General features: G+C 36.1%; 46 protein-coding genes, 3 pseudogenes and 1 other annotated feature. Of the genes and pseudogenes, 36 read left to right on the top strand and 13 right to left on the bottom strand.

The window, feature by feature from the left end; all coding sequences use genetic code 11:
• Window positions 1-257 (bottom strand): IS110 family transposase (locus J2Y03_RS27820; protein WP_310200386.1); only part of this gene is annotated, 257 nt, incomplete at its 3' end.
• A 715-nt stretch (window positions 258-972) separates the two neighbouring features.
• On the opposite strand from J2Y03_RS27820, the gene J2Y03_RS27815 reads away from it, so the two are divergent.
• From J2Y03_RS27815 to J2Y03_RS27805, 3 genes are all read left to right on the top strand, one after another.
• The gene (locus J2Y03_RS27815) at window positions 973-1,551 is read left to right on the top strand and encodes a TetR/AcrR family transcriptional regulator (RefSeq protein WP_310200384.1); all 579 of its coding nucleotides are present in this window, start codon (window positions 973-975) and stop codon (window positions 1,549-1,551) included.
• Window positions 1,552-1,926: 375 nt separating this feature from the next.
• Window positions 1,927-2,625, top strand: a complete 699-nt coding sequence (locus tag J2Y03_RS27810) for an SDR family oxidoreductase (RefSeq protein ID WP_310200382.1) — start codon at window positions 1,927-1,929, stop codon at window positions 2,623-2,625.
• A 100-nt stretch (window positions 2,626-2,725) separates the two neighbouring features.
• Window positions 2,726-3,808, top strand: coding sequence for an alkene reductase (locus tag J2Y03_RS27805; protein ID WP_310200381.1), 1,083 nt, complete (start codon window positions 2,726-2,728; stop codon window positions 3,806-3,808).
• A 64-nt stretch (window positions 3,809-3,872) separates the two neighbouring features.
• On the opposite strand, the gene J2Y03_RS27800 is transcribed toward J2Y03_RS27805, so the two are convergent.
• Window positions 3,873-4,058: a hypothetical protein gene (locus tag J2Y03_RS27800; protein ID WP_310200379.1), complete on the bottom strand. Its 186-nt coding sequence runs from the start codon at window positions 4,056-4,058 to the stop codon at window positions 3,873-3,875.
• A gap of 45 nt (window positions 4,059-4,103) precedes the next feature.
• Here J2Y03_RS27800 and J2Y03_RS27795 point away from each other — a divergent pair, with 45 nt between their 5' ends.
• On the top strand, window positions 4,104-5,102 hold the full coding sequence (locus tag J2Y03_RS27795) for an NADP-dependent oxidoreductase (protein WP_310200390.1): 999 nt from the start codon (window positions 4,104-4,106) through the stop codon (window positions 5,100-5,102).
• Window positions 5,103-5,340: 238 nt separating this feature from the next.
• On the opposite strand, the gene J2Y03_RS27790 is transcribed toward J2Y03_RS27795, so the two are convergent.
• From J2Y03_RS27790 to J2Y03_RS27780, 3 genes are all read right to left on the bottom strand, one after another.
• Complete coding sequence (locus J2Y03_RS27790) at window positions 5,341-6,711, bottom strand: MFS transporter (RefSeq protein ID WP_310200377.1); 1,371 nt, start codon at window positions 6,709-6,711, stop codon at window positions 5,341-5,343.
• 126 nt (window positions 6,712-6,837) lie between these two features.
• Window positions 6,838-7,284 (bottom strand): PaaI family thioesterase, encoded by a 447-nt coding sequence (locus J2Y03_RS27785; RefSeq protein WP_310200375.1) that lies wholly within the window; start codon window positions 7,282-7,284, stop codon window positions 6,838-6,840.
• A gap of 67 nt (window positions 7,285-7,351) precedes the next feature.
• The gene (locus tag J2Y03_RS27780; protein WP_310200373.1) at window positions 7,352-7,936 is read right to left on the bottom strand and encodes a TetR/AcrR family transcriptional regulator; all 585 of its coding nucleotides are present in this window, start codon (window positions 7,934-7,936) and stop codon (window positions 7,352-7,354) included.
• A gap of 193 nt (window positions 7,937-8,129) precedes the next feature.
• On the opposite strand from J2Y03_RS27780, the gene J2Y03_RS27775 reads away from it, so the two are divergent.
• The 8 genes from J2Y03_RS27775 to J2Y03_RS27740 all read left to right on the top strand — a co-directional run bounded on the left by J2Y03_RS27775 (window position 8,130) and on the right by J2Y03_RS27740 (window position 16,016).
• The gene (locus J2Y03_RS27775) at window positions 8,130-8,693 is read left to right on the top strand and encodes a GNAT family N-acetyltransferase (RefSeq protein WP_310200371.1); all 564 of its coding nucleotides are present in this window, start codon (window positions 8,130-8,132) and stop codon (window positions 8,691-8,693) included.
• A gap of 261 nt (window positions 8,694-8,954) precedes the next feature.
• Window positions 8,955-9,207: a binding site (T-box leader), on the top strand.
• Window positions 9,208-9,276: 69 nt separating this feature from the next.
• Complete coding sequence (locus J2Y03_RS27770; protein ID WP_310200369.1) at window positions 9,277-10,101, top strand: ATP-grasp domain-containing protein; 825 nt, start codon at window positions 9,277-9,279, stop codon at window positions 10,099-10,101.
• Window positions 10,102-10,555: 454 nt separating this feature from the next.
• A complete protein-coding gene (locus J2Y03_RS27765; protein WP_165903271.1) occupies window positions 10,556-10,693 on the top strand; it encodes a hypothetical protein in 138 nt (45 codons plus the stop codon).
• 391 nt (window positions 10,694-11,084) lie between these two features.
• Window positions 11,085-12,080, top strand: coding sequence for an MBL fold metallo-hydrolase (locus tag J2Y03_RS27760; protein WP_310200367.1), 996 nt, complete (start codon window positions 11,085-11,087; stop codon window positions 12,078-12,080).
• A 292-nt stretch (window positions 12,081-12,372) separates the two neighbouring features.
• Window positions 12,373-12,948, top strand: coding sequence for a LysE family translocator (locus J2Y03_RS27755; RefSeq protein ID WP_310200365.1), 576 nt, complete (start codon window positions 12,373-12,375; stop codon window positions 12,946-12,948).
• Window positions 12,949-12,965: 17 nt separating this feature from the next.
• Window positions 12,966-13,742, top strand: a complete 777-nt coding sequence (locus J2Y03_RS27750) for an AraC family transcriptional regulator (protein WP_310200362.1) — start codon at window positions 12,966-12,968, stop codon at window positions 13,740-13,742.
• A gap of 55 nt (window positions 13,743-13,797) precedes the next feature.
• Window positions 13,798-14,172 (top strand): hotdog domain-containing protein, encoded by a 375-nt coding sequence (locus J2Y03_RS27745; RefSeq protein WP_310200360.1) that lies wholly within the window; start codon window positions 13,798-13,800, stop codon window positions 14,170-14,172.
• A 341-nt stretch (window positions 14,173-14,513) separates the two neighbouring features.
• Window positions 14,514-16,016 carry an amidase family protein gene (locus tag J2Y03_RS27740; RefSeq protein WP_310200358.1) on the top strand — a complete coding sequence of 501 codons (1,503 nt, stop codon included), beginning with the start codon at window positions 14,514-14,516 and terminating at the stop codon, window positions 16,014-16,016.
• 273 nt (window positions 16,017-16,289) lie between these two features.
• Here J2Y03_RS27740 and J2Y03_RS27735 read toward each other — a convergent pair whose 3' ends face one another.
• Window positions 16,290-16,502 carry a hypothetical protein gene (locus J2Y03_RS27735; RefSeq protein WP_307300958.1) on the bottom strand — a complete coding sequence of 71 codons (213 nt, stop codon included), beginning with the start codon at window positions 16,500-16,502 and terminating at the stop codon, window positions 16,290-16,292.
• A gap of 698 nt (window positions 16,503-17,200) precedes the next feature.
• Between J2Y03_RS27735 and J2Y03_RS27730 the strand changes: the two genes are divergently transcribed.
• Both J2Y03_RS27730 and J2Y03_RS27725 read left to right on the top strand, forming a co-directional pair.
• Window positions 17,201-17,374 (top strand): hypothetical protein, encoded by a 174-nt coding sequence (locus J2Y03_RS27730; RefSeq protein WP_310200356.1) that lies wholly within the window; start codon window positions 17,201-17,203, stop codon window positions 17,372-17,374.
• Window positions 17,375-17,518: 144 nt separating this feature from the next.
• Entirely contained in the window at window positions 17,519-17,752 is a 234-nt protein-coding gene (locus J2Y03_RS27725) for a hypothetical protein (protein ID WP_310200354.1), read from the top strand.
• A 929-nt stretch (window positions 17,753-18,681) separates the two neighbouring features.
• Here J2Y03_RS27725 and J2Y03_RS27720 read toward each other — a convergent pair.
• Window positions 18,682-19,356 (bottom strand): DUF2642 domain-containing protein, encoded by a 675-nt coding sequence (locus J2Y03_RS27720; RefSeq protein ID WP_310200352.1) that lies wholly within the window; start codon window positions 19,354-19,356, stop codon window positions 18,682-18,684.
• 27 nt (window positions 19,357-19,383) lie between these two features.
• The gene (locus J2Y03_RS27715) at window positions 19,384-20,751 is read right to left on the bottom strand and encodes an arsenic transporter (protein ID WP_310200350.1); all 1,368 of its coding nucleotides are present in this window, start codon (window positions 20,749-20,751) and stop codon (window positions 19,384-19,386) included.
• Window positions 20,752-21,274: 523 nt separating this feature from the next.
• Here J2Y03_RS27715 and J2Y03_RS27710 point away from each other — a divergent pair.
• Both J2Y03_RS27710 and J2Y03_RS27705 read left to right on the top strand, forming a co-directional pair.
• A complete protein-coding gene (locus J2Y03_RS27710; protein ID WP_310200348.1) occupies window positions 21,275-21,658 on the top strand; it encodes a hypothetical protein in 384 nt (127 codons plus the stop codon).
• 147 nt (window positions 21,659-21,805) lie between these two features.
• On the top strand, window positions 21,806-22,015 hold the full coding sequence (locus J2Y03_RS27705) for a hypothetical protein (RefSeq protein ID WP_310200346.1): 210 nt from the start codon (window positions 21,806-21,808) through the stop codon (window positions 22,013-22,015).
• A 77-nt stretch (window positions 22,016-22,092) separates the two neighbouring features.
• Here the strand turns inward: J2Y03_RS27705 and J2Y03_RS27700 are convergent.
• Window positions 22,093-22,933: pseudogene (locus J2Y03_RS27700) on the bottom strand (tyrosine-type recombinase/integrase).
• Window positions 22,934-23,102: 169 nt separating this feature from the next.
• On the opposite strand from J2Y03_RS27700, the gene J2Y03_RS27695 reads away from it, so the two are divergent.
• The 5 genes from J2Y03_RS27695 to J2Y03_RS27675 all read left to right on the top strand — a co-directional run bounded on the left by J2Y03_RS27695 (window position 23,103) and on the right by J2Y03_RS27675 (window position 26,181).
• Window positions 23,103-23,558 (top strand): YrvL family regulatory protein, encoded by a 456-nt coding sequence (locus tag J2Y03_RS27695; RefSeq protein WP_310200344.1) that lies wholly within the window; start codon window positions 23,103-23,105, stop codon window positions 23,556-23,558.
• A gap of 166 nt (window positions 23,559-23,724) precedes the next feature.
• A complete protein-coding gene (locus tag J2Y03_RS27690) occupies window positions 23,725-24,108 on the top strand; it encodes a hypothetical protein (RefSeq protein WP_310200342.1) in 384 nt (127 codons plus the stop codon).
• Between the two features lie 284 nt (window positions 24,109-24,392).
• Window positions 24,393-24,860 carry a hypothetical protein gene (locus tag J2Y03_RS27685; protein WP_310200340.1) on the top strand — a complete coding sequence of 156 codons (468 nt, stop codon included), beginning with the start codon at window positions 24,393-24,395 and terminating at the stop codon, window positions 24,858-24,860.
• An 837-nt stretch (window positions 24,861-25,697) separates the two neighbouring features.
• Entirely contained in the window at window positions 25,698-25,829 is a 132-nt protein-coding gene (locus J2Y03_RS27680; protein ID WP_310200338.1) for a YjcZ family sporulation protein, read from the top strand.
• A 94-nt stretch (window positions 25,830-25,923) separates the two neighbouring features.
• Complete coding sequence (locus J2Y03_RS27675) at window positions 25,924-26,181, top strand: hypothetical protein (protein ID WP_310200336.1); 258 nt, start codon at window positions 25,924-25,926, stop codon at window positions 26,179-26,181.
• Between the two features lie 361 nt (window positions 26,182-26,542).
• Here the strand turns inward: J2Y03_RS27675 and J2Y03_RS27670 are convergent.
• Window positions 26,543-26,773 (bottom strand): annotated as a pseudogene (locus tag J2Y03_RS27670) (EamA family transporter); the annotation flags it as partial.
• Between the two features lie 91 nt (window positions 26,774-26,864).
• On the opposite strand from J2Y03_RS27670, the gene J2Y03_RS29090 reads away from it, so the two are divergent.
• The 11 genes from J2Y03_RS29090 to J2Y03_RS27620 all read left to right on the top strand — a co-directional run bounded on the left by J2Y03_RS29090 (window position 26,865) and on the right by J2Y03_RS27620 (window position 37,514).
• A complete protein-coding gene (locus J2Y03_RS29090) occupies window positions 26,865-27,053 on the top strand; it encodes a macro domain-containing protein (RefSeq protein WP_396954277.1) in 189 nt (62 codons plus the stop codon).
• Window positions 27,025-27,177, top strand: a complete 153-nt coding sequence (locus J2Y03_RS27665) for a hypothetical protein (RefSeq protein ID WP_310200334.1) — start codon at window positions 27,025-27,027, stop codon at window positions 27,175-27,177. Before J2Y03_RS29090 ends, J2Y03_RS27665 begins: the two co-directional genes overlap by 29 nt.
• A gap of 378 nt (window positions 27,178-27,555) precedes the next feature.
• Entirely contained in the window at window positions 27,556-27,840 is a 285-nt protein-coding gene (locus J2Y03_RS27660; RefSeq protein ID WP_310200332.1) for a hypothetical protein, read from the top strand.
• A 468-nt stretch (window positions 27,841-28,308) separates the two neighbouring features.
• Entirely contained in the window at window positions 28,309-29,886 is a 1,578-nt protein-coding gene (locus J2Y03_RS27655; RefSeq protein WP_396954276.1) for a spore germination protein, read from the top strand.
• Window positions 29,886-31,079 carry a Ger(x)C family spore germination protein gene (locus tag J2Y03_RS27650; protein WP_310200331.1) on the top strand — a complete coding sequence of 398 codons (1,194 nt, stop codon included), beginning with the start codon at window positions 29,886-29,888 and terminating at the stop codon, window positions 31,077-31,079. Before J2Y03_RS27655 ends, J2Y03_RS27650 begins: the two co-directional genes overlap by 1 nt.
• Window positions 31,076-31,297 (top strand): hypothetical protein, encoded by a 222-nt coding sequence (locus J2Y03_RS27645; RefSeq protein ID WP_132097471.1) that lies wholly within the window; start codon window positions 31,076-31,078, stop codon window positions 31,295-31,297. The genes J2Y03_RS27650 and J2Y03_RS27645 overlap by 4 nt, the downstream gene beginning before the upstream one ends.
• A 32-nt stretch (window positions 31,298-31,329) precedes the next feature.
• Window positions 31,330-32,430, top strand: a complete 1,101-nt coding sequence (locus tag J2Y03_RS27640; protein ID WP_132097470.1) for a GerAB/ArcD/ProY family transporter — start codon at window positions 31,330-31,332, stop codon at window positions 32,428-32,430.
• Between the two features lie 55 nt (window positions 32,431-32,485).
• Window positions 32,486-32,626 carry a hypothetical protein gene (locus tag J2Y03_RS27635; RefSeq protein ID WP_310200328.1) on the top strand — a complete coding sequence of 47 codons (141 nt, stop codon included), beginning with the start codon at window positions 32,486-32,488 and terminating at the stop codon, window positions 32,624-32,626.
• A gap of 145 nt (window positions 32,627-32,771) precedes the next feature.
• Complete coding sequence (locus tag J2Y03_RS27630) at window positions 32,772-34,133, top strand: dipeptidase (RefSeq protein ID WP_310200326.1); 1,362 nt, start codon at window positions 32,772-32,774, stop codon at window positions 34,131-34,133.
• 511 nt (window positions 34,134-34,644) lie between these two features.
• A complete protein-coding gene (locus tag J2Y03_RS27625; protein ID WP_310200324.1) occupies window positions 34,645-36,237 on the top strand; it encodes a long-chain-fatty-acid--CoA ligase in 1,593 nt (530 codons plus the stop codon).
• A 482-nt stretch (window positions 36,238-36,719) separates the two neighbouring features.
• Window positions 36,720-37,514, top strand: coding sequence for a CPBP family glutamic-type intramembrane protease (locus J2Y03_RS27620; protein WP_310200322.1), 795 nt, complete (start codon window positions 36,720-36,722; stop codon window positions 37,512-37,514).
• 170 nt (window positions 37,515-37,684) lie between these two features.
• On the opposite strand, the gene J2Y03_RS27615 is transcribed toward J2Y03_RS27620, so the two are convergent.
• The 3 genes from J2Y03_RS27615 to J2Y03_RS27605 all read right to left on the bottom strand — a co-directional run bounded on the left by J2Y03_RS27615 (window position 37,685) and on the right by J2Y03_RS27605 (window position 39,442).
• Window positions 37,685-37,879 carry a transposase gene (locus J2Y03_RS27615; RefSeq protein WP_310200320.1) on the bottom strand — a complete coding sequence of 65 codons (195 nt, stop codon included), beginning with the start codon at window positions 37,877-37,879 and terminating at the stop codon, window positions 37,685-37,687.
• A 56-nt stretch (window positions 37,880-37,935) separates the two neighbouring features.
• Window positions 37,936-38,499 carry a transposase gene (locus tag J2Y03_RS27610; RefSeq protein WP_310200318.1) on the bottom strand — a complete coding sequence of 188 codons (564 nt, stop codon included), beginning with the start codon at window positions 38,497-38,499 and terminating at the stop codon, window positions 37,936-37,938.
• 148 nt (window positions 38,500-38,647) lie between these two features.
• Window positions 38,648-39,442, bottom strand: a complete 795-nt coding sequence (locus J2Y03_RS27605; RefSeq protein WP_310200316.1) for a GntR family transcriptional regulator — start codon at window positions 39,440-39,442, stop codon at window positions 38,648-38,650.
• A gap of 356 nt (window positions 39,443-39,798) precedes the next feature.
• On the opposite strand from J2Y03_RS27605, the gene J2Y03_RS27600 reads away from it, so the two are divergent.
• From J2Y03_RS27600 to J2Y03_RS27585, 4 genes and pseudogenes are all read left to right on the top strand, one after another.
• Window positions 39,799-40,536, top strand: coding sequence for an AAC(3) family N-acetyltransferase (locus J2Y03_RS27600; protein ID WP_310200314.1), 738 nt, complete (start codon window positions 39,799-39,801; stop codon window positions 40,534-40,536).
• Between the two features lie 118 nt (window positions 40,537-40,654).
• Complete coding sequence (locus J2Y03_RS27595; protein ID WP_310200313.1) at window positions 40,655-41,599, top strand: aldo/keto reductase family protein; 945 nt, start codon at window positions 40,655-40,657, stop codon at window positions 41,597-41,599.
• A gap of 279 nt (window positions 41,600-41,878) precedes the next feature.
• The gene (locus J2Y03_RS27590) at window positions 41,879-42,286 is read left to right on the top strand and encodes a plasmid pRiA4b ORF-3 family protein (RefSeq protein WP_310200312.1); all 408 of its coding nucleotides are present in this window, start codon (window positions 41,879-41,881) and stop codon (window positions 42,284-42,286) included.
• A gap of 302 nt (window positions 42,287-42,588) precedes the next feature.
• Window positions 42,589-42,773 (top strand): annotated as a pseudogene (locus J2Y03_RS27585) (molybdopterin-dependent oxidoreductase); the annotation flags it as partial.

The raw sequence follows: 42,773 nt of genomic DNA, 5'->3' as shown, positions 1-42,773 counted from the left end.
ATGTGTTGAGCGTTTACTACTAAAAACTCGATTCCTTCGGATTCTAATAAGTTAACAATTGGTTTCCAATAAACGCTAGTGCTTTCCATGGCAACATGAGTACAGTTATTCTCTTTGATCCAATCCATTAACTTTAGTAGAAAAACAGTCTTAGTAGAAAACGTTTGAATCTCCTTTCCTTCTGTTGTCATAATACAAGCAGTGATATTGTCTTTATGGACATCCAAACCACATGCTCTTTCAATGATTACATCCATTGAAATCTTCCTTTCAAGGCTTGTAAATTGGAGGCTGGTGCAACAATCAGAATTAGGATTAATCTACCATGAGTGCTTCCCGTAAGGGAGCGACAGTTTGTGGTGCACCGTGGTCGTTGGAGTCAGACTAACGGATGGGCTCTAAGGCACCATAGTGTATCGACCTTCCTCTCCCAGCCTTAGAATCATTATGGATGGATTCAATACATTTTCATTCTTTGTGGTGAAGAGCTTTTTTTGGGATTCATGGATGGCTAACGGGTGCGAAAGTAGAGCAACCTTTATTGTGCTAACGAGCAGAATAGCGTAAATGGGTGCGAACTACACATTATATTTAAAGCGGCTTTGACGAAGGTTTAAATAAATCAAGCAAACCATAAAAGAAACAGCTTCACTATTATAAATATAAAGAATAAAAAATCCCCGAATTGTGGTATCTTAATAAGAATAGAAGGATATTTGTACTAAATTTCTGAATTGATATTGTATTTGTAAGCCTCCAGTTTTTTATTCCACAAAAGTATGTTTTCCCTAAGAATCAGCCTTTGATAAGATTCTTGGGAACACATAATCAAGGGATTTAGATTATGCTGATTTCACTTGAACTATAGGTATTTTCACTATATTTGGAAATTTCAGAATGAGTATTATGAACTTATATTCTTTACCGTTCGTTCTCAATATGTTATATTGACTATGGGAGGAGGAAAATAGTATGGCAAGAAGTAAAGAATTTGAAGAGAACGTAGTATTAGACAAGGCGATGAAGCTCTTTTGGGCACAAGGTTATGAGAAGACATCCTTGACCGATCTGGTCGAGCATATGGGAATCCATCGTAGAAGTTTGTATGACACATTTGGCGACAAACATACGTTGTTTTTGAAAGCTATGGACCGATTTCGCGATAAAGTCAGTGCTGAGCTAACAGGAGAAGTTAAGCGCTCCAAGACTGCAGCGGAGGCTCTTCAGTTTATTTTTAGGTTCATGATACATGGTGAAGAGAACTCGCCTTCAGGCTGTTTAATGGTGAATTCGGCGGTGGAATTGGCAATGCGCGATGATGATGTGGATTCAAAGTCCACTGACTCGTTCACACTATCAGAGCAGCTACTCAAGGATATTATTGTTTGGGGGCAGGAAGAGGGAGAATTTACCTCAGATTATGATGCCGGCGAACTGGCGGAACATCTGCATACTGTATGTGTTGGGTTAAGGGTAATGACAAGAACCTCCATTCCCAAAGAAAAACTACACCGTATAGCCAATTTATCCATAAAACTTTTAGATAAGTAATTATTTCATTCTTAGAATTATAGGTCCTATATGAGTAAGTCTGAGCTGTAGTAAAGCTTACTCCTAAGAAGATATCATGCTTATGCCTTTTTTAGAATGATCGTTCTCGTATATGAGTCTTGCCTTGCTTAAGCTCCCTCCATGAAGGGATTATTCTTTTGTTTTTTAGAATGGTCATTCTCGTATATGAGTCTTGCCTTACTTAAGCTCTCTCCATGTAGGGATCATTCTTATGTGTTTTCTAGAATGACCATTCCCATATAGCGAGACTTGCCCTTTTTCAAAACTTCTCCTTAAGGAAATCATTACTTGCGTAGTATTGAAGAGGAAAACATTTTGTTTACCAAAATTAAATAATAAAAGGAGCACATTAAAATGAAAATTTCTGAACAAGTCGCATTTGTAACCGGCGCAAATCGAGGTTTTGGACGCCATTTAGCACTTGAACTTCTATCCAGAGGGGCTAAGGTTTATGCAGGTGCAAGAAATCCGGAGTCCATTGACATTCCAGGTGTAATTCCTGTAAAGCTTGATATTACCAACCTTCAAGAGGTAGATGCAGCTGCTATGGTCGCTAAGGATGTTACGCTTTTGATCAACAATGCGGGATCGTCTACAGGTGCTTCTTTGATTGACGGTGATCTCGATAAAATACATTTGGAGTTTAATACGCATTTCTTTGGCACACTTTCCATGGTTCGTACTTTCGCACCGATTCTAACAAATAATGGGGGAGGAACGATTCTGAATATTCTTTCCGCATTATCTTGGGCTAGTTCGGGAACTGTTGGCGCTTATACTGCTGCAAAGGCGGCAGAGTGGGCATTGACAAACGACCTACGTTTAAATCTCTATCCTCAAAATGTGAGAGTAGCTGGATTACATGTAGGCTTCATGGAGACAGACATGACATCGAGCTTAGAAGTTCCCAAATCCAAACCTGAGGATATAGCAAAAATTACTATTGATGGATTAGAATCCGACAGCTTTGAAATTGTTGCTGATGATGTGAGCCGAAAGATCCAAAGAAATTTTGCCGGTGGTGTATCTGCGATATACCCACATCTCTCCTAATACAAATTACTAATTCAGTGATTTGTCCAAGATTTCAAACAAAAGGTAAAAGGACACACGTATACAACGGGTAACATAATTTGAAGAGGAGTGTACAAAAATGGATAAATTGTGGAGCAAAACGAAAATTGGAAATTTGGAATTACCTCATCGTTTAGCGATGGCACCAATGACACGTAGTAGAGCGCAAGAAGATGGTACACCGGGAGAACTAAGTTCCCTTTATTATGCTCAAAGAGCATCTTTGGGATTAATTATTAGTGAAGGTACACAACCTTCTGATGATGGACAAGGTTACTTATGGTCACCTGGCATCTATACTGAAAAGCATATTGAAGGGTGGAAAAAGGTTACGGATGCTGTGCATGGAGCAGGTGGATTTATGTATATCCAATTAATGCATGTCGGTCGTATGTCGCACCCTGACAATACACCACATCATCGTCAAGCAGTTGCACCATCTGCGATCGCACCTGGAGTAGAAATGTTTACTGCTAAAGGAATGCAGGAAATACCCGTTCCCCGTGAGTTAAGTGAAGAAGATATTCAAACGACAATTGCAGACTACCGAAAAGCAGCATCTGCGGCTATTGAAGCAGGAGCTGATGGCGTTGAAATTCATGGAGCAAATGGTTATCTAATTCATCAATTTATCGGAGAAAATTCTAATAAACGAACGGATAAATACGGTGGATCAATAGAGAATCGTGCTCGCTTTGCTATCGAAATAACGAAAGCAATCGTTGAAGAAATTGGAGCAGAAAGAACAGGCTTTCGTATCTCACCAGGGGTACCTCTTGGTGGAATTGAAGAAGGTGAACAAGGTCCTGAAGTTTATCTCCATCTTGTAAAAGAATTAGCTCAATTCAATTTGGCTTACCTTCATGTTATGCATGTAGGAAACGAAACACTGCTCCAAGAAATTCGTTCAATTTGGTCAAATCCATTATTAGTCAATCGAGCTGGTCGATCTCTAGAAGATATTAGTATAGATATTGATAATGGCGTTGCTGATATGGTACCAGTCGGTGTATGGTCATTAGCTAATCCGGATTTAGTAGAACGTCTCAAAAAAAGGTTTTCTTTGAATGAAGCAGACCGTACAACATTCTTTGGTGGTAACGGAAGCGTGGGTTATACGGATTATCCTACGATGAAAGATTTAAAATCCCAAGAGGGGTAAGTATAGCTTATAGGGTGAAAAATGGCGTACAACTGAAAAATTGTACGCCATTCTTTCATCAGAATTAGACATTTTGGGAAACAGCTGTCTTGGTATTAATATAATAAAAGTTTGTGCCGTTTTTTGGCTCAACCTGAAAATCAGGCTTGACGTATGAATTACGTGTATTTTCAGGCGTTTGGTGCATTCTTGGGCTATCAAGCACTGGTTTTTGTTTTGAGTCACCTACATTCAACGCTAGAGATTGCATTTTATGAAAAGCCACCAAAACATTGTAAAGGAAAAGGATGAAAAAATGAGAGCTGCTCAAATGCAGAAATATTCAAAAAAAGTTCAAGTGGAATTGAATGATGTTAAAATTCCAGAAATTAATAGCCAGGAGGTACTCGTTAAAGTAAAAGCAGCAGGTGTTAATCCATTAGATATCCTTATTTTAAATGGAAGTATTCGAATGATTTCTGATTATGATTTACCATTAACTTTAGGGAATGAACTATCTGGCGTTATTGAGGCTGTTGGAAAAGATGTTGAGAACTTCCACGTTGGCGACCACATTTATACGAGGTTGCCAGTTAATCAAATTGGAGCATTTGCTGAATATGCGGTCGTCAATGAAGATGCTATATCCATAATGCCTAAAAATTTATCCTTTATTGAAGCAGCCGCTGTTCCTCTCACTGCTTTGACTGCTTATCAAGCATTAAATGACGTACTCAATGCTCAGCCTAACAAAAAGTTATTTATCCCTGGAGGTACCGGTGGCTTTGGGGCTATGGCAATCCCCATCGCCAAATCAATGGGGTTATATGTTATAACAAGCGGCAGTGAAAGAGGTAGATCACGTACACTGTCGATTGGCGCTGATAGATTCATAAATTACCATGAGGAAAACTATGCCAACATTTTATTTGATTTAGATTATGTTATTGACACCTTGGGAGCAAAAGAGATAAAAGCAGAACTTGGTATTTTAAAGCCTCAAGGGAAATTAGTATCATTAAAAGCCGTACCTAATTATCGCTTTGCGGTTGAAAATAATTTTCCAGTGTGGAAAAAACTATTGTTTGGTTTAGTGGGTGCTCGTGTAGATTCTTTAGCACGTAAACATAAAAATGAATATCACTTTTTATTCGTGCAAGCCAATGGTAGTCAATTACAAAAAATCACTAACCTTGTTGAAAAAGAAAATATCACGCCCTCTATTGATTCAATTTATAATTTTAATGACATTAACAAAGCATTAATAAAAGTTTCTACTGGACACTCACAAGGCAAAGTTATTGTAACCTTTTAATCTAAAATTCAAGTACGTGGAAGAACTCTTGTTAAACTATAAGGTGCTTTCCTTTTATAGATCTAGCTACCAATAGGGTAGCTTTTTATTTATGTCGCAAACGGGAAAGTTCAATTATGAAATGACTCACAACTGAAAAAATTATTTTATTGACCTTCTTTGGAAATAAAACAGCACCCCTGGAAGAGTGCTGGAAACCTATTATGGACGCCCTATTTCTTTTCAAGCGATGAAGAATTTAACTTTCCTCCTTTAACCTAGCTCTACGAAGATAGAAGCCGTATATGAAACCAGTCATAATGTTAATAATCGAGAAGCAAATAAAAATATTTCGATAAACCATTTCCAAAGATAAACCTTCTTGAATGGTTATGAGTAATCCAGAAATAGTCACTCCGAGACCTGCACCGAAAAATTGCATTAATTGGATGATTCCTATCCCCGAACCAATCTTATTGATTGGCAAAATCCTTGTTATCTCGTTCGAAATACTCGAAGAAATTGCCGTAAAGCCAACGCTAGCAAACATATAAATGAAAATGATAAAATAGGGATTTGCAGAAGAGAACCATGCAAATAAGATTGAGGCAGTTAATAACAATAACTGCCCAAAAATAATTAAGGGTGCATTCCCAAAACGGTCAATGAATCTTCCTATATATATGCCAGCAACCACAGCGATAACGGCACCTGGAAAAATAATCATTCCTAGCTCTGCTGGTTCTTTTCCGAATACAGTTGTGAGAATAATGGGCATTAAAAACAGATTTGAAAAGTTAATGAAAAAAGCGGAACCATTAATAAGAAGGAGCTTTGTATATTGCTTATTTTTAAGGAGGATTGGCGGAATAAACGGTTCTTCCGTCTTATTAAGATATTTCCACCATACCGCAAAAAGAACAACTGTTCCTAATAGTATCCCATACGAAAATGTAGATAGAAACAGTAACAGACCTGTTACACTAAGCCCGGTAAGAATAGCACCGAATAAATCGAACTGTCCTTTTTTAATCACCTCATTAGGCAATAACTTTAGGAAGAAAGGAATAGACAGGACAGAAAAAATAGTGACAACGAAAAGATAATTCCATCCTAAGTATTGAGTAATCACTCCCCCTAATACAGGACCTAGCCCAAATGCCAAAGAGGCAGCTGAAGAAATAATCGCCATCACTTTTCCACGTCTTGATAGAGGGATATACCGCCCAGCCATGATCATACTTAATCCCATAACGGCTCCTGCTCCAGCTGCTTGAAGAATTCTAACTGCTAATAAGAGAAAAAAATTTGTTGAAAAGAAACCGATGACGGATGATATGCCTAATAGGCAAATTCCATGGAGTAGAAGTCTCGAGAGGGGAACAAAATCAGATAGGCGACCAAAAGTTAATGTTGAAATGGCAAACATGATGGAATAACCTGATACCAGCCATGAGCCCAAGGATGGGTTTAAGGATAAGTCTTTCAGTATAAAGGGTAATGCCACATTAAACATGGTTGTATTCATTACCACAAACAAAATGGTAACACTCCATACTAAAATAAGTTTATTCTCTTGTAAGTGCACCGTGCTTTCCATTTTGGAAGGAGCCGTTAGAATAGAAGGCATTTGTTCCCACCTTACCTTTTTAATATTGATAAAATGAACTTTACATCGTACTACAAGCTAAATGATAGCTAAAACTTTATGGACCTTACTTTGAATGGACTTTCTTTTTAGAAGAGATTAGTTATATTATTCTATTTTCGATCTTTTTCCGGTAGAATTACCCTTCAAAATCATACATGTACTTGTAGAGTGTGCCACGAGACTTTGTTTTTCATCATATACATGACACTCCAGCAATCCGACTGTTGAACCTTTTTTTATCAATTTTCCCTCAGCTCGAAGTCTAGATTTAAAAATAGGTTTTAGGAAATTTAATTTAATTTCGATCGTCGTAAAAAGTTCGCCCTCAGCTAATGTAGATACAAATGCTAAGCCCATCGCAGCATCGGCTATGTCACATAAAATTCCCCCGTGCAGCGTACCCATTGGATTATGTAACCTTTCAGTTGCATCTATTTCAACTACAACTCTGCCTACTTCCACTTCCGTTACGTTAAAACCTAATACCTCCGCAACAGGAGCTCCAGGTAATTCACCGGCTGCCATTTTCTTTAAAACCTCTAAATGATTCATTCTTTTCACCCTCCATATAAAAATAAAAAAGATTAGACAAGTCATACCAATTTTTAGAACGTTCATTCTAAAAATGGTATTCTAATGCCGCTATAGTCGAATCAATGATGTTTTGAAGTTTCTCTTTATCTTTCGTTGTTTTGGCTAATACTCTTAGCCCAATAAGTGAATTATGAATAAATTGAGATGATTTTTCTATATCAAGTTGATCGGATATTTCCCCACTTATTTGCCCCTGCAATAGTAGTTCGAATATAAATGATTCTGTCTTACTAAAGCTTTTACTAATCCTGTCAGCAACTTCTTGGTCATGTAAGGTTAATTCTACAGCTGTATTAACAATTAAACATCCTGGGGGTTTTTCTTCATCCGAAAAAACCACCATTTCAAATAATTTTTTTATCGCTAACTTGACTGAATTAATAGGTTTAATTTGTTCTTCCATTCTTTTTCCGAGTGTTTCTTCGAAGAGTTGTAAAGCTCGTAGAAACAACGTCTGTTTATCACCAAATGTGTCATAAATACTTCGACGGTGTATGTTCATATTGTCTACTAAATCTTGCATAGACGTTTTTTCATATCCATTTCGCCAAAAAAGCACCATTGCTTTTCGTAAAACCTTGGCTTCATCAAATTCTTTGTGTCTAGCCATTTTTTCACCCCTTTAAAAAAATTTTATCATTTTTAGAATGATTAGTAAAGAATATTCAAAGTATTCAAACGGTACGGGGTAATGAGCAACGGTAACATCGATATTTTCTTGTTCATTTCAATTTCAAAGAAATTGTGAAGGAATGTACTTAAAGTAACGGGTGCTTTAGTTTAAGACTAGAGGGGCTGCTCTAATGAAGATAATTGGAGAAGATAATGTGAAGATAGATATGGTATTTGATTATGAAATAGGTAATGATTTAACTTCAAATATACAAGAATTGTTAAGCGAATGTTTTCAAGAAGACTTTCCAAAAAACAGAATTTATTTCAAACAATTACCTCATTTTAGATTTGTAGTTTTTAATGACAAAAATCAACTTGTAGGACAGGTAGGAATAGATTACAGAGTGATGAATCTTAACGGAAATCCTATAAGAGTGCTTGGTCTAATTGATTTATGTGTCACCCAAAACACTCGCTCACAGGGGATAGGTTCGATGTTACTTTTAGAAATTGAACAGTTTTGTTGCAATAGAAATATTGATTTTTTATTGTTATTTGCTGACAACAAAACGTTGTATTTAAAAAATGGGTACAAGTCAGTTACGAACAAATGTAAATGGTTAAAAATTGACCATATAAGTCAAATTACAAGGGATATAGGTTATGAAGTAATTGATGGATTAATGATTAAAGAAGTTGGTAAGTCTGGTTGGAGCGAAGGAGATCTAGATTTTTTAGGCTATCTTTATTAAGCTAACGGGTCCGATAGCTGAATTGGGAGTTGTCGATACGGCAGCTCTTATTGCTTATTGTGCTAACGTTGCAGGTTAGTTGAAGAAACATGTTTTAGCTTTGTTCAACAATCGGACCATATTGCAACACTTTTAAAGGGAACTGGATATTAAAGTGTTGAAGCAAATAATTGTATAAAGAAATTCAATAAACTTCCTTAAATAACCATTTGTTTTATTTTCTGATTAATATATAATAATGTCTACTTAATCCAATTTGATTTAAATTCTATGAAGAGAAAGAGTACGTTATTGTTTCTGTTCCAAAGAGAGCTGGTGCTTTGCTGAAAACCAGTGTTCAGATAATAACCGAAAATCATCTCCGAGAAGTAAAGCCGAATGTTTAGTAAGCTTTATCGGTTTCCTCCGTTACAAGGGACAACGTATGATTGTACGTTTGTAAAGGGTAGTAAAGTGTTATTCAAACATTTTATTAAACAAGAGTGGTACCGCGAGTTTCAATCTCGTCTCTTACTGAGACGGGATTTTTTGTTTTTTAGGATGTTTTTACAATAAAAATTTAAGAATAGCAGGTGAAGGCGTAATGAAGACGCTACTATTTGTAACAGATTTATATTATGAAGCAAAAGGAAGAAACTATTATGAAGAGGATTTATTTCTTACTTCTAAACTTAGAGAAGCCTTTAATTTGGTCATCTGTCATCCTGAAAATATCGAAGCATTTGAAGATCATGCTGATTTAATTGTTTTCCGAAATGCAGGTCCAGTCGCAAATTTTAAAGACAAATATGAAGCATTCCGCAACCGAATTGTTTCTAAACATTTAAACACATATAATTCGTTTGATGGGAAGGCTGATATGAACGGAAAAGAATATTTAATTGAACTAACAAATGCTCATTTTCCTGTTATTCCAACGATTGATACCCTTGATTCCCTAAATAAACTCCCTAGTGTAGACAGGTATATCGTAAAGCCGAAAGATGGAGCAGACTCTATCGGGATGGAATTTGTTACAAAAGATGAATTGAGTGAAAAAGTTAATTCAGAATCGAAAAATACATTGGTACAACCATTTATCAATTTTGAATATGAAGTCTCATTTTATTTTATCGATAAAGAACTTCAATACGCCCTTTATGCACCAGATAAAGATAAAAGATGGGAATTGAAAGAGTATGTAGCTACGGAAGAAGATTTAGCTTTTGCTAAACGTTTCATCGACTGGAATAATCTTGACTGGGGGATTCAACGAGTTGATGCCTGTCGAAGCGAACAAGGGGAGCTTTTATTAGTCGAATTAGAAGATTTAAATCCCTATCTTTCCTTATTAGAATTATCTGAAGAGACACGTCAGAACTTTGTAGAAGCAATGAAAAAATCATTACAAAAAGCTCTTCAGGTTTAAATATTTACTGTTTTTATAGAACTATACCAGCCAATATAAGTATCTTAGTTATTCCATTATAGGGCGCGATTGTTGAATAAGTGTCTTTTTCTTATTCAACTAACGGGTGCTTATGTTGAATAAGGAGATTACTGGGGGCGATCCTCTAGACAATAAAAAAACAGTCTCCGAAGGACTCTGATTCATTTTCATAAGCCACGACTTCCTATGTTTTTCCTCTTAATGGGAAGGAACCTCGCTGCGTAACTGAGTTTTCCTTTGAGATATAAAAAATTTTAAGAAATACGTCCTTCATAATTATCATACTCGTTGCCATTTTTTTGCTGTAATTACTATGCCATATAAATAGGCGTCCATTCAAATATTGCAGGTCTGATTTAACGGACATAAAATCTTTATCACTGCGACATATTATATTTATCAAAGATATTTTAATGAATTGAGGTTTTTAAAAATGGATGAAATGCGAACTACCAATCAAGTAGAAGAAGTAAATAAACACCTTAAAGAAATTCCCAAGGAAGCCGAAGAAAGAAGAATTGAAAATCAGCCTCAAACTGGTAAAAACGAGAAAGCCATCGAGCCGTTTTAATTTGAAAACGGCAAACCAAAGAATCTTGTTGACCACAAATTTCATTAACCATAAAACAGGGCATAGAAATTTCCTATGCCCTGTTTTTATTTATTGGATCTGTTAAAGAATGTTGTTTTTTCTTCTTCATCTAACTTTAGTTACCTTTCAAAGGGGTGCTACGGCAACCTTTTTTTTATTGTACTAAAGGTGCAGTTTAGTTGAAGAAATACATAGATATTCTAAATATTTTTATGGTGCAGTAGTAGTGAACAAAGATTATCAACTTTTTGTAATCATAAATGGGAAAATAATTAATTATTTAACTATTCAGTAAATATTATATAATATAATTGAGCGAACGTTCAATCATAATTGTTTAATCATTGAACTTAAGGAGGAATAACATCATATGGAAAAAAATAGTATTATTTTCTTTGAAAGAAAATTTCCAAGTGCAAACATGGTTCTTATAAAGGATCAGTTTCCAATCCTTATTGATACTGGTTTTGGTAGTGATGCGGAAGAAACAGTGCAATTAATTAAAGAAGCAGGCGTTTCACCAGAGGAATTACATCTAATTGTGAACACTCACTATCATAGTGACCATGTAGGGGGAAATTTCCATCTTCAAAAAAATTATGGAGTAAAGATTGCTGCTCATAAATGGGATGCTGATTTAATTAATACTTGTGACCTTGAAGCTGGTAGTGCCGAATGGTTAGATCAGCCTGTGGAACCTTACCAAGTCGATTTGAAGCTCTCTGATAATGATGAAATTCATACAGGAAGCAGAACTTTTCAAGTTCTGCACACACCAGGACACACGTTAGGGCATATTTCTCTATATGAACCTGAAGAAGAGATATTCTTTTGTGGGGATCTCTTTCACAGAAATGATGTTGGCTGGTTTAACATCTTTCGAGAGGGTGTTTCATCAATCCAACGATCATTAGAAAGTATAGATCGGGTGTCCACGCTCCGAATCAGGCAGGCATATTCAGGACATGGACCCGAAATAGAGGATCCACTTAGTTCCATTGATACAGCAAGGAAACGACTTGAAAAGTGGCTTAAAAGTCCAGAAAAAGTTTCATGGCATGCCTGCAAAAGGATTTTTGCATTTACACTAATCATGAAAAACGGATTATCAAAAGAAGAAATTGATAAATACTTATTAAATTGTGCTTGGTTCCAAGATTTTTCACGCTACGCTTTCCAGATTCAGCCAGAAGAATTTATTCAAGTCCTGGTCGATGAAATGATTCGTTCCAGAGCAGCAAGCTGGCACAATAATCATTTAATCGCCACTGCTCCGTACTTAGCACCACAAAAGGAATGGATGGATAAGAACATCAAGCCTAAAGATTGGCACGTCAAGGTATTCTTACATAATGAAAAAAAGTAGGGAATGAATAAAAATTGTTGAATCTTGCTGTTAAGTTTTATTTCCAAACTTTTCTGTTAAAATATTAAAAGCATAAAACAAGAGACCAAATTAGAGAGATTGTGAAATGTTGTACTTAAAGTAACGGGGGCTTGAGTTTAAGATGGAGCTGTGATAGTCGGCAGCTCCTTTTTCTTGTTGAACTAACGCAGCAGGTTGAAGAAGAGCCTACCTAATTTTGCAATAATATACTATATGAATTGAGATTGTCAGGTGTATCATTTATGAGAATACCTTGAATGGAGTGTTCCTCATGAATATTACATCTTTTTTACTATACTGTTTTATTGTAACTTTTACACCAGGACCCACTAATATCGTCATATTATCCACAGTACATAATACTGGGACAAAAAAGGCAATGGAGTATACGTATGGGGCAACTATTGCGTTTGGCTTTTTACTTGTTATTTCTGCTGTGTTGAATACGATACTGGTAACAATAATATCAAAAATCTTAATTGTTATGCAGATAATCGGAAGCTGTTATATGCTCTATCTCGCTTATCAAGTTTACAAAACGGATACATCAAAACCAACTGTAAACCAAACTGGTACGTTTATGTCAGGTTTCCTTATGCAGTTCTTAAATCCAAAAGTGGTACTATTTACAATGACTGTAATTCCTACCTATATTATGCCCTACCATGTCTCAATGCCTGCGGTTACAATAAGTGTTATAGCTATAACAGTTATTGGATTTTTAGCATTTATTACATGGGTACTTTTCGGTGCATTGTTCAAGGAGTTTTTACAGAAGCATCAAAAGTTTGTTAATGTGCTAATGGCATTATTTTTAGCGTATTCTGCTATAATGATTTGGATGTAGATAAAGGGGTGGATTAAATGGAAAAATTTATCTATAAAAAATCGGCAGGTATTACTGCGTTGTCAGCAAGTATCACTGATTTTACGTATAAAAAGCATTCTCACAAGGAGTATGCAATAGGTGTAACATTGCGTGGTATTCAAGAGTATAACTTGGATGGCAGTTTACAATTATCCTATCAAAATGGTGTGATGCTTTTTAATCCCGAACAGGCACATGACGGAATGGCACATGATAAAGCAGGGCTTGATTATGTTATGTTATATATTGAGCCACAACTTCTATTAGAGGTTATGGAGAAAAAGGATATAGTACATTTTTCCTCCCCTATTGTATATGATTATAGACTTGAACAAAGAATATTAAGTCTTTCAAATGCAATTTTAGGCGGAAAAGATGAAGCGTTGTGCAGTGAATTACTGTTATCCCTCGCAGACAGCCTTATGCAAACCAATCTTTCTACCTACTCTAAGAAAGATGACGCTCTAATTAGAAAAGCAAAGGAAAGGCTTCATACAAACTTAGAAAATGTAATGAAACTGGACGACATATGCAAAGAGCTTCATTTATCAAAATTTCAGTTTATCAGATTGTTCAAGGCTCATACTGGAATTTCCCCATACCAATACTTTCTTAATTGCAAGATAGAACGTGCAAAGAAGTTGATAGAGAAAAATGGAGATATTTATTCAGCAGTAGCAGAATGTGGTTTTGTTGATTTAACCCATTTAAATAAACACTTTAAAAGCGTATATGGTACAACAGCCTATGAATATATGTCACATTTCAATTGAGGCTGAGTTTTTCCTACTATCTTTAAATGTATTTCAAATATAGGGGGGAACAAAATTGTCTTTAAAAGAAGGTGCTATTATTGCATCTGAACGGACCTTAACACCAGAAGATGTGGCATTGTTTAGCAAGATTTCAGGTGATGAAGGCTCTCACCATGTTACTCCAGATGAACAGGGAAGACTTGTCGTACAGGGATTACTAACCGCTACATTGCCGACAAAAATAGGCGGCGATTACAATGTACTCGCTCGTACAATGAATTTTGAGTTTTTAAGACCAGTATTTACTGGTGATACTATAATTTGTGAAGTAAGAATTGAGCAATTCGAAAAGGAGGAAAATAGGACACGTATATCTGCCTCCTTTGTATGCGGAAATCAACATGGAAAGGAAGTGCTGAGAGGGGATTTTTCAGGAGTAATCCTATGAAATCTTTTTGCACTTTCCTACACTAACTATACAACGAACGATAGAGAACTTGGAAAAACTCCAAGTTCTTTCTTTTTATTTATATTTTTGTCTAGTAATGTAAAGTCATAGAGCAATTCCATTATGTACCGAATAATTGTGAACAATTTCACTTAAACTAACGGGTGCGATTGCTCAATAGAGCAGCCGCTTTTTCACTAACGGTGCAGATTAGTTAAATTATAAAACCACCTAATAATGTAAGAAGTATTTGATATTTCAGTTTAGTTGAAAGAAACAAAAGCTAAATGTGATAAAATTATGAATATCATTATGCATAAGGTGAAAGGGTGAATAATTTTTTGGAGTTAGTTTTTAACAAAATTCTCAAAGAGGAATTAACAATTAAGGAAATACAAGAAGCATTCGAGACGGGAGTTTTAACCTCAAAAGAACTGGTAATGTATTATCTATACAGGATAGCTAGGTATGACCAAAGTGGTTCCAAATTGAATTCTATACTGGAGATAAATCCTGACGCAATATTTATTGCAGAGGGTTTAGACCATGAAAGAAAAACTAAAGGAACTAGAGGTCCACTTCACGGTATTCCTGTTTTGATTAAAGACAATATCGAAACAAAAGATAAAATGCATACAAGTGCAGGAGCCTTAGCTTTAGAAAACCATTTGAGTACAAAAGATGCTTTTTTAGTTGAAAAACTACGGGAAGCAGGAGCTGTTATTATTGGGAAAACCAATATGACCGAATTAGCGAATGGAATGTCTACAACGATGTGGGCAGGTTACAGTTCAAGAGGAGGTCAAACGTTAAATCCTTATGGTCCAGGTGAATTTTTTGTTGGGGGTTCTAGTACAGGCTCCGCTGTGGCGGTCGCAGCCAATTTAACCGTAGTGTCCATCGGAACAGAAACAGACGCATCCATTCTTAGTCCTGCCGTTCAAAACTCGGTGGTGGGGATTAAACCAACTGTTGGATTAATTAGCCGTAGTGGAATTATTCCTTTTACTTACACACAAGATACCCCTGGTCCTATTGCGAGGACAGTTACTGACGCAGCTATTTTATTAGGTGCTTTAACTGGTGTCGACCAGTTTGACCCAGCTACATATAAAAGTGAAGGTATTTCTTGTCAAGACTATACTGCCTTTTTAGAATCAGAAGGACTAAATGGTGCGAGAATTGGTGTTTTTAATAATGCTTCTAAAGATTATTACAGAGATTCAGGTGAGTACGATGAAGACCTTTTTAAAAATGTAATTCAGACAGTGAGAAGTAATGGAGCAGAGGTTATCGAGAAAATAGATATTCCATCTTTTCACAGGGAATGGAGTTGGGGGGTTCCTATATATGAAATGAAACATGCATTAGGAAATTTCCTTTCCCAATTGCCTTCTTACTTGCCTGTACATTCCGATAAAGAATTAATTGAATTTAATACTAGGAATGAAGAGAAGGCGTTAAAGTATGGGCAGAATATGCTCGATTATAGAGAGGGATTACCACATAACACATTGGCGAATCCTGGATATTTAAATGCGAAACTAGAAGATTTATATTATTCCCAAGAGCAAGGTATTGATTTTGCTTTAAAAGAGTATAATCTTGATGCAATATTGTTTCCTTCTTATATTGGTTCTACTATTTGTGCTAAAGCGGGATATCCTTCCATCGCAGTACCCGCAGGTTATAAGGAGAATGGAAGACCCTTCGGAATAACTTTTGCTGGCGGTGCCTTTAGTGAAGGAACATTAGTTAAGCTTGCGTATTCTTTTGAACAATCTACAAAATATAGAAAATCCCCAATCTTCAACTACCATGAAAATAAGTTTCTTCAAGAATAGAAAAATGACAATACTGAAGAAGACCCTGCTCAATCGTTAAAAATAAGAGGAGAGCAGTAATTAAAAAGTCTATGGAGTTGGGTTGACTGGATTAAGGTCAGTATCGACACTTCCTAACCATTTTCATTCTTTGTGGTGCAGCACTGATTTGTGCTGCATGGATGGCTAACGGGTGCTTTAGTTGAAGAAAGCCACTGATTTTTTATCAGTGGCTTTTTTGTTTGTTTAATGGAAGACTTTAAGATGAACTATTTATTCAATCACGGCGGAATTCTAGTTACTTAATTCCATTAATAATTCGTGGACAATGTGTTGTTCAAAATCCTTTGGCTTATCCAATAGTATCCCTCTTTTTGACGCAGCTGCAATTATTAGTCCTAATTCATAGTACATATTTTTAGAAACTAATCCTTTTGAAATCATTTTCTTCACTTCATAATAAAATTGAATCAAAAAATCACTTGGTAATTTTTCATACAAAGACATTTTTGGAAACACCCACTATTCCTACTGTTCTAATATGAATAATATCAATTAAAACTGAAATTGAAAAGAGTTTTTCGCCAGATTCATAAATTTGTCATTTTATTACAGATACGTTTGACAATACTGCTTTAATCTTGTTGAACTACCATGAAAATAAGTTTCTTCAAGAATAGAAAAATGACAATCCTGAAGAAGACCCTGCTCAATCGTTAAAAAAAAAGAGGAGAGCGGTAATTAAAAAGTCTATGGATTAGGGTTGACTGGATTAAGGTCAGTATCAGTATAGACACTTCCTAACCATTTTCATTCTTTGTGGTGCAGCACTGATTTTGGGCTGCATGGATGGCTAACGGGTGCGATGCTTAATAACGAAGGATCGCATTATCTTATTTAAGTAACGAAGTAGGGTAGTTGAAGAATCTGTTTTATCTTATAGCCTTACGGGAGAAAACTGGTAATAATTGAATTACGAATAGGAAAAGTGCATCGTCTTTGTAAAAGAAATAAGGGCGGCAAGGAGCTGAGGAACAGAGTCTTCCGCTTTTTTCTCTTCAAATGCTGTAACCAAAGGGAAATAGCCTTTTGTCTTATTCGCCTATAACCTGTTAAAATTAAAACATACACTACAAGTGAAACACATAATGGAAACCCGTTGGATTGCCAAAGGAGAAATATGAAGGTGACTGGGGTGAAGAACGATGAAAAAGCGGTCAAGGTTGCGTAGACGGATTCGGGAATGGCTAAACAAGAAGAAAGAACGGAAAAAAGAGAACCCACTCCCTAGTTTTGCAAACCGTTGGATGAATCGCCATCGGGAAGACTTGGAAAAGCCAAAAGAATTTTATAAAAATGAAAAACCAACCGAGGAATAATGACGGCTGCGATGCTTCAATAACGAAGGATCGCTTTTTTGTTATTCAAGTAACGAGCAGAATACTTCAATAAGGATTATGGGTTATTATGGTAAAGTTAGAGAAGATTCAGTAAAAAATTTTGTTAAAAAAGGGGATTTTACAATGGGAAAACGGAAATTATCAATTACAGTATTCTTATTAAGTCTTTTTTCATTACTTATTTCGCTTAAATTATTTTGGAATTTAGGGATTTTTGTTGATGAGTATAATTTAAGCCCTGAAATTGTTAATGGCGGAGACTTTTGGCTTACAATGGATTGGTTAAGATTATTATTACTGTTATTGCTGTGTGTAGTATCTGGTATTAGTATTTTTAGTGCTAAACAAAATAAGTGATATAAAGTAAATAAACATTGTGAAGAATTACACTTAAAGTAACTGGGCAGGTTAGTGGAACAAAAAAGATGAAATCCATCTCCTTTTTATGGCACATTTGAACCAAATAGTGGCGAAAAGGGATTGAAAACGTGGGTAAAAAATATGCTCTTTTATTATTGCAGGCGGAGAAATGTAGGCTGCCCAAAATGTTTAAAACTATAAAAGAATAATAAAATAAGCCTAATAATTTTAGAGGTGAAATTTCAATTATGAAAAGCAATTGGATGATTTTACTCAAAGTGATTGAATTCCTACGATGTCGCAGTAAGAGGAAGTTTACAACTATTGTGAGGAAAAATACGTTCCACAAGAGAACGTAATAATTAAGAAAGACTATTTTCCAACAAATAAATTAAGTCCTAATATCAAGATTGAAATGATGAAAAAAACAAATTTTAGAACTGACCCCTTAGGTCCTCTTTTTATGTCAAGTTCTGGTTCTTGATCTTCCATTTATGCACCTCCAATTTATAAATGATGTATCAATATAATAATATGAAAATTAAGTAATTCTGTTTGGACAACCTATTCAGTTTTTTAAATTTTCCAAGAAAGTTAGTGAACAATTCGAAGAAAGTGAGCCATAAGGTACGTAAGTAATGTTATTAATTTAGTAAAGATAAAAGGGAAGATATACCTAATAATTTTTTTCTACCTTGAACAAAATTAAACAAAAAAACATATCCTAACAATATGTAGTACACATAAAAAAGACCGTGACTCGAACGACACGGTCAAAACCAACGCTAATGGTGAATGAATAGTCCATCCTCGTCTGCAAACACAGGGTGGATTATTCTTTTTGTTTATATTGACAAAACATGTGGACACCACTCTTTCTTCTACTTAATGTTGAGTGAATTAATATCTCAAGTTGCACATCGTTGTTACGGTAGTTGTATCGTTTTGAGATGCTCTACATTTCGATATATCCGTTCCCCTTCGGCTGTTATTAGAGTGATTTTGTTATTGCGAATCTTTTGAAGTACGCCTATTTTTTCAGTATGGTCTCCACCATCAATAATCACTAGTTGATTTTCCATCCTTTTCAACTGTTCATCAAAAGATCGGGCTAAAGGAGTGGATATAGGCACAAGGGGTAGATTTTCCTTGTCTAAGGAATACGGTGTTGTATTAGCGGAATACGGAATTAGCCATTTAACATGATTCATCGAAATAAATATTGTTTTGTACACAGGGGAGTGAAAGACAAAATAGTCGTTCATTATGCTGGTTAAATAGCCATGAATTGATTTATTCCCTGTCACATAAACCTGGGTAAACAAACCTTTAGCAACCGTTAATGCTTTTCGAAAGGATATAACATCCGTTTCAATTGGTTTTTCTGTGGGAGGGTTATTATATAAATCTTCTTCTTCTAAACTGGTTTCTTTCAATTTTTGAACATGATTAAATGGAATGTAGAGGAAGGAATGATTTTTGCCATCGTAAATGACGATGATGTCAAGCCCGCTATCTAACAGGATTCCCTTGTGAAAATTTCCTCCTGAAAGTTCAACTTCAATTTTTTTCCCTATCAAATCAACAAAATCTATAAGCATCTTAATTCTCCTTTTTTCTCAAAAGTCTTATCCTTGAAGAGTGCCACCAAAAAGCCAAGAAACCCAATAATATAAAACGACTAAGGTAAACAATGTCGCAGGTGGTATGACGACGACTGTGATTTTAATATATTGCAACCAACTGATCATTACTTTCCCTTTCCTTACGATATGCATCCACATCAACGTAGCAAGCGTTCCCATTGGAAGCAGTAACGATCCCATGTCGCTGCCAATGACGTTCGCCAGATAGGCAATTTTCAATTCGAGTAAACTTAGATCCATATTCATTAACGTGAGTGTTCCAACCATGAGAGCTGGGTGATTATTAAAAATATTGGAGAGTACAGAAAGTAGGGTACCCATCATGACACTCGTATGGAGCAGGCTACCAGAAACCATTGGCTTCATGAAAGTGATCAACCAGTCTGTTAAACCAATGTTATTCAGACCGTAAATAATGACATACATACAGAAAGCGAAAATGATAATATACCACGGTGTTTTTTTCAGCATATCACCTGGAGGTATTTTTAAATAAGCCCATCTCCATCCTAAAAGAACAAGCGAGCCGATAACAGCCATAAGCGAAACAGGAATGTTCACAAACGAAGCGACAAAGAGACTACAACGGACAGCAAATACGAATAGAAGAACATTTCGCATAAATCTAGAACGATCTTTTTCCGTAGTATGCTGAATTCCTAGACGTGTTTTAAGTGGGTGGTAGGTAGACATTGACAGACCCGAAACATTTGTAGGAACGGTTTTCGGTAACTCTTTTTTAAAGCGAAGAAATAAGAACCAAGTCAACAGTAGTAATCCTAGAGTAGCAGGAACAAACATCATCACCGTATGCAACCATAAATCCATATGGACGATTTTTAGAGCAATCAAATTTACAATGTTACTTACACCAATTGGAGCACTTGAAGCAGTTGCAATTAAGGCTCCAGACAGCAAATACGGAATTTTTTGACGATTTTTTAAGCCCATGTTGTTTAATAACATGACTAGTATGGGGGTTGTAATTAAAATACTCCCGTCGTTATTAAAAAAGAGTGTCATGAGAAAACATAAAAGATTGACATACCAGAATAATCGAATTCCAGATCCCTTTGCTTTTTCTGCGAGCTTCTCTGCCACCCAGTTAAAGAAACCAAAACTTTCTAAAACAATCGCCATGACAATCGTTGCCATAATCGTAATGGCGGCACCACTTATGGTGTTTGAAATGATACCCAGGTCTGTTAATGAAACACTTCCACTGAGTATGACAATAACCGCACCTATTGCGGCAGGTATAGCTTCATTGATACCTCTAGGTCTCCAAAGAATAAATCCGAGGGTAACCAAAAAAGTTATAATCGTTACCCAGACGGTTAAATGTGTCATATTTTTCTCCTTTCATCTAGCTAGTAATTCAGGATGCTTTCCTGAGACGACCTTACCTCCACGTTTTGGTGACTCCGCTACTGTCCCTCCCTTCCATCTATCCCTCTTGTGATGTTGTACTATAACTTATGAAAGATGATAAAGACAGGCTTTGGGTAAGTACCTGTTTTTTTATAAATCAACAAAAGTCTAAATATTGCAAGTAATTATAAGAATCAAGACAGTAACATAGTAGCAAAAATAAAAAGCGAAGCTAAGACAGCTCCGCCCAATACAGTTTAATCTTATTTTTAAGTTACTACTTTTGTGTTTATGTAGGCATGAAATTTTTCTAATTTAATTTATCGAAGTAATTTGTGAAGAATTGAACTTAAACTAAAGGGTGCGATTGTTCAAGAGGAGCAGTCGCTTTTTCACTAACAAAGCAGGTTAGTCCAATAAGCAAATCCAAAGGTACGTAAGTTTGAATGCTTAGGAACTTATAATAATTGATAATCGTATTTATTAGAAAGGAGGTAATTAATTGAAAAAAGTTGGAATGATTTTAGGTTTATTTATAGCCGTTATTGCAGTGTTCGTATTTATAAATAAATTACATTATCCGACTCTTCCGATAGATGATATATCTGCAAAAGAAGTGATTGATATACTGAAAGAATCGGATAGTAAAATAGCTGAAATTGCAGTAGAAGGCGATTCTATTTGGTATATCACAAGTAGTGAGAACAAAGGTATTTCGATTGCTGATGAAAATATTAAACAAATGATTGGTTCAAATGGATGGGAATTTAAAGAAAAAGATGGTGCTGGTCTGTTCTTTGAAAAAGACGGAAAAAGATTAATTGCCACCACTCAAATGTGGACTGGAAATTATGTTCTCGTTAAAATTCCAAGTAATTTTAAATAATCTTGAGAGTTTTTTTATTAAGCTGTGCTTTAATCGAACAACAGTAATGCCTTTCTTATTGTGCTAATTGGGCAGGAAAGTAGACAAAAGATGATATGATAGAATCTGTACGGTAATTTGGATTACTTAAATGAGGTGGTTTTGATAATGGCTTTATTAAAAAATAAATATGTTATAGGAATTATGTGGATTTTAGCAACACTGTTATTAGTAGCATCTTTTCTACTTATTTCAACTGGTTATTTTAATACCAAAGAAATAAGTTTATTAACTTCTCAATGTTATGAGAATAGTGGAGAAGTCATAATAGAAATACATAATAATCTAACAAGTGAATATTCCTTTAAGTGTAAATAAGGGTATTTCTCTTCTTCAATTAACGGGTGCAATAGTGAAAAGGGCAGCGTAAATCCGTTGCCTTTCTCACTACATCTTTAAAAATACTTTCTATAAAATTCTCTTCTAATGCTGCCACTTAACTGAGCATAAATCCTAGTGGTTTCGCTTTTTTCGTGCCCTAGTAGACTTTGAATAACATCAATCGGAGCTCCGTTGTTTAAAAGGTGGGTAGCATAGCTATGGCGTAGTTGATGTGGATGGATTTCTTTGTTGATCCCTGCTCGATTTGATATTCGCTTTATGATGTACCTCATCTGTCCAATACTCATTCTATGTGGGTACCGTTCAGTAACAAAAATAGCGGGATCTTTATCCTGGCGAAGGTCTAAATATCGCTTGAGCCAAATTTCACACCGTATATTAAAGTAGACCTCCCTTTCCTTATCACCCTTCCCAAGCACAATTGCAGAACGATTGGACCAATTAATACGATTTTTATCAAGAGAAACAATTTCGCCTATTCTACATCCTGTTGAAAACATAAATTCAAATAATGCCTTTTCCAATGGAGTAAAACACGCTTCCCTCAAATGTTCAATTTCTCTCTCTGTCAAAAACTTTGGAATCCGTTTTCCTTGTTTAGGTTCTTTGATTTTGGTAGCTGGATTTTTGGGTATATGCCCTTCCTCGTGTGACCAACGAAATATCGATTTAATGAATCGAATTCGGTGAGCCAAACTTGACGGCTTTAAGTGTTCACTGGATTTTGCTAAAATACCCTTTCAGTTGATCTGTCGTTAATGATCCAATATCCACATCGCTAAAGTGTTGAATAAGTAGCTTAGATTGTAATCTATATGCTTTTAATGTCTGTGGAGAAAATCCTTCAATTCTTTTATCCGATTCATATAATTCCCAGGCTTTTGCTAATAACAAAATAATTCCTCCTTATCGGTTATATTAGAGGAATTATTGCCTTGATTATAGAAATGGAAACATTAGGTATTGAAGTAACGTGCAGGATAGTTTAAGAAGGTGTGTTATAATGATGGGCGATAAATGTTATTAATTTGAAAGTTTACGAAAAAGGAATTGTTACTCAATAATGAATCGTAAAAATAAAAAAAATCGATTTCGAGATTTGGGTTTATTTGAAAAAGTATTGGTTATTACAGCTTTAACACTTCTGGTTGTCATATCCATTATGTTTGTTATCGGGAGTATATTCTTTGGATTTGTAGGCTTTTTTAATCTATTTGGAGTACGATATACATCGCCATACTCCCTTATAGGTTTTTTATTGTTGTTGTTTCTTTTTGGTGGTGTAGTGGATTTAATCTCTATAACTTTAATCGCGTTGTTATCCCGATATGTATCAGGTAAATATAAATCATTTATCACACGAATGTTTATTGGTTGCACATTTACTTGGTTAGCATTGCATATTGTAGATGAATGTATGAATAGCATTACAATTCCATTGAAAACGGAAATCGTTGCCGTTTTATTATTATTCTTTATTGAAATTGCCTTTGAAAATAGAGAAAAAAATAATAAGTAATTTTCACTTAATTGGTTTCTTATTCAACTAAAGGGTGCAAGAGTGGAACAAGGGTTGTTGCGGCAGCCCTTTTTCTTATTGAACATAAGTAGAAGGTTAGTGAAATAATAGATATAATTAGCATAGCTCTACTCGTAGAAAATTGATAAAGGAGAAATCCCATCTTATGTTTGGTTTCTTAAATAGAGCAAAATTAAAAAAAGACGATTTAAAAGGCATTGCAAAATTAATGTATCAGGATGTTTCGGATGATTCCTGGGATAAAGAGAACCTTACTAAAAGTAATTTAGACTTCACTATTGAGAGCGTTCGTTATATTGATATGTACACAAAAAGATTAATGAATACGGAGTTTGGTACTGAACTTTTAAATAAGTATTTTGATAATTTAGTGATTCGTATAGGTGCATATATTGGTGAAGTTATCAAAAATAATATTAGACATACTGGTATGAGTCTGATTCTGTATACAATTATTCTCCTAATTTTGATGGAGCGTATAGTAATACCAAAACACAGAGTGTTCTTTATTCTAAAAAGAGAGATATAGTAATATTACCTATAAATGAGGTATCACAATTTTTGAAAGGGAACTCCCCATACAGTAATTTTCTTACTTACGTAGAAGCAACGATAGAGCAAAATTCATAATAGTATCGCTATAATTTTTCATTGCAATAATTTAAAAATGTTACTCAACTAACGGTTTGCTTAAGCAAAAAAAAGAGTCGTAGCTGCGGCTCTTTTTTGTTGTTCCACTTAAGGGTGAGTTTTATTGAAGAGGAACAACTGATAAAATAGCCTAAATCAAATTTAAAAAGGTGTTGTTATTTTGTGGGACAAGTAAGATTGTACAGAATATCTCTACTATTAATATTGGTTTTTATGGTTGCAGGAATATTATTGTTTATTTTGTCCATTATGGCTTTAAGGACTGCCCACATTGTGTCAATTTTGATGGTTATTTTTTCAACTTTCACGATAGGTTCTTCAATTCATCTTTGGCGAAAAAGAAATGAAGGTAAAGGATTTTATTGGGATGATGAAGGAATTGTAATCGACTTAAAAGGAAATAAGGTTTATTGGGATGAAATTGAAGACATTCAATTTTTTATAAGTAGTACCACCAGTTTTTCAAAGGCTACTGTAATTTACCCTCACTATACAAATCACGAAAAAATAAGAATGCGTCGTAAGAAGTTACTGCCAACACCTGCACATTCAATTGATTGGATTTTAATCGAAAAGCCAAAGGAATTTCACAATAATTTAATGAAAGTTTGGGAAGAAAAAAATAAATAGCAAACATAAAGTCAGATTGCCATTGTTGAGATATATTATGGATTTTTGGATGGTGTTAATTTTGCGGAGAATACCCAAACTTTACCCTTATTTTTTATTTATACTTGGTATTATAGTTATTGGCAGATTTTTATATAAGGATTATGCAGATTATTTTGATTTAGCTTTTATTATCATTTTATTACTTCAAACAATTTATTTGTATCAAAGGAAAAAATCAAAAAGACATCAACGTTAACATCCAAGTGTCTAAAATTGTTGAGTATTTCTTAAACAATGAGTCTTTTAGAGTTGATGCTGCAACTCTTTTTCTTGTTCCAGGTTCAAACGAAAATATGTGACTTTGTGAAAGAGTGTACTTAAGCTAACGGGTTGCTTTAGTTCAAGAACAGGACTGTCAATAGAAGGTCTTTTTTTATGCTATTAAGTGTTAAGGGAGTGGGTTGAAGCCTGCTCCTTTTTGATTACTCCGTAACATGTTTTTATACATAAAAAAGCCAATCCTTTACACTTCAAGGGATCGGCGTTTATCACTTTATTATACTGGGTCAACAGGTGCAATAGGGCCAGGTTGCCAGATCCGGGAAATCCAGGCTGCTTAATTTTCTTTTAATCAGCACTTGTCCCATTCAGCTTTATTCTGAGTGCATAAGTTATTATTAAGGCCGCCAAGCCAATATAACTACCTCAGAAGAGGCGTTTGCATTGTATTGCAGACGCTTTTTTATTTTTAGAAATTGTTTTGTCCTTACAACAATGATATATGTCCAATCAACCCTTGTCTTTAAAAAATATACATAAGGAGAAATAGCTTTTGTCCGATTGGTGGTGAAAAAAATGGGTTGGTTCGGCGGATACGGTGGATACGACGGCGGTTATGGATACGGCGGTGGCTTTGGCAGCAGCAGCTTTGTATTAATCGTTGTATTGTTCATACTTCTAATCATTGTAGGGGCTTCATTTTGCTAAATAGTACAGAACAAAGGGCAGGGTAAGTTAATCTGTCCATTTGTCATATAGACTTCTAAAATGAAAGGAGGATGATTACAAATGGGTTTTTTTCGTGACGACTTTAGAAGAGATCGATTTTTTCGTGACGATTTTAGAAGAAGAGGGTTTTTCCCCTTTAAATTCTTATTTTTCCCCTTTTTCCCCTTTGAATTTAAAAGAGAAAGAAGAAGAAGACGTAGATTCTAAAAGCAAAAGATTTAAACAGTATTTCCATGGGCCTACGGGCCTTCTTTTCTTCTATGTAATCGATCACATACATAATTACGAAGAAATGATAGAAATGCTTGTATGCTTGTCAGAACCGAAGTAATTAAAAGGTTACATAGTCGAAATAGCAAAAGCAATTTGAGGGTGTGGGCGGAGTGCCTGCCCCTTTTTTCAGTATAAGATTGATTACTTTCTTAAACTACCATGAAAATAAGTTTCTTCAAGAATAGAAAAATGACAATACTGAAGAAGACCCTGCTCAATCGTTAAAAAAGAGGAGAGCGGTAATTAAAAAGTCTATGGATTAGGTTTGACTGGATTAAGGTCAGTATCAGTATTGACACTTCCTAACCATTTTCATTCTCTGTGGTGAAGCACTGATTTTGGGCTGCATGGATGGCTAACGGGAGGTTAGTCCAAGAAGGAAAAGGAGTTGTTTTGTATATATTTCAAAATAAATCAGACATTTGTGAGATATTAATTTCGTGTAAGCGTGGCAATACAAAAGGAGTCAACACGATCAATGCTACCAAGATGGAATAGGTCGTTACAGCAATTTGTGAATAATCACTCGGCAAAAGCTTTACAAGTATAGACATAAGCGCCCAAGTTAAAGCTGCAATAAGTAGTACAATACCTCCAAGTGTACTTGACATATTCACATCACCAATTCGCACAATGAGAAGCACTCCGATTTGGGAGGGCGGCTCTCACCGGGAAGCAGAATTGTTGAGGGATTCCTACAAGAATTCTTAAGAGCTTGCGAAACAGCATGAATGTGAATCGATTGCATTTCCACTCATTTCTACCGGCATTTATGGTTTTCCCAAAGAAGAGGCATTGCAGATTGCTGTTTCTACGATCAGCCAATGCTTACTGACATCAGACATGCAGGTATACCTTGTCGTATTTGATAAGAAATCGTTCGGTTTAAGCCAAAAGCTGTTTGCTTCGGGTCAACGAATACATAGATGAGCATTATGTGAAGGAAGCGGAAATAACCTTCTTTCGGACAATAGAAGAAAATGAGGTAATGAACGATTTTAGAGAAGCCGAGCCAATTCTAAATCAATCATTAATAGAAGTGATCGACGATTAAGAAGAATTCTTTTCCGACAGACTTCTTCGATTTATTGATGAAAAAGAAATGACAAGGAAAATCAGAATCGTTCTCTTGAAATCATTGTTTCGAAAAATCGAAATGGTCCAGTTGGATCAGCATTTGTGAATTACAATGAGCATACAGGAAGAATGGAGGACCAAAAGGACATTTAAAACCGGATAAAATGAAACCACCTCACTATTTATTGATTGATACAACCGACTCAAAAAATCCAAAAACATGTGGGAAAAATAAACAAGAATGGACTCAGTTAAATATATAAATGATTTGTTCACATCATTTCAGTCTTTTTTTACTTTGGTAGTATTGTAAACAAATAAAAGAAATATAAGGGACTCATTTGGAGTTCTTGAGGTGAGACCATTACTCAAGTCTAAAAGCTACACTTTTTTAATATTTTGTTGTATTATATTAATGAAAGCGCATACATTTTTAAGCGGAGGTGATACCATGTATATATATGGTAATGATTATATCAAATATTTAAACGATGACAGGAATCGACCATTAACGTATGACCAATGGAAAAATAAAAACAGTCAACAGGATTCCAATAAACGTATTACATCCGAAAGAGCCGAAACAATCAGATATACTAATGGATATTTTTCTCCAGGTGTTTTTAATAAAAATTATTAGTTTGGTTGAATGATAGGGGAGCACCGGTGATGATTGGCAAATTCATGGGAAGTAATACAGTAAGAAGAAAAAGAACTCAGAACATGATAGTTTCGTAACTTTAAATTTAATAGGACATTAAAGACACCGTTAAATCCGAACAGCGGTGTCTTTTTATGTTCTAAAATGATATTTCTTATAAATAATTATTTCGAAAACAAGAAATTGAACTGTATTACAATCGCTGAAAAAGAACTTAGTAACCATAAGTGGAAAAACCTAGCGTTTTTAGGCTAGGTTTTTTGTGTATCCATCTTTTTGAAGGTAGTCATAAACTCTTTGGCTATATTGCTTTATCAGTTGATAACAGAAAGTACTACTCCTACTCATCTTACAATTTCTGTCAGGCGTTAATTACTTTGAAAATATTAGCATTAATTTTACAGAATTTACAAAGAATATGCTTAACACATATCGAGGGGTCTAGTGATGAAATTTTTTGGGTTTAGGAAAAAAAAGGGGGATATTCCAAATTTACAATTAAATGAATCTTTGAATTCAATGCCGGAAATTCCTCTAAATCCAAGTTTAAATAATAATATAGACATACTGAAATCTGCCTATAAAGATTGCTCAGACGTGGTATTTCGTGACTTTAGTATTGGCAGCGAGATTAATGCTGTTCTTCTTTACATAGATGGTCTGTCAAATACCGAAGAAGTTGACAAGCATGTGCTAATGCCGCTTATCCAGCTGAAAAGCCCGAAACAAAGTCCTATATTTGAGAGAGCGAAAAAGGAAATATCGGTTTCAGATATCAAGGAAATCTACACGATTCCTGATATTTTTAAACAGATTTCCATTGGCAACCCAATCATTTTAATTGAAAAACAAACAAAGGGAATTTCGGTTGGTCTGCCGAAGTGGGAAAAACGCAGTATTATGGAGCCTGACGCGGAATCCGTCATTCGCGGTCCTAGGGAGGGTTTTATTGAAACATTACGAGTTAACACCTCCCTATTACGTAGGAAAATTCGTCATCCATTATTAAAAATGAAACAAATATATATTGGCGGCTACACCGAAACACAGGTCATCGTGGCGTATATCGAAGGATTAGCCGATAACGCTATAGTTGATGAGGTTACGCAGCGACTAAAGCGAATTAAGATTGATGGTATTTTAGAAAGCGGATATATTGAGGAAATGATTCAAGATAGCCCATTTTCTCCTTTCCCGCAGCTTTTAAACACAGAACGTCCGGATGTCGCTGCGTCCTGTTTATTAGAAGGACGTATTATTATTTTGATTGACGGCACTCCTATTACCCTTATTGCTCCCTGTACGTTTGCAAGTTTATTACAGGCACCTGAGGATTACTATAATCCATTTTATATCAGCACATTTATCCGTTGGCTGCGCTATATATTCTTTTTCATCGCTTTGCTTGCACCATCAGCGTACGTGGCGATTTTAACATTTCATCAAGAAATGCTCCCAACCGCACTCCTTTTAACCATCGCTGAAAGTCGTGAAAAAATCCCCTTTCCAGCTTTGGTTGAGGCGTTTATGATGGAAATCACTTTTGAGGCCCTGCGAGAAGCAGGTGTGAGATTGCCAAAACAAGTTGGAGCTGCTGTTAGTATTGTCGGTGCGCTTGTCATCGGACAAGCAGCGACGGCGGCGGGTTTGGTATCATCACCGATGGTTATGGTGGTCGCCATTACAGGTATCGCCTCATTTCTAATGCCAAGATATGCAGCCGGCATCTCGATTCGACTACTCCGATTTCCAATCATGATTTTATCTGGAATGTTGGGACTATTGGGCGTCATGCTTGGAATTACCACAATTGTTGCGCACCTGTGTACGCTTAAATCCTTTGGGGTACCCTATCTCGATTCGGCAGAATTACTTAAGCTTCGAAATTTAAAGAATGTCTTTATTCGTGCTCCGTGGTGGGCAATGGACACACGGCCAAAATTTTTTTCAAAAGATACTAGTAACCTAAGACGTGAAGCCGAGAATCAAATGCCCAGTCCAAGCAAAGGTGGGGATGGAAGTTGATGTGTAAGATTCGAGCGATAAAGAGGACTTTCCCTTTATTCTTTCTGATTTGCCTAAGTTCGATGGTCCTTACAGGATGTTGGGACCGAACCGAAGTAAATGACTTAGCTCTTATCCTTGCGACAGGTATGGATAAAGGTAAAAAAAATAATATCGAACTCTCAGTCCTTATCTTTATTCCGCAACCCCAGCAAAGTGGACAAGGTTCTGGAATGTCAGGTGGAAGTAGCAGCGGCCAATCCTTTGTGAGATCAGCTGAGGGAGAAACCGTTGCAGATGCGATGGCACGGCTTCAGGAAGCACTCACAAGGAAGGTTTTTTGGGGACAAAATGAAGTGCTCCTTATTGGAGATAAATTAGCCAAGAAAGGAATAAGCGACCAAATTGATTTTTGGATGCGGCACTCGGAACCTCGGATACGTGCCGATGTATTTGTTTCAAAAGGAAAGGCAAAGACTGTTTTGAAAGCCATGCCGGAATTGGAAAAAGACGCCTCAAAACAACTTCGTAAAATAGTCCAAACACATATTGGGGTAAAAGTAACGGTGAAGGATTTATTGCAAATGCTATCCAGTGAATCCAATGCAGCCGTACTGCCATGGGTTGAAAACCTATCCCCATCACAAATGGATAAAAAAAAGGCCATTCCAACCATTAACGGAGCAGTGATTTTTAAGGATGGAAAAATGGTAGGAAGATTAAGTGATAAAGGAACCAGGGGAATTCTTTGGCCAAGAAATGAGATTAAATCAGGCGTGATTACGATATCTTTTAAAGATGAAAAAGGCTACATCTCCTTAAATCTTTTAAGGAGCCATAATGAATTGATCCCTTCCATTAAAAACGGCAAATGGAACATGCACATCAAAACAAACGCAGATCTAGAAGTCATTCAAAATACGACGAAATTCAACTTATTACAACCAAACATCATAAAAAAGGCTGAGCAAAAGGTTAAGAATGAAATTGAACAAAGGGAACGGTTCGCTTTTAAGGAAGTACAGAGAAAGTTACATGCTGATATTTTCGGCTTTGCAGATGAATTCGAGAGAAAATATCCACAAACATGGAAACAAAAGAGGAACCAGTGGAATGAAATTTTTCCGAAGGTAGCCGTTTCTTTTGAAACGAAGGTAAATATCCAAAGATCTGGTTTAGCAGATGGAAAACCTAAACGAGGTGCCGAGCGATGAAGGTTGTTGGAATCTTAGGGGTAACGGTTATACTGGTGTTTATTTTTTTGATCCAACGGCAGGGGTTGGAGAGAAGTGGAAAAAGGGTAAAGATGGCTTTTTTTTCGATCATGATGGTTAATTGGGTCCTTGCTGTCTTACTTGTGATTTTTCCAGAAATGCCGGGCCCTGGGCAAATGATTGATTTCATCTATAAGTCATTTAAGCCTTTTTGGTAAAGAAACTCCTGTTAGTAAAGGAAGGAACAAACATGATTGAAAAAGGTAGAATTTCTGTCTTGGAGCTTGCCCTCATTATGTATGCAACAGTTATCGCAACAGCCATTCTTTATATTCCGTATGTCACAGTACAGCATGCAAAGCGTGATTTGTGGCTGTCTCCCATATGGGGTTCTTTGAGCGGATTTCTTATCGTCTTTATCATTGTGATACTCTCTAGGTTTTTTCCAGGGAAAACACTAATCGAATATTGTGAACTTATACTTGGTCGGACCATTGGAAAGATCATCGCCTTCATTTACCTATTTTTTCTTTTACATGATACAGCCATTGGCTTTAGAGAGTACGGTGAGTTTGTCGAAAGTGCTTTTTTGCATAATACACCTATGCTTTTTGTGACCGGAAGTATAGCCATATCTTGCGCCATTGCTGTCCATGGGGGCATTCAAACGATTGGACGATGCGCTGTGCTTTTTTTGCCAATTGTTTTAGCTTCCTATGTACTGATTTATATCTTTCTTATACCTGATTTGAATGTGAAAAATATGTTGCCGATTATGTCAAATGGAGTAATGCCCTCAATTAAAGGCTCACTGGCACCACATGCCTGGTTAAGTCAATTTTCATTAATGTCGTTTCTGCTGCCATTATTAACGAATCAGCAAAAGGTTATGAAATGGGGAATGTTTTCAGTCATTGCGAGTGTTTTGACGATGGTCTTTATTAACCTTGGGAATCTTTTTTTATTTGGAAAAATTATTATCAATCTACAATTTCCGGTGTTTGAGGCGGCAAGATTTGTTAGTATCGGTTCTTTTTTTGAACATATAGAGTCCATCATCATCGCAGTTTGGGTTCTTGGCGGCTTCATTCAGCTGTCCGCCTTTTTTTATATGCTCGTTCTTGGTACTTCACAATGGCTGAAATTGCCAAGTTATAAACCATTTGTTTTACCAATTGGATTTTTAATTATTCTATTTTCAGCCTGGACAATCCCTTCATTTGAGGACATGATTCGAGGAATGGGTACAACTGTGCCTTATTATTTCTTAACAGTTCAGCTGATCATTCCCATTTTACTCCTATGTGTTGCGGTCATACGTAGGAAAAGACCGAACTCGTTCTTGCAGTAAGTTTTATGCGAGGGGAGATGAGAGAGAAGTGTGCCAGGCACCTTCCAAATTTTAGATGGTGCCTGGCACTTTTTTCGTGTATAATGCTGGAACGGCAGGAAGCATTTTTGATTTAAATGCATTTTCTCGCTTTGCAGAAGTAGGAGCAGATGTCATTCTTTTCCCCATTCCAGGAACAGGTTACGGTAAGAGGTAAAAGACATACATATTTAAGAATGGTCGCATCTGCTATAAGATAATAACGAGTTATTATCGCTTTTTATTTTAGAAGGGGATTTTTCAATTTTCTTCTTAATTTTTGTGTAAAATAGAAGTGAAAATAAAAAAGAATAGGTGAGAACATGAGTCAATTATCCGATTTTGTATCCAAGAATCATCATCAAAATGTTGAGGAATTAAAAGAATTACTTTGTATTCCAAGCATAAGTTCCTTATCTGAGCATAAAGAGGACATTCAAAAAGCAGCTTCCTGGATCGCCAATAAGTTAGAAAGCATTGGAATGGAACACGTTGAAATCGTACAAACAAAAGGTCATCCGATTATTTTTGCAGACTGGCTCCATCTGGAAAATGCGCCGACTGTATTAGTATACGGTCATTATGACGTACAGCCAGTTGACCCGATTAATTTATGGGAAACCCCTCCGTTTGAACCAGACATCCGAGATGAAAAAATCTTTGCGAGAGGGGCAACAGACGACAAAGGGCAGACGTTCTTACATATTAAAGCTGTAGAAACTCTACTGAAAGTAGAGAATAAATTACCGGTAAACCTTAAATTTTGCATCGAAGGAGAAGAAGAAATCGGAAGTCCTCATCTTCCACAGTTTTTATCCGAAAATAAAGAAAAATTAGCTTGTGACGTGGTGGTCATATCCGATTCTGATATGTGGGATCGAGGAGTTCCTGCTATTACTTATTCTTTAAGAGGTCTGTGTGCGCTCGAGGTTTCCCTTAAAACGGCTAATACAGATTTGCATTCAGGCATGTTCGGTGGGGGAGTTCAGAACGCTAACCATTTGTTAGTGCAGCTGCTTTCTACACTTCATGATGCAAACGGAAAGGTAAATGTTAATCAGTTCTATGATGATGTTTTAGAATTGACAGAATTTGAGAAGGAACAAATTAAAGCACTGGGCTTTGATGAAGAAAAGCTAAAAAAATCGTTAGGGTTAACAGAATTAACGGGAGGGGAAACAAATTATCCTTATCCTGAGAAAATCAGTTCTCGGCCAACATTAGAATTAAATGGCATATGGGGTGGATTTCAGGGGGAAGGTACAAAAACCGTTATTCCGAACGAGGCACATGCCAAAATCACCTGCCGTCTAGTCAATAATCAAAATCCAGAAAAAATCCAGGGTTTAATCAAAAAGCATTTAGAAGAACAAGCACCAAAAGGATGCAGTGTAAAAGTGACACTTCAAGATACGGGTAATCCATTCTTAACCCCAATCGATCATCCGATGATTCAAAAAGCGGCTGAAGCCTATGAACAGGTCTATGGAAAAGCACCTGTTTATAAAAGAGAAGGGGGTTCAATTCCGATTGTATCGGATTTCAACCATACGCTAAATTCTCCTGTTGTCTTAATGGGATTCGGGTTGCCAGATGAAAATCTCCATGCTCCAAATGAGCATTTTAACTTGGAAAACTTTGATAAAGGGATTTTAACAATCTGTTCGTTTTTAGAACGGATCTGAATAGATAGGCAACGGAGGGATGCATAGGATCCCTCTTTTTTGACGATAAAAGTGGTACCATCCAAACCAAAACAATCTCATATTACCATAATGCACTTTATGATAAAGGATATATCGCTTTTGATGCATAGGGGAGACTACTTATATCCGCTTTGATCGAACCCGAGAATTACCTGAAGGGAAAAGGAGCAGGTCCGATAACAACGGAAAATTGAATTAGAAAAACAAGAACTAAAGGGTTCCTAAGCCAGGAAATAATAATATTAAACCTCAAAAAAGTAGTAGTCATATTCTATCGACAACTACTTTTTTATATTTGCCGATACTATTACGTACCGGGGGTCAGGCACTTTTTTGCGAGTGGAATAAATATTTAAAAATAATGTCCTTCAGTTTGATTATTCTAAAAATTATGTACTTTATCTATTAAATCAATAGCAAGTATATTATTATTATAAATAGGAGTTATTTAACAATACCTTCAATTAGTTTTTAAAAGGAGCTGGTTTATTTGTTTTCTGCACTAACACCACTGGACTGGAAACGTAGAGCGGTGAAATATTATCCGCAAAAAACAGCTGTAATTGATGAAGAGAAGGAGTTTACGTATCAAGAATTTGGAGAGCGAACGGATCTGCTTTCGAAAGCCTTACATAATGCTGGAATCCGAAAAGGTGACCATGTTGCGGTGATGTTACCCAACACACATTATATGTTGGAATGTTTTTATGGGATCTGTCAGCTGGGTGCGGTAATGGTACCCTTGAATTACCGATTATCCGCAGGCGACTTGGAGTATATCATCAATCATAGTGATTCAAAACTGTTAATTGTAGATGAAGAATTTTGTGGGCCGATTGAGGAAATGGAGAGTAGCCTTTCCTTAGATCAGATCGTTATCGTAAATGTAGCAGGACATAAGACTTCTTTAACCGGTGTGGATTATGAGTCATTCCTTCAACATGCTGAAGAATTGGAAGCGCCACCAGAGATAGAAATTGATGAAAATCAACTTCTAACATTGAATTATACTAGTGGTACAACTTCAAAACCAAAAGGTGTTATGTTAACACATCGTGGTAATTATCTAAATGCCGCAAATTTCTTGTATCATCTTGGTGTAAAACATGATGATGTATATTTACATACACTGCCGATGTTTCATGCAAATGGATGGGGCGGTGTTTGGGCAATTACGGCGGCTGGTGCCACCCATGTGTGTTTAAGAAAAGTAGATCCGCCTCTTATTCTCGACTTATTTGAAAATAAAAATATTTCCTTATTATGTGGGGCGCCGACAGTCGTCAATATGCTGGTGAATGATCCAAAAGCGAAGCAAATTGAAATCAAGACGAGGCCACGGATGGCGACGGCTGGTGCTCCACCATCGGCAGCTTTGATTCAAAAAGCACAAGAAATCCTTGGCTTAAATATGATCCATGTCTATGGTTTGACGGAAACCTCGCCATTTATTCTTTATTGTGAATGGAAAAAGGAATTTGATTCAAAGTCTTCAGATGAACAAGCAATGATTAAGGCTAGACAAGGGATTGAACTCGCTTTTAATGGAGAAACAAAAGTCATTCATCAAGACGGGGAAGAAGTAGCTTGGAATGGGAAAGAATTAGGAGAAATTATTACTCGTGGCAATGTTGTGATGGAGGGATATTATAAGGATCCGGTAACAACGGAAGCTGCCATCAAGGACGGATGGTTCCATACCGGCGACTTGGCCGTCACTCATCCGGATGGGTTCATTGAAATCCAAGACCGTGCCAAGGATTTGATCATTTCAGGTGGAGAAAATATTTCTTCTACAGAAATTGAAGGGATTTTGTATAAACATTCGGATGTCTTGGAGACGGCGGTTATTGCCATTCCTGATGAAAAATGGGGCGAGGTACCATTGGCCATTATTGTGTTACAACCTGGTGCAACGGTAACCGAAGAAGAGATTATTTCTTTCTGCAGATCCAACATGGCCCACTTTAAAGCACCTAAAGAAGTGGAGTTCGTAGTTTCTTTACCAAAAACGGCAACTGGTAAACTGCAAAAATATCGTTTAAGGGAAATGTATTGGAAAGGAACAAAAAAGGTAAATTAATAGAACATTGCTGGGTCAGTCCCTACTACTTAATAAGTGGTAGAAACTGACCCTTTTTTACCCATATTATGATTTAATATGAAAAATTTCATAATGGAGTCATCGGTATACTCTTGAGAGATGGACGTTTCAGTTAACCACGAATCCAAAAAGAAATCGGGAAAAGTGCTGGCACTTTTAATTGGTATTCCCACCTATGTTAGAAGGATTAATAATGCAGTGAAGTAATGTAAAACAACGTAGAAAAGAGTTACATTATTCAATAAGCGGTTTTCCAGAAATGTGGTGATTGGTACATAAGACGGGATTTATATTTATTAATGAAGCAACGATCCCCCATACACTTTTTAAAGTACCCCTTTTCCTCTTAGCGAAAAGGGTTTTTTGAGGTGGTTTTTTTCATATAGGTGGAATACGGTTTTCTAGAGAGGAATAATCTTAAAACAGATAGATAAGGTTTTCTACAAAAGGGGGAGATCTTTTTGAAAAGTTATTTATCGATGATAGGAAATTTTTTGCTTTATTTGGCGGTTTTGATCTTGGTCATCCTTCTCTACAATATGATTGTGAACCCTGTCTTAGGGTGGGGACAGTTCGGAACAGGTAAGAACATTGCGATTCAGGTGTTTATTGTTTTGACAGCAACCATTGGACTTTCCGCCATTGTTTATACTGTCAAATACAGGGTACTGAAACAGAAAACTGCAAGATTTTGGGGGATATTTGGATTCTCGAGGATTAGTTTGGGCAGTTTGATTTACATGATCACAATGGGTCTGGCGTTTACTCTTTTAAATGCTACTGTAATGAAATTGTTGCTCCTTCACAACATAACATCTATGAATGATTTTACCGAAACCTATTTTAACTCTGTATCTTTTCCTACTTTAGTTGTTTCCTCAGTGATAACCACTGCCCTGGAATTGATTGTATTTATAGGAATCATGTTTAACGAAGCAAGAAAAAATGTACCGGTTTTTTGGCCAATTTTAGGTATCGCCATAATTATTGCTGCTGTGCAGTCGCCGGGTGGAATCTGGATGCAGCTTCTAGGAGCTGCTTTAGGACTTATTTATGGCTTTATTTATGTCCGTACTTCATCAATATGGTCAGTTATTTCTATCGGAATTGTATTTAACATCAGTCTGTTCAGTATGAAAAAAATCGGCTGGCTTGATTCAATGGAGAATATGTCGGAATTCAGCCTAATCGTACTTGCTATCGTCATGGGAATTTTCCTCCTTTTTAGCACCCTTTGGTATTGGAGAAAACAATAGTAAACTATTTAATATACTTCCCAATTTGTTTGTCTTGAAGACAGTCTAAGATAGATCCAATAAGCCAAAGCTTATTATGCTGACCAAGTAGTTTAATGAAAGAACTAAAAACAATCAATGAGCCGTAATATACAAGATTTTATGCAGTACTTGTATATTATTGCTTATTTTTATTCGAAAAATATACGGGAATAGCGCCAGATATCATCCATTATTTGGAAGGAGCCTGGCACTTTTAATTCTATGAACCCACGGTTTTTTAATTCTAATTTGATGCGACGGTATCCATAATTACCATTATTCTCATCAAAAATCGAGTGGATTCTCTCTTCCATCTCTAGGTCTGGATTCTCCTTCTTCATCATTTTTATATGATAATGGTAGGAAGATTCAGGTATACCTACTTTGAGTAAAACATCTTTTAATTTGAAGTTTTCTTTGAGTTCGAATGATAACGCTGCTTGTGCTTTTCGAGATAGCCTTCCGGATCCATCTGAAAAGCTCGCAACTTTTTTAAGTATTCTACCTCTAAACGAAGAAGTTCATTTTCTCTCTCCAATTTTTGTTCGTATGTCATTTCTTTTTCTTCCGTTTGTTTACTTTTTTTGTTCTTAGCTTTATCAGACATTGGTAGCCGTCCTTTCGGTCTTTCCAGGGCTTCAGAGCCACCCTCTAATAAGGCTCTCTTCCATGAACCTATCATAGAAGGGTTTGTTAACCCAAAGTGGAGGGCTGTATCGACTTCTGAGGAACCTGTTCTCTTCATAAAGCTTAATACATCCAGCTTGAATTGAATAGAATAAGTTTCATGATTCCTCTTTCTCAATAGACCATTCTCCCCGAATTTTTCGTAAACTTTTACCCATCTTTTAATTGGCGTGGAGCTTTTCATATCATACTTCTTAGCTAATAGTTCATATCCCAATATCTTTTCTTTATATTCTCTTACCAGCATTAGCTTAAATTGTTCACTGTATTTAGCCATAAAAATACACCCCAAAAGTTATAGATTTTACTCTAACTTTTGGGGTGCAGTACATTATTTGGAAGGAGCCTGGCACTTTTAATTCTGGAAAATAATATATAATTATTATACTGGTGATTAGGAATTAAAATGAAAGGCTGGATGGGAGTTATTCGCCCCCATCCAGCTTCTTTTTATCAATCTTCATCTGAAACAAATAGTCTTGTTCTTCTCCTGAACTATGTTTAAGAGTAATGACGTATTTTGATCTTTCCCCAAGTACGATGCTTTTTGATACTACCACTGCTTTTTGTTCGGAAAAATAAACTCTCTCAACCAGCAATGCTGATTTTCCCAATATAGTGTTCAATTGTTTTGACTCAAATTCATTTAAGTTTATTGAATCAATTTCTAATGTTGAATGGGTAATTTTTATTTTAAGTTCCTTTTCAATGTACTCATAAAATATAGTTGATTCTAGGTTCTTTTCTAAAATAGTAGGAGCCAGTTTCAAGGGAATATGAGTCGTTACATAAAAAAGCGGAATATCATTAGCACTTACCAGGCCACTAAATTTAAAAATTTCATCTGATTTATCCAAGTTAAAGATATTCAGAATTCTGGGAGATGTATCCTTTTCGATGGTTGCTTCGTACAACTTAAAGCTAGGACGGAGCCCCTGTTCATATGCTAGTTGGGCAAAAGCAATTTCCCCGTTTAAATCTTGTAAAACTTTTTTGGGAGCTACAAAGGTACCAACACCCTGTTTCTTTTTAATTAACCCTTCAAACATTAGGCCATCCAATGCTTTTCTTGCAGTAGCACGGCTTATATTATATATTTCCATTAGCTCTCGTTCTGAAGGAACCAGTTGACCTTCTACCAAAGTTCCATCTATTATTTTTTCCTTAAGAATTTCTTGAAGTTGATAATAAAGTGGTATTATGCTATTTTTATGTAACATTTTCATCACTCTTTCTTATAACTATTTATATTTACCCGATCAATGGTTTCACAATCTGAAGTAGTCTAAGGCTTGATTGATGATATACATTGAATAACTTTTCAAGACACAAATAAATGACAAGCCTGAATAGATAGGTAAAGGGGGGAACACATAAATCCCTCTTTTCTGCCGATAAAAGTCCAGACACCTAAAAGAGACACTGATATTAAAAAAATCAATGTCTCTTTTTATTGAGGAATTTTTAACATGTATAAGGGCTTATCTATATATCCTGCATTTCTACAGGGAAAATAGACAAATAATCCTAATATGGTATTCTTTTGGTATATTGAAAGATTGAAAGGTTGAATGTGATGTACAAGAAACCAGATTTATTAAATCATCTTAAAGAATTGGGAATCGACGAAAATGGATCATTACTTGTTCATTCATCAATGAAAAGTATTGGACAAGTAGAGGGTGGGGCGGATACTGTCCTTGATGCACTTTCAGAATATATGAAAAATGGTCTTTTGGTTTTTCCTACCCATACATGGTCGTATATTAATGCGGAGAATCCTCGATTTTATGTCAATGACTCACCATCTTGTGTTGGATTATTAACGGAACTGTTTCGAAAACGTCCGGGTGTTGTTCGCTCTTGGCATCCAACGCATTCGGTAGCTGCCCTGGGAAAAGAAGCACATGAATTTATTGCGGGAAATGAACAATTCGATACACCTTGTGCACGCGAATCGAGTTGGGGGAAATTACTCGATCAGAAGGCAGCCATCTTGTTAATCGGAGTCGATTTACGAAGATGTACATATATTCATGGAGTCGAGGAATGGCTTGATATACCAGGTCGATTGACCGATGATCACGAAATGCTTTACACAATATTACCGGATAAAACGGAAATTTCCATACCACAAAGAAGACATATTGGTCATACCTCTGAAAAATACGTACGAGTTGAAGATATTTTTCTAAAAAATCAAGTTATGTACAAAGGTCAATTTGGCGATGCAACAGTAAGAGTATGTGACACAGTAAAAATGACAGAATTGCTAAATCATTTACTAAAGGAAAAACCAGATTTATTTTCTTGATTTATAGGGGACAACGTCCAATCCAATCCTACAGTATTTCATAATTGTAAAAATAGTACAAATTTTATATAGTTTATTTGAAAGTCCTTTTCTACTTATTCAGGGAGGTATGATTTCGATGAAGTACAGACGTTTAGGAAATAGCGGGTTAAAGGTAAGTGAAATCAGTTTAGGAAGCTGGTTAACGTACGGGAAAACGGTTGAAGATAACACTGCTGAGAAAACAATACATAAAGCATATGAGCTAGGGATTAACTTCTTTGATTCTGCCAATGTTTACGAGCGTGGTGAAGGTGAACGAGTTATGGCTGGGGCTTTAAAGGAATATCCACGTGAATCCTATGTCATTACGACAAAAGCGTTCTGGCCAATGGGTGAAGGTCCGAATAATCGCGGATTATCGAGGAAGCATGTGATTGAACAAGCCAATGCGAGCTTGAAGCGAATGAACTTAGATTATGTTGATATTTTTTACTGTCACCGCTATGATCCGGAAACGCCAGTTGAAGAAACGTTGAGAGCCATTGATGATTTAATTCGTCAAGGGAAGATTCTTTATGCTGGTGTAAGTGAATGGAGTGCGGCTCAGATTGAAGAGGCAGTCCGTGTGGCTGATAAATTCCTTTTAGATCGAATTGTCGTGAACCAGCCTGTATATAACATGTTAAACCGCTATATTGAAAAGGAAGTTATTCCGGTGAGTTCAAACCATGGGATTGGACAGGTGGTCTTTTCTCCTCTCGCTCAGGGAATTTTAACAGGAAAATATAAAGGAAATACCATTCCGGAGGATAGCCGTGCCTCAAATGCAGAAATCAACAACTTCATGAAGGGTATGTTGACTGAGACTACCTTTACGAAGGTGGAACAGTTAGAGAAGATTGCCAAGGAATTAGAAATCACTCTACCTAGCCTTGCGTTAGCATGGATTTTACGTCAGTCCAATGTTTCAAGCGCATTAATTGGTGCAAGTAGACCAAGCCAAGTAGAAGAAAATGTCAAAGCCGTTGAAATTGAACTTACGAGTGAGGTAATTGAAAAAATTGAGGGGATTTTGGCATAGAAACAATTTTAGATCGGACCGTTGTAAAGTAAGTAGTTCAATTTTTGAGTAGAAAATAACATAACATTACAATTAGAGTGCTAAAACTTCAAAGGATTTAGCACTCTATTTTTGTTGTATTATTTATAATATTAACGTAAATATTCTTTTTAATAGAAATGAAGAAAATCAAAACATGAGAAGATGAGATAAATGTTAATCCAATGTACGAAATCCTTGCTTGATCAGCTTGGAATAAAGAACAGTGAGCTGTAAGAAACGAAGGACCTCAAAATTGTGATGGATGACGGCCCCGAGACGATGGAATATTTGGATTTTGATGTATTTGAGATTCGTCAGGAGCGATTTGTTGGTCTTGAAGACATTTTTCCAACCTATGGTGAAGTCGTAAATGAATACGATTTTGGAGATTCCTGTGAACATACGATAACATTGGAAAAAGTCGTTAAATCAAATGAGTTTCGTGCAACATTTGTTGCAGGAATCGGAGAGAGACCTCCTGAAGATGTAGGAGGAGAAGGGGGCTATGAGGAATATCTGCGAATTATGGCAGATGTAAACCATCCAGAACATGAGGACATAAATGAATGGGCAAAAAATCAAATGGAAAGAAGCTTAAGCCAAGAAAAGATTAATAATAGACTTAAGCATGTAATTAAAGGTTATCGATATTCATATTTTTTGTGATTAGATTGAACAAAAAACCTATCACTCTTCGTAAAAAAGCCCAAGTTAACGTACTCTTTCGTTGAAATTCAATCTGTTATTTATTCAATACATATAGTCAAGGTGAGTTAATAGGAGTTATCGGGGGGTGATATCGTAGTGAGAGGGAAGGAGAGAGGTAAATTGAAAAATGCTGTCCTTTCACGTCATAGAAAACGTGCTTCGCTTAAAGTACCATCATCAACTCGGTTAAGGGCACAAATATTAAGATTAAGACTTAATCTTATTTCTGCAGGTAAAACATTACGAGGGGGGGAACAAGAATGAATTGGAAACTATTTTTTGCAAGTAACTTAACATTTGGAAGAAAGCTTGCTAGGCTCCATCACGTGAATGCGATATTTTTTCTTATTTTAGGCGTAACGGGGTTAGTTTTGTTTTCTAGCTATTATCGCTCCGTCTTTCCAACGTCCCGTATTTGGGTCAAAGACACACATATATGGATAGG

Source organism: Neobacillus niacini (genome assembly GCF_031457145.1).
Lineage (GTDB): Bacteria > Bacillota > Bacilli > Bacillales > Cytobacillaceae > Neobacillus > Neobacillus niacini_J.
The sequence above is the reverse complement of the archived record's forward strand: the minus strand, read 5'-3'. Positions and strand labels throughout refer to the sequence as shown.

Bases quoted from the DNA above. Each gene is read 5' to 3' on its own strand.
- J2Y03_RS27815 (WP_310200384.1), top strand. From the start codon at position 973: ATGGCAAGAAGTAAAGAATTTGAAGAGAACGTAGTATTAGACAAGGCG.
- J2Y03_RS27810 (WP_310200382.1), top strand. From the start codon at position 1,927: ATGAAAATTTCTGAACAAGTCGCATTTGTAACCGGCGCAAATCGAGGT.
- J2Y03_RS27805 (WP_310200381.1), top strand. From the start codon at position 2,726: ATGGATAAATTGTGGAGCAAAACGAAAATTGGAAATTTGGAATTACCT.
- J2Y03_RS27800 (WP_310200379.1), bottom strand. From the start codon at position 4,058: ATGCAATCTCTAGCGTTGAATGTAGGTGACTCAAAACAAAAACCAGTG.
- J2Y03_RS27795 (WP_310200390.1), top strand. From the start codon at position 4,104: ATGAGAGCTGCTCAAATGCAGAAATATTCAAAAAAAGTTCAAGTGGAA.
- J2Y03_RS27790 (WP_310200377.1), bottom strand. From the start codon at position 6,711: ATGCCTTCTATTCTAACGGCTCCTTCCAAAATGGAAAGCACGGTGCAC.
- J2Y03_RS27785 (WP_310200375.1), bottom strand. From the start codon at position 7,284: ATGAATCATTTAGAGGTTTTAAAGAAAATGGCAGCCGGTGAATTACCT.
- J2Y03_RS27780 (WP_310200373.1), bottom strand. From the start codon at position 7,936: ATGGCTAGACACAAAGAATTTGATGAAGCCAAGGTTTTACGAAAAGCA.
- J2Y03_RS27775 (WP_310200371.1), top strand. From the start codon at position 8,130: ATGAAGATAATTGGAGAAGATAATGTGAAGATAGATATGGTATTTGAT.
- J2Y03_RS27770 (WP_310200369.1), top strand. From the start codon at position 9,277: ATGAAGACGCTACTATTTGTAACAGATTTATATTATGAAGCAAAAGGA.
- J2Y03_RS27765 (WP_165903271.1), top strand. From the start codon at position 10,556: ATGGATGAAATGCGAACTACCAATCAAGTAGAAGAAGTAAATAAACAC.
- J2Y03_RS27760 (WP_310200367.1), top strand. From the start codon at position 11,085: ATGGAAAAAAATAGTATTATTTTCTTTGAAAGAAAATTTCCAAGTGCA.
- J2Y03_RS27755 (WP_310200365.1), top strand. From the start codon at position 12,373: ATGAATATTACATCTTTTTTACTATACTGTTTTATTGTAACTTTTACA.
- J2Y03_RS27750 (WP_310200362.1), top strand. From the start codon at position 12,966: ATGGAAAAATTTATCTATAAAAAATCGGCAGGTATTACTGCGTTGTCA.
- J2Y03_RS27735 (WP_307300958.1), bottom strand. From the start codon at position 16,502: ATGTCTTTGTATGAAAAATTACCAAGTGATTTTTTGATTCAATTTTAT.
- J2Y03_RS27730 (WP_310200356.1), top strand. From the start codon at position 17,201: ATGAAAAAGCGGTCAAGGTTGCGTAGACGGATTCGGGAATGGCTAAAC.
- J2Y03_RS27725 (WP_310200354.1), top strand. From the start codon at position 17,519: ATGGGAAAACGGAAATTATCAATTACAGTATTCTTATTAAGTCTTTTT.
- J2Y03_RS27720 (WP_310200352.1), bottom strand. From the start codon at position 19,356: ATGCTTATAGATTTTGTTGATTTGATAGGGAAAAAAATTGAAGTTGAA.
- J2Y03_RS27715 (WP_310200350.1), bottom strand. From the start codon at position 20,751: ATGACACATTTAACCGTCTGGGTAACGATTATAACTTTTTTGGTTACC.
- J2Y03_RS27705 (WP_310200346.1), top strand. From the start codon at position 21,806: ATGGCTTTATTAAAAAATAAATATGTTATAGGAATTATGTGGATTTTA.
- J2Y03_RS27695 (WP_310200344.1), top strand. From the start codon at position 23,103: ATGAATCGTAAAAATAAAAAAAATCGATTTCGAGATTTGGGTTTATTT.
- J2Y03_RS27690 (WP_310200342.1), top strand. From the start codon at position 23,725: ATGTTTGGTTTCTTAAATAGAGCAAAATTAAAAAAAGACGATTTAAAA.
- J2Y03_RS27680 (WP_310200338.1), top strand. From the start codon at position 25,698: ATGGGTTGGTTCGGCGGATACGGTGGATACGACGGCGGTTATGGATAC.
- J2Y03_RS27655 (WP_396954276.1), top strand. From the start codon at position 28,309: ATGAAATTTTTTGGGTTTAGGAAAAAAAAGGGGGATATTCCAAATTTA.
- J2Y03_RS27650 (WP_310200331.1), top strand. From the start codon at position 29,886: ATGTGTAAGATTCGAGCGATAAAGAGGACTTTCCCTTTATTCTTTCTG.
- J2Y03_RS27645 (WP_132097471.1), top strand. From the start codon at position 31,076: ATGAAGGTTGTTGGAATCTTAGGGGTAACGGTTATACTGGTGTTTATT.
- J2Y03_RS27640 (WP_132097470.1), top strand. From the start codon at position 31,330: ATGATTGAAAAAGGTAGAATTTCTGTCTTGGAGCTTGCCCTCATTATG.
- J2Y03_RS27635 (WP_310200328.1), top strand. From the start codon at position 32,486: ATGGTGCCTGGCACTTTTTTCGTGTATAATGCTGGAACGGCAGGAAGC.
- J2Y03_RS27630 (WP_310200326.1), top strand. From the start codon at position 32,772: ATGAGTCAATTATCCGATTTTGTATCCAAGAATCATCATCAAAATGTT.
- J2Y03_RS27615 (WP_310200320.1), bottom strand. From the start codon at position 37,879: ATGATGAAGAAGGAGAATCCAGACCTAGAGATGGAAGAGAGAATCCAC.
- J2Y03_RS27610 (WP_310200318.1), bottom strand. From the start codon at position 38,499: ATGGCTAAATACAGTGAACAATTTAAGCTAATGCTGGTAAGAGAATAT.
- J2Y03_RS27605 (WP_310200316.1), bottom strand. From the start codon at position 39,442: ATGTTACATAAAAATAGCATAATACCACTTTATTATCAACTTCAAGAA.
- J2Y03_RS27600 (WP_310200314.1), top strand. From the start codon at position 39,799: ATGTACAAGAAACCAGATTTATTAAATCATCTTAAAGAATTGGGAATC.
- J2Y03_RS27595 (WP_310200313.1), top strand. From the start codon at position 40,655: ATGAAGTACAGACGTTTAGGAAATAGCGGGTTAAAGGTAAGTGAAATC.
- J2Y03_RS27590 (WP_310200312.1), top strand. From the start codon at position 41,879: ATGGATGACGGCCCCGAGACGATGGAATATTTGGATTTTGATGTATTT.